53 protein-coding genes and 1 pseudogene (1 of these 54 running past the window's edge) are annotated in these 57,671 nt (G+C 56.1%); 12 read left to right on the plus strand and 42 right to left on the minus strand.

All coding sequences use genetic code 11. The features are described 5' to 3' along the window. Window positions 1–69 precede the first annotated feature (69 nt). From rfbB to rfbA, 4 genes are all read right to left on the minus strand, one after another. On the minus strand, window positions 70–1,089 hold the full coding sequence (gene rfbB / locus DXD77_RS05015) for a dTDP-glucose 4,6-dehydratase (RefSeq protein WP_117648006.1): 1,020 nt from the start codon (window positions 1,087–1,089) through the stop codon (window positions 70–72). Window positions 1,090–1,164: 75 nt separating this feature from the next. Then, a complete protein-coding gene (locus DXD77_RS05020; RefSeq protein ID WP_117563878.1) occupies window positions 1,165–2,139 on the minus strand; it encodes a hypothetical protein in 975 nt (324 codons plus the stop codon). A 9-nt stretch (window positions 2,140–2,148) separates the two neighbouring features. Next, window positions 2,149–2,586, minus strand: a complete 438-nt coding sequence (locus DXD77_RS05025; protein ID WP_055252684.1) for a DUF4869 domain-containing protein — start codon at window positions 2,584–2,586, stop codon at window positions 2,149–2,151. A gap of 95 nt (window positions 2,587–2,681) precedes the next feature. Next, the gene (gene rfbA, locus DXD77_RS05030; protein WP_089573663.1) at window positions 2,682–3,581 is read right to left on the minus strand and encodes a glucose-1-phosphate thymidylyltransferase RfbA; all 900 of its coding nucleotides are present in this window, start codon (window positions 3,579–3,581) and stop codon (window positions 2,682–2,684) included. A gap of 139 nt (window positions 3,582–3,720) precedes the next feature. Between rfbA and DXD77_RS05035 the strand changes: the two genes are divergently transcribed. Both DXD77_RS05035 and DXD77_RS05040 read left to right on the plus strand, forming a co-directional pair. Next, entirely contained in the window at window positions 3,721–4,914 is a 1,194-nt protein-coding gene (locus DXD77_RS05035; RefSeq protein ID WP_158548911.1) for a DUF4422 domain-containing protein, read from the plus strand. A 75-nt stretch (window positions 4,915–4,989) separates the two neighbouring features. After that, window positions 4,990–7,389: a glycosyltransferase gene (locus DXD77_RS05040; RefSeq protein ID WP_117563880.1), complete on the plus strand. Its 2,400-nt coding sequence runs from the start codon at window positions 4,990–4,992 to the stop codon at window positions 7,387–7,389. Window positions 7,390–7,465: 76 nt separating this feature from the next. On the opposite strand, the gene DXD77_RS05045 is transcribed toward DXD77_RS05040, so the two are convergent. The 20 genes from DXD77_RS05045 to DXD77_RS05135 form a co-directional block, all read right to left on the minus strand. Beyond that, window positions 7,466–9,649 carry a hypothetical protein gene (locus DXD77_RS05045; protein WP_117648007.1) on the minus strand — a complete coding sequence of 728 codons (2,184 nt, stop codon included), beginning with the start codon at window positions 9,647–9,649 and terminating at the stop codon, window positions 7,466–7,468. Between the two features lie 26 nt (window positions 9,650–9,675). Then, window positions 9,676–10,032 (minus strand): DUF2304 domain-containing protein, encoded by a 357-nt coding sequence (locus DXD77_RS05050; protein WP_117563882.1) that lies wholly within the window; start codon window positions 10,030–10,032, stop codon window positions 9,676–9,678. Continuing rightward, a complete protein-coding gene (locus DXD77_RS05055) occupies window positions 10,032–10,742 on the minus strand; it encodes a glycosyltransferase family 2 protein (RefSeq protein WP_233502336.1) in 711 nt (236 codons plus the stop codon). The genes DXD77_RS05050 and DXD77_RS05055 overlap by 1 nt, the downstream gene beginning before the upstream one ends. A gap of 26 nt (window positions 10,743–10,768) precedes the next feature. Then, window positions 10,769–12,028 carry a glycosyltransferase family 4 protein gene (locus DXD77_RS05060; protein ID WP_147324133.1) on the minus strand — a complete coding sequence of 420 codons (1,260 nt, stop codon included), beginning with the start codon at window positions 12,026–12,028 and terminating at the stop codon, window positions 10,769–10,771. Further along, window positions 12,010–13,185 (minus strand): non-hydrolyzing UDP-N-acetylglucosamine 2-epimerase, encoded by a 1,176-nt coding sequence (wecB, locus tag DXD77_RS05065; protein ID WP_117563884.1) that lies wholly within the window; start codon window positions 13,183–13,185, stop codon window positions 12,010–12,012. The genes DXD77_RS05060 and wecB overlap by 19 nt, the downstream gene beginning before the upstream one ends. 21 nt (window positions 13,186–13,206) lie before the next feature. Continuing rightward, window positions 13,207–14,271 carry a glycosyltransferase gene (locus tag DXD77_RS05070; RefSeq protein ID WP_117563885.1) on the minus strand — a complete coding sequence of 355 codons (1,065 nt, stop codon included), beginning with the start codon at window positions 14,269–14,271 and terminating at the stop codon, window positions 13,207–13,209. A 59-nt stretch (window positions 14,272–14,330) separates the two neighbouring features. Beyond that, window positions 14,331–15,548: an NAD-dependent epimerase/dehydratase family protein gene (locus DXD77_RS05075; RefSeq protein ID WP_117563886.1), complete on the minus strand. Its 1,218-nt coding sequence runs from the start codon at window positions 15,546–15,548 to the stop codon at window positions 14,331–14,333. Window position 15,549: 1 nt separating this feature from the next. Then, window positions 15,550–16,605 carry a polysaccharide biosynthesis protein gene (locus DXD77_RS05080; RefSeq protein WP_117563887.1) on the minus strand — a complete coding sequence of 352 codons (1,056 nt, stop codon included), beginning with the start codon at window positions 16,603–16,605 and terminating at the stop codon, window positions 15,550–15,552. A 248-nt stretch (window positions 16,606–16,853) separates the two neighbouring features. Continuing rightward, the gene (locus DXD77_RS05085) at window positions 16,854–18,056 is read right to left on the minus strand and encodes a lipopolysaccharide biosynthesis protein (RefSeq protein WP_147325416.1); all 1,203 of its coding nucleotides are present in this window, start codon (window positions 18,054–18,056) and stop codon (window positions 16,854–16,856) included. 35 nt (window positions 18,057–18,091) lie between these two features. Continuing rightward, on the minus strand, window positions 18,092–20,872 hold the full coding sequence (locus DXD77_RS05090) for an N-acetylmuramoyl-L-alanine amidase (protein WP_117646339.1): 2,781 nt from the start codon (window positions 20,870–20,872) through the stop codon (window positions 18,092–18,094). 174 nt (window positions 20,873–21,046) lie between these two features. Beyond that, the gene (locus DXD77_RS10270) at window positions 21,047–21,268 is read right to left on the minus strand and encodes a hypothetical protein (protein WP_147324135.1); all 222 of its coding nucleotides are present in this window, start codon (window positions 21,266–21,268) and stop codon (window positions 21,047–21,049) included. Between the two features lie 83 nt (window positions 21,269–21,351). Beyond that, window positions 21,352–21,738 (minus strand): glycosyltransferase family 2 protein, encoded by a 387-nt coding sequence (locus DXD77_RS05095; RefSeq protein WP_117646340.1) that lies wholly within the window; start codon window positions 21,736–21,738, stop codon window positions 21,352–21,354. A 102-nt stretch (window positions 21,739–21,840) separates the two neighbouring features. Further along, a complete protein-coding gene (locus DXD77_RS05100) occupies window positions 21,841–22,032 on the minus strand; it encodes a hypothetical protein (protein WP_117563891.1) in 192 nt (63 codons plus the stop codon). A 165-nt stretch (window positions 22,033–22,197) separates the two neighbouring features. After that, the gene (locus DXD77_RS05105; RefSeq protein WP_117563892.1) at window positions 22,198–23,277 is read right to left on the minus strand and encodes an acyltransferase family protein; all 1,080 of its coding nucleotides are present in this window, start codon (window positions 23,275–23,277) and stop codon (window positions 22,198–22,200) included. Window positions 23,278–23,317: 40 nt separating this feature from the next. Further along, entirely contained in the window at window positions 23,318–24,421 is a 1,104-nt protein-coding gene (locus DXD77_RS05110) for an ATP-binding protein (protein WP_233502337.1), read from the minus strand. Window positions 24,422–24,632: 211 nt separating this feature from the next. After that, on the minus strand, window positions 24,633–27,119 hold the full coding sequence (locus DXD77_RS05115; protein WP_117563893.1) for a glycosyltransferase family 2 protein: 2,487 nt from the start codon (window positions 27,117–27,119) through the stop codon (window positions 24,633–24,635). After that, window positions 27,120–28,187, minus strand: coding sequence for a glycosyltransferase family 2 protein (locus tag DXD77_RS05120; protein ID WP_117646341.1), 1,068 nt, complete (start codon window positions 28,185–28,187; stop codon window positions 27,120–27,122). Between the two features lie 12 nt (window positions 28,188–28,199). Further along, window positions 28,200–29,318, minus strand: a complete 1,119-nt coding sequence (locus DXD77_RS05125; RefSeq protein ID WP_158549092.1) for a glycosyltransferase family 2 protein — start codon at window positions 29,316–29,318, stop codon at window positions 28,200–28,202. A gap of 74 nt (window positions 29,319–29,392) precedes the next feature. After that, window positions 29,393–30,433 carry a glycosyltransferase gene (locus DXD77_RS05130; RefSeq protein ID WP_117563896.1) on the minus strand — a complete coding sequence of 347 codons (1,041 nt, stop codon included), beginning with the start codon at window positions 30,431–30,433 and terminating at the stop codon, window positions 29,393–29,395. A gap of 6 nt (window positions 30,434–30,439) precedes the next feature. Further along, entirely contained in the window at window positions 30,440–31,543 is a 1,104-nt protein-coding gene (locus DXD77_RS05135; protein ID WP_117563897.1) for a glycosyltransferase, read from the minus strand. 256 nt (window positions 31,544–31,799) lie between these two features. Here DXD77_RS05135 and DXD77_RS05140 point away from each other — a divergent pair, with 256 nt between their 5' ends. Beyond that, the gene (locus DXD77_RS05140; protein ID WP_117563898.1) at window positions 31,800–32,819 is read left to right on the plus strand and encodes a glycosyltransferase; all 1,020 of its coding nucleotides are present in this window, start codon (window positions 31,800–31,802) and stop codon (window positions 32,817–32,819) included. Window positions 32,820–32,839: 20 nt separating this feature from the next. On the opposite strand, the gene DXD77_RS05145 is transcribed toward DXD77_RS05140, so the two are convergent. The 3 genes from DXD77_RS05145 to DXD77_RS05155 form a co-directional block, all read right to left on the minus strand. After that, on the minus strand, window positions 32,840–34,798 hold the full coding sequence (locus tag DXD77_RS05145) for an AAA family ATPase (RefSeq protein WP_369831497.1): 1,959 nt from the start codon (window positions 34,796–34,798) through the stop codon (window positions 32,840–32,842). Between the two features lie 41 nt (window positions 34,799–34,839). Beyond that, a complete protein-coding gene (locus DXD77_RS10375) occupies window positions 34,840–36,642 on the minus strand; it encodes a hypothetical protein (protein WP_158548913.1) in 1,803 nt (600 codons plus the stop codon). A 139-nt stretch (window positions 36,643–36,781) separates the two neighbouring features. Further along, a complete protein-coding gene (locus tag DXD77_RS05155; RefSeq protein WP_117563901.1) occupies window positions 36,782–37,213 on the minus strand; it encodes an Rrf2 family transcriptional regulator in 432 nt (143 codons plus the stop codon). Between the two features lie 224 nt (window positions 37,214–37,437). On the opposite strand from DXD77_RS05155, the gene sufC reads away from it, so the two are divergent. From sufC to sufU, 5 genes are read left to right on the plus strand one after another with little or no spacing between them, the layout of a single operon-like run. Further along, window positions 37,438–38,238, plus strand: coding sequence for a Fe-S cluster assembly ATPase SufC (gene sufC / locus DXD77_RS05160; protein ID WP_117563902.1), 801 nt, complete (start codon window positions 37,438–37,440; stop codon window positions 38,236–38,238). Between the two features lie 12 nt (window positions 38,239–38,250). Further along, window positions 38,251–39,663 carry a Fe-S cluster assembly protein SufB gene (sufB, locus tag DXD77_RS05165; protein ID WP_117648014.1) on the plus strand — a complete coding sequence of 471 codons (1,413 nt, stop codon included), beginning with the start codon at window positions 38,251–38,253 and terminating at the stop codon, window positions 39,661–39,663. Beyond that, window positions 39,663–40,934 (plus strand): SufD family Fe-S cluster assembly protein, encoded by a 1,272-nt coding sequence (locus tag DXD77_RS05170; protein ID WP_117563903.1) that lies wholly within the window; start codon window positions 39,663–39,665, stop codon window positions 40,932–40,934. The genes sufB and DXD77_RS05170 overlap by 1 nt, the downstream gene beginning before the upstream one ends. After that, complete coding sequence (locus DXD77_RS05175) at window positions 40,931–42,256, plus strand: aminotransferase class V-fold PLP-dependent enzyme (RefSeq protein WP_199407881.1); 1,326 nt, start codon at window positions 40,931–40,933, stop codon at window positions 42,254–42,256. The genes DXD77_RS05170 and DXD77_RS05175 overlap by 4 nt, the downstream gene beginning before the upstream one ends. After that, entirely contained in the window at window positions 42,249–42,683 is a 435-nt protein-coding gene (sufU, locus tag DXD77_RS05180) for a Fe-S cluster assembly sulfur transfer protein SufU (RefSeq protein ID WP_117563904.1), read from the plus strand. The genes DXD77_RS05175 and sufU overlap by 8 nt, the downstream gene beginning before the upstream one ends. Before the next feature lie 65 nt (window positions 42,684–42,748). On the opposite strand, the gene DXD77_RS05185 is transcribed toward sufU, so the two are convergent. Further along, on the minus strand, window positions 42,749–43,549 hold the full coding sequence (locus DXD77_RS05185; protein WP_117563905.1) for a transposase: 801 nt from the start codon (window positions 43,547–43,549) through the stop codon (window positions 42,749–42,751). A gap of 403 nt (window positions 43,550–43,952) precedes the next feature. Here DXD77_RS05185 and DXD77_RS05190 point away from each other — a divergent pair, with 403 nt between their 5' ends. The 4 genes from DXD77_RS05190 (at window position 43,953) to dinD (ending at window position 48,515) form a co-directional block, all read left to right on the plus strand. Further along, a complete protein-coding gene (locus DXD77_RS05190) occupies window positions 43,953–44,687 on the plus strand; it encodes an iron-sulfur cluster assembly scaffold protein (RefSeq protein ID WP_006235554.1) in 735 nt (244 codons plus the stop codon). A gap of 18 nt (window positions 44,688–44,705) precedes the next feature. Further along, the gene (locus DXD77_RS05195; protein ID WP_117563906.1) at window positions 44,706–45,710 is read left to right on the plus strand and encodes a GGGtGRT protein; all 1,005 of its coding nucleotides are present in this window, start codon (window positions 44,706–44,708) and stop codon (window positions 45,708–45,710) included. Between the two features lie 256 nt (window positions 45,711–45,966). Further along, window positions 45,967–47,493 carry an FAD-dependent oxidoreductase gene (locus DXD77_RS05200; protein ID WP_117563907.1) on the plus strand — a complete coding sequence of 509 codons (1,527 nt, stop codon included), beginning with the start codon at window positions 45,967–45,969 and terminating at the stop codon, window positions 47,491–47,493. Between the two features lie 161 nt (window positions 47,494–47,654). Beyond that, window positions 47,655–48,515: a DNA damage-inducible protein D gene (gene dinD / locus DXD77_RS05205; RefSeq protein ID WP_089572018.1), complete on the plus strand. Its 861-nt coding sequence runs from the start codon at window positions 47,655–47,657 to the stop codon at window positions 48,513–48,515. Window positions 48,516–48,930: 415 nt separating this feature from the next. Here dinD and DXD77_RS05210 read toward each other — a convergent pair whose 3' ends face one another. The 14 genes and pseudogenes from DXD77_RS05210 to DXD77_RS05270 all read right to left on the minus strand — a co-directional run. Then, entirely contained in the window at window positions 48,931–49,884 is a 954-nt protein-coding gene (locus DXD77_RS05210) for a hypothetical protein (protein WP_006235549.1), read from the minus strand. A 3-nt stretch (window positions 49,885–49,887) separates the two neighbouring features. After that, the gene (locus DXD77_RS05215; protein ID WP_006235548.1) at window positions 49,888–50,163 is read right to left on the minus strand and encodes a phage holin; all 276 of its coding nucleotides are present in this window, start codon (window positions 50,161–50,163) and stop codon (window positions 49,888–49,890) included. Between the two features lie 10 nt (window positions 50,164–50,173). After that, on the minus strand, window positions 50,174–50,485 hold the full coding sequence (locus DXD77_RS05220; RefSeq protein ID WP_117563908.1) for a hypothetical protein: 312 nt from the start codon (window positions 50,483–50,485) through the stop codon (window positions 50,174–50,176). Window position 50,486: 1 nt separating this feature from the next. Further along, the gene (locus DXD77_RS05225) at window positions 50,487–50,669 is read right to left on the minus strand and encodes an XkdX family protein (RefSeq protein ID WP_117563909.1); all 183 of its coding nucleotides are present in this window, start codon (window positions 50,667–50,669) and stop codon (window positions 50,487–50,489) included. Then, complete coding sequence (locus DXD77_RS05230; RefSeq protein WP_117563910.1) at window positions 50,669–50,995, minus strand: hypothetical protein; 327 nt, start codon at window positions 50,993–50,995, stop codon at window positions 50,669–50,671. Before DXD77_RS05230 ends, DXD77_RS05225 begins: the two co-directional genes overlap by 1 nt. A 118-nt stretch (window positions 50,996–51,113) precedes the next feature. Beyond that, the gene (locus tag DXD77_RS05235; RefSeq protein ID WP_233506742.1) at window positions 51,114–52,352 is read right to left on the minus strand and encodes an RNA-directed DNA polymerase; all 1,239 of its coding nucleotides are present in this window, start codon (window positions 52,350–52,352) and stop codon (window positions 51,114–51,116) included. Between the two features lie 192 nt (window positions 52,353–52,544). Beyond that, window positions 52,545–52,682 (minus strand): annotated as a pseudogene (locus DXD77_RS10655) (DUF6273 domain-containing protein); the annotation flags it as partial. Between the two features lie 34 nt (window positions 52,683–52,716). Next, window positions 52,717–53,187: a hypothetical protein gene (locus DXD77_RS05240; protein WP_233506743.1), complete on the minus strand. Its 471-nt coding sequence runs from the start codon at window positions 53,185–53,187 to the stop codon at window positions 52,717–52,719. A 104-nt stretch (window positions 53,188–53,291) separates the two neighbouring features. Further along, a complete protein-coding gene (locus tag DXD77_RS05245) occupies window positions 53,292–54,200 on the minus strand; it encodes a DUF6273 domain-containing protein (protein ID WP_117648016.1) in 909 nt (302 codons plus the stop codon). 9 nt (window positions 54,201–54,209) lie between these two features. Continuing rightward, window positions 54,210–54,773 carry a hypothetical protein gene (locus DXD77_RS05250; protein WP_158549094.1) on the minus strand — a complete coding sequence of 188 codons (564 nt, stop codon included), beginning with the start codon at window positions 54,771–54,773 and terminating at the stop codon, window positions 54,210–54,212. 112 nt (window positions 54,774–54,885) lie between these two features. Continuing rightward, on the minus strand, window positions 54,886–55,131 hold the full coding sequence (locus DXD77_RS05255) for a hypothetical protein (RefSeq protein ID WP_040359421.1): 246 nt from the start codon (window positions 55,129–55,131) through the stop codon (window positions 54,886–54,888). Then, window positions 55,128–56,702 carry a hypothetical protein gene (locus tag DXD77_RS05260; protein ID WP_117563914.1) on the minus strand — a complete coding sequence of 525 codons (1,575 nt, stop codon included), beginning with the start codon at window positions 56,700–56,702 and terminating at the stop codon, window positions 55,128–55,130. The genes DXD77_RS05255 and DXD77_RS05260 overlap by 4 nt, the downstream gene beginning before the upstream one ends. Continuing rightward, window positions 56,692–57,462: a hypothetical protein gene (locus DXD77_RS05265; RefSeq protein ID WP_117648018.1), complete on the minus strand. Its 771-nt coding sequence runs from the start codon at window positions 57,460–57,462 to the stop codon at window positions 56,692–56,694. Before DXD77_RS05265 ends, DXD77_RS05260 begins: the two co-directional genes overlap by 11 nt. A gap of 108 nt (window positions 57,463–57,570) precedes the next feature. Next, a protein-coding gene (locus tag DXD77_RS05270) for a fibronectin type III domain-containing protein (protein ID WP_117648020.1) crosses the window boundary here: on the minus strand, window positions 57,571–57,671 show its 3' end. The gene runs 1,348 nt beyond the window's last position; the window shows 101 of its 1,449 coding nt (coding positions 1,349–1,449); the start codon falls outside the window, past its right edge — the gene reads right to left on this strand; it ends in the stop codon at window positions 57,571–57,573.

Raw genomic sequence — 57,671 nt, forward strand, 5'->3', positions numbered from 1 at the left:
CGCAGGGTCATCCCCATGCCCTGCGGCCCCGCGCGGGCGCCCCGCGGCGCGGTTCGCCGGGATGCGGTCTTACTGGCCCTGGGCCCTGTACCTGGCCTCGGTGGCCTCCTTGGCCGGCCGCCACCAGGACTCGTTGGCGACGTACCAGTCGATGGTGGCCTTGAGGCCCCCGGCGAAGTCGGTGTGCGCCGGCCTCCAGCCGAGCTCGGTCTGCAGCTTGGTGGAGTCGATGGCGTAGCGGCGGTCGTGGCCGGGGCGGTCGGCGACCCAGTCGAAGTCCTCGGGGTCGCGGCCCATGGCCTCCAGGATCATGCGCAGGACGGTGATGTTGTTCTTCTCGCCATTAGCCCCGATGAGGTAGGTCTCCCCCGTGCGGCCCTTGGTGAGGATGTCCCAGACGGCGCTGGAGTGGTCCTCGGTGTGGATCCAGTCGCGGACGTTCTCGCCCTTCCCGTAGAGCTTGGGGCGGACGCCGTCGATGATGTTCGTGATCTGCCTGGGGATGAACTTCTCCACGTGCTGGTAGGGTCCGTAGTTGTTGGAGCAGTTGGAGATCGTGGCGCGAAGGCCGTAGGTACGGGTCCATGCGCGCACGAGCATGTCGGAGGAAGCCTTGGTCGAGCTGTACGGCGAGCTCGGGTGGTACGGCGTCTCCTCGGTGAACTTCGCGGGGTCGTCGAGCGCCAGGTCGCCGTAGACCTCGTCGGTGGAGACGTGGTGGTAGCGGATGCCGTATTTCCTCACGGCCTCCAGCAGGCGGAAGGTGCCCTCCACGTTCGTGCGCAGGAACGGCTCCGGGTCGGCGATGGAGTTGTCGTTGTGGCTCTCGGCGGCGTAGTGCACGATGGCGTCGTGGCCGGGGACCAGCCTGTCCAGCAGCTCGGCGTCGCAGATGTCGCCCACGACGAGCTCGACCCTATCCTCGGGCAGCCCCGCGATGTTCTCGGGGTTGCCGGCGTAGGTCAGCTTGTCCAGGACGGTGACGTGCACCTCGGGGTGGTTGTTGACCACGTAGTGCACGAAGTTGCTGCCGATGAAGCCGCAGCCGCCCGTGACGATGATATTCTTGGGTTCGAAAATCTCAGACATGAAAATCCAATCTGAAGCATGTACAGCTTCTTTAGTATGCCGCAGGAAGTGACGCCGCGACGCTATTCAACAAAACTATCGGACATTTCGGCATGCGATAAGAGCCATAACCTTCGCAGAATTACCTCCTGTACAAAACGCCTCCGAAATGCAGTCTTTGTCGTAGTGAAAAACCGAATCCCCAGTTATTTCACGTAAGTACTTATAGAAGAAATCCTCCCAGCTTTTAAACTTCTCACTGTTTACAAAGGCTTCTGGGGTTTCCAAAACCGCCTTAACATCTAGCTCTGAAATTACGCCGGAGCTCAGTAGAAGCCACTCGAATGATTCGGGAAGACAAACCGTAACAGTATCGCGGTGAATGTCTTGCAGCTTAAGGACGCGGTCCGCATAGCACCCAAATGCCGCCCCGTCCGCGACAACAAACACGCGATCGTCGAGATGCTGATCCAACCAGCCCAAAATCGCGCTGTTCGTCATGGCCGAAGTACAGGTAAGCTCACTGTCAGCGAAATGCCGTTCAAAGAACTGGAAACCAGACTTACTGTCCTCGCATAGAAGGATAGAAAAGTCCTGTTTTGGCGCCGACCGGGAAATAGCATAACGATGATTCCCGCGATCTTGATAAACAGGGACGAAAGAATGGTATTTTCCGCTCGTCTTAATCTTGTAAATCTCATCCACGCTATACGGAAGATTGGGGAAATCAGCCCTTGAGATCAGCACGAAATAATTCGAGGAATACAGCACATGATGGGCAAACTCATCAGAATGGATCTCTTTTAAGCCCTCATCGACAAATACAATCGAGTCATGAACGGACGAAAGCTGGTTTCGCCAATCATAATCGGTCAGGGCGACACAGGGACAATCGCATTGCAAGGAAACGCCCGACTGCTCGCCCGTTCGCATGTAGTCTGCGACCATGTCAAACAGTGTCGTCTTACCCGTGCCACTATCGCCACGCACAATAGTGATGTTCCGCTTGATGGTAAATGTGTACTTAGTTCCCCTGCGGCGGGAAATCTTAACGAGATGCGAACCGTTCATAAGCAGTACCTACAGATACGGAATCGACTCGTGAATCAATTCGGCCATGTTGTGAACGATTCGGCCGCTATTCACGACTTTAATTTTAAAATCCTCGCGACCAAAGTCCATCACATGATAGAGATTCACAACAAGCTTGCGGTCTTTCGCCATGTCGAGAATCCACTTGGCACAGTTGTCACCACAGGTAGAAGCGTTAAAAATTTGCTTACGATCAAATCTCATAAGCAGCAGCGTTTTCACGCCACCAGAAAGCTGGAGTGGGGAGATGAATCCAAGCACAGGGCTTTCGATGACGTTTTCGGAGACAACATCCGATCGATCAACATCTTTAATTATCGAGACTGCATAGGGATCCGTAATCCAAGAAGACCGGTAAGAGTTTTTGAAATATGTCGCTGTGTTGTAAATCGCTTCTGGCATATCGCCAAAGTAGACGCTTAACACATCCACTCCCAATCATATTGTCTTTATGGTCAACGTAATCATAACGAAAGGGGCCACCAGATAAACGGTGACCCCTAAAAGAAAACAAGCTTGCGCTAGTACTCGCGCGGGCTGTTGACGATCTCGCCGGCGGCGACCTTCTTCAGGTGCTGCCCGTAGACCGACTTGCCGTAGGCCTTCGCTGCCTCCTCCAGCTCGGCGGTCGTGATCCAGCCGTTCTCCCAGGCGATCTCCTCGGGCACGGACACGGGCAGGTCCTGGGAGTGCTCCACGGCGCGGACGAACTCCGCGGCCTCGTGCAGGCTCTCCATGGTGCCGGTGTCCAGCCACGCGTAGCCGCGGCCGAGGGTGACGACGGACAGCGTCCCCTCCTCCAGGTACATCTGGTTGAGCGTGGTGATCTCCAGCTCGCCGCGCGCGGAGGGCTTCACCTGGTGGGCCTTGGCTGCCACGTCGCCCGGGTAGAAGTACAGGCCGGTGACGGCGTAGGAGCTCTTGGGGCACTCGGGCTTCTCCTCGATGGAGACGGCCCTGCCCTCGCCGTCGAACTCAACGACGCCGAAGCGCTCGGGGTCGTCCACGTGGTAGCCGAAGACCGTGGCGCGGCCCGACTCGGCGTTCTGGACGGCGCGCGTCAGGTGGCGCGACAGTCCGTTGCCGTAGAAGATGTTGTCGCCGAGCACGAGGGCGCACGGCTCGCCGCCGATGAACTCCTCGCCGATGGTGAAGGCCTGCGCCAGGCCGTCGGGGCTCGGCTGCTCGGCGTAGGAGAGGTTCACGCCGTAGCGCGAGCCGTCCCCGAGCAGGCGCTCGAAGTTGGGCAGGTCCGTAGGCGTGGAGATGATAAGGATGTCCCGGATGCCCGCCAGCATGAGGGTGGACAGCGGGTAGTAGATCATGGGCTTGTCGTAGACCGGCAGCAGCTGCTTGGAGGTCACGAGCGTGAGCGGGTACAGGCGGGTGCCGGACCCGCCGGCGAGGATGATGCCTTTCATGTAGTCCTCCGTGTCATTTAACTGATTTAGTTACGACTTATATAATAATCTCTATCGGTCATATCAATTAAAAATATATGAGCGATACCCATTGAACAGGCCATCTAATTGCCTCAGCACGGAAAGAGCGTCAGGAACAGTGAAGATTTACATTGCAGCGCATAAGCACTTTGGCATTGATGCGCAAGCGCCATATCAGCCGCTCTACGTTGGGGCAAGCTCCATTCCAACAGACAATCGTCAGGCTGGATGGCTGTACGACGATCAAGGCGATAATATTTCCCAGAAAAACAAACACTACTGCGAGCTTACCGGCCTCTATTGGATATGGAAGAATTCTCCTGAGTCGATAGTTGGGCTCACGCATTATCGAAGGGCATTTGAGTCCCCCAACGACTCGAAGCAGATGCTCAGAGACTATGAAATTGAGAACATTCTTACCAAGCATGACTGCATTGTTGCAGCCAAAGAACCCTGCACAAGCTCAATCGGGTGCAACTTAATCACTGTTGCTGAGCAGTATAGAATGATCCACTCTTCGACAGATCTGCTACAGGCAAGGGAAATCATCAGGACGAAATGCCCTGGCTACTTGGATGCTTTTGATGAAGCAATTTGTGAGGAGTGCTCTTTTTCGCCATGCAATATGTTTATTTGTAAAAAGGAACTGATGGACAGATATTGTAAGTGGCTTTTCAAAATTGAAAAACAACTTGATAAGCGAATTGACTATATAAGTGGTCGCGATAGCTATCAACAAAGGATGCCTGGCTTTATCTCAGAACGACTATTCAATGTCTTCCTTAAAAAGGAAGACATAAGATGCTATGAATGCCGCATCTTTAACCCAATAAATAAAGAGGCCCTCACGATCGATCAAAGCGCGTGGCCTCAAAGGAGACCGCAACTTACGTGCGCTTGCTCTACGAATGCAATATTTAACGGAGCAGACTATTCATCTGTATTTGATTATTCCTTTTATGTAAATCATTACGAGGATCTATTCGATAGATATAAAGACGACCCCCATGGAGCGCTGGAACATTTCATTGCAATCGGCATTAACGAACATCGAGTTGCGCATCCTCATTTTTCTATTAGCTCTCTTCTGAATGGAAATCCCGATTTAAGAAGTAAGTGCAGTGGAAATCTCGAAGCAACGCAAATGTATATAGCGAATCCTAAAGAGTATATGCATCCAATTGGGTATGAAAACATTCATCCGCTAGACGAGCAAAGCAATTCGACTACGGCCACATGGCATGAACGTCGAATTACAGCAGCGCGCATCCGATACCAAGAAAGAATAGAGAGGCTACCCGTACTGGGCTAATTCAATGTAAGAATAAACCCTAGATCAAGGTGAAATAGCACAGACATCTTCAGTGCAACGGAAAGGTAAATTGAAATGAAAATTAACATGGATTGCATTTGCCGCGGAAGCGGGAAGGTGTACGTTCTTCTAAAGAATGTTGAGACAGATGCATCAAATATTCAGGTGACAGCAGCAAAGAGCGACGGAACGACAATACCAAGCTCAATCTATCCATACGAGTCAAATAACAATCAATACGTCATAGTTCTTCCCGACCTCGGAACTGGTGATTGCGATATTCAGATTAATGATTTGAATGCGCAATATGCCTACGATGCCATTAAAATCAGCTTTGGCACGGCAAAATGGGCGTCAAGATTAAACTACAAAATTAAGAATGATTTGTCCCATTCCATTAGGAACTATGACGATAAGCATGACTTGGATGTAGCAAGCATGCGTTTTCACGAGTTTATCGAAGATGGAGATGAGGCCATTCTTCGCTGCTCAGTAAAACTTCCTCAGCGCAACGACAACAAAATAGCCATCAGCTGCTTCGATACTTCGATGAATCGAATTGAGATCGAGCCGATCACCACCGATGACATTACGATTCCCTTGTGGTTTGCCCCCAATAAAAAACGGCGCGAGATTCAATACTCGGTCCGAATCCCAAATAGCACAAATAGGCTAATCTTCACAATCGAAGATGACAATCACCCGAGCTTTAACAGCTTCGCTGTTGTGGACAACGAAGAGCTCGAAAGGCTGCGCATTTTAACCACATCGAAGATGCAACCTATTTCGATTGATCCATCTGCATATCCAAAATGGCTCGAACAACACAAGGCAAGCTCGGCGATGCTCGAAAAACAATCGATGGTTACCTTCAAGAAAATGCCTTTGTTTAGCATCGTCGTTCCCCTATTCAACACACCCGATAATTTGTTCAGGGAAATGGTGGAATCAGTTCTTAAACAGAGTTATGCGAACTGGGAGCTTGTGCTGGTCAATGCAAGCCCAGATAACAGTGCGCTTGTGGATATGATCGAAACCGCTAAGAATAATGACGCTCGCATTAAGGTGATAGAGCTAGCGAGCAATTCCGGCATTTCCAAAAATACTCTTGCCGGAACAAAAGAAGCGAATGGAGATTTCATTTGCTTCTTGGACCACGACGATACTCTTGAGCCCGCGGCGCTTTATGAATATGCGCATGCAATTAATGCTGAAAACAATACTGATCTCATTTACTGCGACGAAGACAAACTGTTTGCCAATGGCAGCTATGGTGACCCATTCTTTAAGCCAGATTTAAGCATCGATTTACTACGAAGCGTTAATTATATTTGCCATTTTCTTGCAATCAGAAAGACACTATTCGATTCTCTGGAGTACGGCGACGAGCAGTACGATGGAGCCCAAGACCATGACCTGACGCTTAAGGCGATAGAAAACGCACGAAATGTGGTACACGTGGCTAAAATTCTGTACCACTGGAGAATGACCGAAAACTCAACTGCAGGTGACCCGAACTCAAAGCTATATGCATGGGATGCTGGCGTCAAAGCCGTACAGGCCCATTTGGACAGACTTGATGTTTCCGCAAAGGTTTACCGTGGAAACGACCCCTTCACTTATAAAGTTACCTATGCAGTTCCAGATAGTCATCCACTTGTATCAATCATTATTCCGACAAAGGACCATCCCTCTGTTCTCGATACGTGCATTAAGTCGATCATTGAACGCTCAACGTACGATAACTACGAAATCGTCATCATTGAAAACAACAGCGAGAACCCAGAAACATTCGAGTACTACTCTGAATTAGAAAAATGCTATCCCGATATGATCCGCATCGAATATTGGGGTGCAGAATTCAATTTTTCAAAACTGATGAACTTTGGCGCTAGCAAAGCAAAGGGCGATTACCTTCTCTTGTTAAACAACGATACAGAAGTTCTAACCCCAAACTGGATTGAAAACATGCTGGGCATTTGTTCACGAAAAGAAGTTGGCATTGTTGGCGCAAGACTTTTCTACAGCGACAATACTTTGCAACATGCGGGCGTCGGTATCGGAGGAATTGGAGCCGGCCACCTTGGAAAAGACTACCCCAGAGGTAATTGGGGCTACTTCAATCTATGTGACCGCACGCAAGATCTAAGCGCAGTAACTGCAGCATGCCTCATGACTAAGAGAGCTGTATTCGACGAAGTCGGTGGCTTTAGAGAAGAGCTGGCTGTTGCTTTTAATGATGTTGACTATTGCCTCAAAGTGAGAAGTCACAACTATCTTGTTGTATATACACCCGACACCGAGCTGTATCATTATGAGTCGCTATCGCGAGGCTATGAAATCAGCGACGAAAAGAAAATGAGGTTCCATAGGGAATACTCATTGCTCAACTACCTATGGCCAGAATATTACGTGAAAGGCGATCCGTATATAAACAGCAACATCATCAGCGGGAATTTGTATTATCAAATTTAAAAGCGCTATGATGCTTATATCATAAACACGTAAAAAAGAAGAAGGGGCTGCCGGTTTAACCAGCAGCCCCTTCTTCCTAATAGGTCAATTCATATAGAACAAACCCGTTTGCTGAACCTAATTGCCTAATTTGTAATTTATCAGATGAAAACTCCGTCAAATCCCTACTAGACATAACGTACTTCACATAAAGCTGCCTCAAATCATCTTCAGTCAAATTCACTGTGAAGAGATCATCCTGAGTGGAATTAAATGACGTAGACGGGGCGAATACATTAGCAATGACATGAGCATACCTGTTGTATGCGCACTCGTTCTCGTTATTTTCATCGATAGAATTCCAACGCGCCAGATCAGGATAAGCATTGGTAGAGTTAATTACAGGCGCTCCATATGCAGCGCAAAGATTGGCAACTGTCCAAGAACCATCGACAACCCATTTATCTGAATAATCACTCTCTTCGACAAACTGATTAACGAGAGCCTCTAAATTCGTATCTGTAATTGGAGCCGCACCGATTTGAACTGGATTGATACAGAGCCCTGGAATTACGCCGAAGCAAATCGCGAAAGCAACAAATAAACCGGTACATTTTTTACCAAGAATATAGGAGCGAAACGAAAGGCACGAAAAAAGACAGAACAATATAAACATCAACAAATACAGCATCCTTGCAACAAGATATTTCGCAGAAAGAAGGATGAAAATCTGGAATGCTGAACTCAGAATAAGACCGATTATTAAGATAATTGACAAATAACCAATGGAGCTATTATTCCCTTGGGATTCTTTAGCCTTTTCGACAGAAATCAAAAATAGGAGAAGTTCCAGGTAACCAATAGGAAACAACAGTCGCAGAACGGGGACGTTATACATTAAGGTCATTCGAGATAGAAATGACGGAAAACCAATAAATGCAAAGGCCAGGAAAAACAATTGAAGTGCCGTAAGCAAAAATAGCTGCCAATCCCGCCTTTTAATAAAACAGAGCAGAGATGCAAGCGTTCCAAGAGGGAAGAAGCAAAGAATGGTTGCAATTTCGCATTCATTTGAAACCAGTGGTGAATCAAAGGCGTAAAAGAGTGAAATTGCATAAGAAAAAAGTTCAGGAAGTCCGCTTCCACCTGTTTCAAAGCGCGCACCAGGATAAACGGTATTCATAACAGATGTCATTGCTTCGGAGGACTGGAAGAAGGAAAGGAATATTAGTCCCGCTGAAATCAACAGGCAGGATACTAAAACAAAAGTATCAATTAGTGACCATGCAAGAACTGAATGTTGATTGTTAGATTTTAAAGTTTGACAATACTCTGTTGTTCTAAATACACCCATCAAGGCAAAAATGAAGAAAAATGGGACCATCCAAGCAGGGTACATGAGCATTATGTAACAACCACATAGCCATGCTATAGCAGCTAGCGCAATAATCCTGATATTTCTTTTTTGAGTAAAGAGCGCCCTATCCAACAACAAGACAAGGGCTTGGCCATAAAGAATCACCTCGCCCGTGCCCCACCATTGAATTAATGGCGAAAAACAAAGCAAGCATGAAAAGAGAAAGCTGAGCGGCTTTGACTTAATAATGAGAAAGGCACAATCAAAAGAGACAAGAACCATTAGACATAGTTTCGCGGACCAGGCAAACGCTAGGCCGAATTCAAAACCAAATAGCAAATAACCCCAAAGCACTGGTCTAAATAACGTGATTACGCTCCAGCAGGCAGCGCCATAAACCATCCGGACATCCGTTAAATCTCCTCTCAGGATTTCCGAAATTGGAGCATAGCCATTATGGGATTGAGATAATTGAAACAGGGTTCCAACTGAGAACTCATCACTTCGAAGGGACCTCGGTATACCCCAAAACGGAGTATCAGCGTTTTCAGGGAGCATAATGCTCCACATGCCAAGCGATGAACCGCTGATTTTAAAAGCAACGGCAAGCAACGCTACAGTCATACCGATTAACCATCGATATTTATACAAAAACTCGCTTTTATACTCAACCAATTTGATTACAGAAATGACAAATATAATAGTCAATCCAGCAACAAATAGAACTGCCCTATCGTCATTAAGCATCGGGTTGGCAATTGTAAAGCCAACCGTGCCATAGAAAGCATCAATGTAATTAACAAACAAAGACAGATATATCAGTGCAAAAGATAACGGCAGGACAAAAATACCGACATGGTAAAGGCGATACAAGCCGCCGCAAACGCGATGGTTTCGAGCTTCCGCTGCTAAATAGTTGTTCATACAGTTAATCTAAACTCCGTCTTTAATTAACTCTGCTGATTCCGCAAAACATCATTCTCATTTTCAAGTATCGCAATACGTTGAGTTAAGTTCTTGCAAGCCGTAACGAGTCTGCTGATCGCAATACTGAGAGATAGAGAAATCATCAATAAAAGTACCACGGCGACGAGAAACGCAAAATTCGAAGGACTAATAAACCCGATACAGCCTGAGATTCGATAAATCAACTCCGGAAAGCAAACGCTTAATAGCGCCACCACGCACAGGCAGAGCCATAGTAACGAGTACTTTAAAAGTAGCTTTCCTTTGCCGACTAAGGAGACGACATAAAAGAAAAGGCCACTAAAAATTACGCCAGCGCCCACACGAATTATCATACTCATTAGTGAGCCGCCTTTCTATAAACAAAACAGGCCATGGAAATTGCAAGCGAAACTTTAATCATGTAATAAATTGAAGAAAAGCCAGAAATTGATGACACTCCGCCCTGTCTCTCGCGCATAAGTACGGGAACCTCAACCACTGAAAGACCAGTTTTTAATGCTGCGGCAATAGATTCAGGCTCAGGGTAATCGTCTGGGTAGTCCCTACAGAACAGGTCTATAGCCTTTTTTCCGCACGCGCGAAATCCAGAAGTAGGATCTTTAATCGTCTTTCCGGTAAATAACCTCAACCAACCAGAAAGCCATCGGATACCCACTCTCCTTAAAAATGTAGACTGAAAGCCTTCCGTGGGCACGGCAAATCTGGAACCGATGGTTAAATCGGCACCATCAATAATCGGCTCGATTAAATTCCCGATATAAGAAGGATCATGCTGACCGTCACCATCAACCTGGACATCAATGTCATAGCCATGTCTGAGCGCATATTTATGACCGGCCTGAACGGCACCACCGATGCCTAAATTCTGCGGAAGGTCGAGGACATTAAATCCATGCTGACGACAGATAGATAGAGTTTTATCGGTTGAACCATCATTTACAACAACATAATCATAACCAGCTTCAACAACCGACGAAACAGTCTGAACAATATTGGCTTGCTCATTATAGGCAGGAATGATTACCAACACCCGCAACATGTCATCCATTAAAACCCCAACGATCCACATCGGACCTATATTGAAAATAGAACTTGCTTAATTTTATCCAAACAAACCAATCTCGAGAAATGCTCACGATAATAATTGAAGCCATTGGATCCCAACGCTTCAATGGCGTCTTTATTCATTGAAGCAATTTTCACCATGTTGCTAGCAAGTGCGCTAGCATCTGAGGGATTGGAGACGAATCCGCACCTAGCAGAACGAACCGCATTGGCGCCTTCGCCGCGCATTACAGCAAGTATTGGTTTCGAAGACGCCATGCAACTTGAAATTTTCGCCGGAATAGTAAGCTCTAACTCAGGATTGTCAGCAAATGGTGCAATCATTGCCGTTGCAATATCTGAATACGTGGGCACAACTTCAGGATCTACGCGCCCTATAAACAAAATGGACTCGCTTAGTCCCTTATTTGCAACGGTCTTCTGCAATTCCGCTCTGGACATGCCATCGCCAAGAATTAGCAGCTTCATCTCAACAGAACTATTTTTGATTGCATACGAGAATGCCTCAACAACTGTGTCAAGACCCTGTGCGGGAGTTATTGATCCGGCAAAAAGGAAAACGCACTGACTTCCAAATTGCGATCTCAGCTCCTGTGAAATACTCTTTTGTTCGTAAACCTCCTCACAGTGCTGAGGTATTACACTTATCGAAACATCCGGATTCAAAGGTTTAATCCTATGAAATAAGTTGTCGGCCAAAGAGTCACTCAAGGCAATCAGCTTATTACAGGCAGCATACTGCTTGTCGCAAAACGATTTGGCAAAAGCTCTCAGAAAGCTATTTTGGACATTTAAAACGGTGTACAAATTTTCAGGCCAAATATCCAAGACATAGGTGACAAGAGGACATTTACTTCGCAATGCAGCAAACCTTGCTGGAATTATCATCAAAATAGGACTTGTATTATAGCAAAATACAACGTCGTAATTGTTTTTGAGCCTTAACGCCTTGAAAGATGCAGTAATCGGCCAGCTAATATAGTTCAGGAAAATGCGGGCCGAAGTATTACCCTTTCGGCGTATTTCACCAGACCGAAAGACAGACGCACCATGGTAATCATCGCAACGATGGCCACAATAACCATATCCTTCAGCCCATTCACCTGAAGGATAATTTGGAATACCGCAAAGGACATCAACGCTTGCACCGTCTTCAATAAAGCCTTCGACGATGTCGTTGACTCGAAAAGTCTCCGGATAAAAATGCTGCGTTACGACAAGTATTTTTTTACCAGCGCATGAGCTAGTCATTAAATGCTCTTCCTCCACACCATCTTGTCCACGACGCCGGTGTAGCTCTGGATGATCTTGACAACCTTGGTGGACACGGTCTCGTCGGCGTAGTCGGGAACGGGCGCCTCGGGCAGCGACCCCTCCGCATCGAGCTCGACGGCAGTGTGGACGGCCTGCAGAAGACCCTTCTCGGAGATGCCGGCGAGCGTGAAGCACGCCTTGTCCAGCGCCTCGGGGCGCTCGGTGGAGGTACGGATGCACACCGCCGGGAACGGGCGGCCGACGCTCGCGAAGAAGCTGGACTCCTCGGGCAGGGTGCCGGAGTCCGACACCACCGCAAAGGCGTTCATCTGCAGGCAGTTGTAGTCGTGGAAGCCCATGGGCTCGTGCATGCGCACGCGCGGGTCCAGCTTGAAGCCGGTGGCCTCCAGGCGCTTGCGGGAGCGCGGGTGGCAGGAGTACAGGATCGGCATGTCGTATTTCTCCGCAAGCGCGTTGATGGCGGTGAACAGGCTCGCGAAGTTCGCCTCGGTGTCGATGTTCTCCTCGCGGTGGGCGGACAGCAGCATGTAGTGCTTGGGCTCCAGGCCGAGCTCGGTGAGGATGTCGGAGGTCTTGATCTTATCCAGATTTGCGCGCAGAACCTCCGCCATGGGCGAGCCCGTGACGTAGGTGCGCTCGGGGGCGCAGCCGGTGTCCTTGAGGTAGCGGCGGGCGTGCTCGGAGTAGGCCAGGTTGACGTCGGAGATCACGTCGACGATGCGGCGGTTGGTCTCCTCGGGCAGGCACTCGTCCTTGCAGCGGTTGCCCGCCTCCATGTGGAAGATGGGGATGTGGAGCCTCTTGGCCGCGATTGCCGACAGGCAGCTGTTGGTGTCGCCCAGGATCAGCAGCGCGTCGGGCTTCACCTCAACCATGAGCTTATAGCTCGCGGCGATGATGTTGCCCACGGTCTCGCCCAAGTCGGCGCCCACGGCGTCCAGGTAGACGTCGGGGTCTTCCAACGACAAGTCGCGGAAGAAGATGCCGTTGAGCGTGTAGTCGTAGTTCTGCCCGGTGTGCGCCAGCAGGCAGTCGAAGTGGCGGCGGCACTTCTTGATGACCTCGGACAGGCGGATGACCTCGGGGCGGGTGCCCACGATGATCAACAGCTTTAGGCGGCCGTCGTTATTAAAAGAAATATTGGAAGTCATAGTTTTCCCTAAAAGCCGAGTCTAGTATTTAGCCAACAATAATGAGGCGGACAACACGTCACCACATTCAACAAGTTTTGAATCGTCCCTATGCAAGGTCTCGGAGCATCCACCGACATCGTAACAAACGACCGGAACCCCACAAGCCTCAGCCTCAAGATTGACCGTAGGATAATTATCTTCGTATGTTGGATTGAATAAAACGGAGGCAGAACTATATAGTGAGGCCAACTCTATCTGAGAGTCGGTTCGCGGAATACCAACCACCCCCGGAGGTAGTTGCCTCATCTGCTTAGCACTCAGTCCAACCAAAACAATAGAATACTCGGACTTGTCAAGCTTATCCGCAAGGGCAAAAAAGTCTGAAAGACCCTTACGCTTGGACCATGGAGAGGCAACCCCTAAAATAATTTTCCTCGAATCAAGGCCGTATTTCTCCTTAACGCTAAAAACCTCACTATTGGATCGTGGCTTAAAAACGTTGAGATCAATCGTATTGTGTACAACCTCAATCGGATACTTTGATAAATAGCTACAAGCGACCAGTCCAGCCAGCCATTTAGAAGGGGTAATGATAGTCATTCGATTGGAAGGCAGCGAAGTGAAAATCGAACGTTTGGCCTCGTAGCTCCATTTACATGATGCAGAATTAATAGTTGGAGGATATCCCATAAGTTGAGGGCACCTCTTGGCGCCACATCCAGTTTTCCATTGATTGCAGCAAGAATAGGTGAAATAAGGGCAATGGCCGGTAAAAGCCCAGCAGTCGTGCAAAGTCCATACAACACGACAATCAGATCTAATCAACCATTTAAACAGTTTATCAATATTCAAATAGTAACCATGGAGGTTGTGCAAGTGAACCACGTCAGGACCGAACTCATCAAGACGATGAATCAACGCGTCGGTTTGCCTCACCGAATGAAAGCCCGCCTTACCGTCAAGGAGAGTAAGACCAACGTCAAGTATAAAATTAGCCGGTGACCCAAAACAGTATTCACTGACACTGCTCGCAGGCCTTCTTCTGCCCCAGCAAGCAAGCGATTCGTGTCCCTGATCAATAAGAGCAAGATGCTCCTTCATCATAATGCGCCCAGTGGATCCATTTGGAACGCTATTAATATGAGCGTATCTGGTCAAAACCTCTAGACTTCCTCGTAGTAAGTGTCGGGGTCCTCGGGGTCGAAGGGCTCGTTGGCCCACATGACCGTCACGAGGTCCTCGGTGCCGGACAGGTTGGTGATGGAGTGCGTGTAGCCGGGGACCATCTCCACGGCGCGCATGTCCGAACCCGAGACGATGTACTCGTCGACGGGGAACGGGTTGCCGCCGGCATCCTCGCCCACCTTCCTCAGCTTGATGGAGGCGGTGCCGGAGACCACCAGGAACCTCTCCCACTTGCTCATGTGCCAGTGGTTGCCCTTGGTGATGCCGGGCTTCGAGACGTTGATCGAGACCTGGCCGCGCTCCGGCGTGCGCAGGAACTCGGTGAACGAGCCTCGTTCATCCATGTTGGGCTTAAGGCCGTAGGCGAAGCGGCCCGGCTCGTAGTAGGAAAGGAACGTGCTCCAGAGTTTCTTGGAGAAGGAGCCCTCGGAAAGGTCCGGCACCGAAAGCGTCTCGCGGCTGTCGCGGAAGCTGCCCAGCAGGTAGACGATCTCGCCCAGGGTCCTCACGTCGGTTTCCGGGACGTAGCAGAACCCGTCGCCCTCGACGCGCTCCAGCCCCTCGTAGCCGCAGCGATGCTCGTTTCCGAGCAGGGCGCCCAGCATCTCGTCCACCAGGTCGTCGATGTAGAGGAGCTCGAGCTCGACATTGGGGTCGTTCACGGTGTAGGGGCGGCCGTTGGCGATGGCGTCGCAGAAGGTCGCGACGGCGGAGTTGTAGCGCGGGCGGCACCACTTGCCGTAGAGGTTGGGGAAGCGGTAGATGAGCACCGGGGCGCCGGTGCGCTCACCATACTCCCGGAACAGGCCCTCCCCAGCGAGCTTCGACTCACCGTAGGCCGATCCCTCGAAGCGGCCCGACAGGCTCGCCTGCGCGGAGCTGGAGAGCATGACGGGGCACGTGTTCCCGTGGCGCTCCAGGGTATCGAGCAGCGTGGAGGCGAAGCCGAAGTTGCCCTCCATGAACTCGGACTGGTCCTCGGGGCGGTTGACGCCGGCCAGGTTGAAGACGAAGTCGGCGCGGGAACAGAAGTCGTCAAGCTCGTCGGCGGTGGAGTCGATGTCGCACTCCATGACCTCGAGGGGCAACAGGGCCTGGTATTTCGCGCGGCGGTCCTTGCCGTCCCTTATGTTCTTCAGCGCGCAGCAGAGGTTCCTCCCCACGAAGCCCCTCGCGCCGGTGACGAGGACGCGCACCCTACTGCACCGCCTCGTGCTCGCGGCCCTCCAGGGCAAGCTGCACGTACTCGGCGGTCTTGATCTTGGCGATGGTGCCCTCCACGTCGAGCCTCTCGGTGTTGTGGGAGGTGTAGGACTCGTCGGCCTGGGTCTCCACCTCGCCGTCCACGACGAACTTGTCGTAGTTCAGGTCGCGCGAGTCGCATGCCACGCGGTAGTAGCCGCCCATGTCCTCGGCGCGCAGGCGCTCCTCGCGGGTCATGAGGGTCTCGAAGAGCTTCTCGCCGTGGCGGGTGCCGATCACCTGGGTGCCCGTGCGCCCGAAGACCTCCTGGACGGCCTCGGCGAGGTCGCCGATGGTCGACGCCGGCGCCTTCTGGATGAACAGGTCGCCGGGGTTGGCGTGCTCGAAGGCGAACTGCACCAGGTCGACCGCCTCGTCCAGGTTCATGAGGAAGCGGGTCATGTTGGGGTCGGTGACCGTGAGCGGCTCGCCCTTGCGGATGCGGTCGATGAACAGCGGGATGACCGAGCCGCGCGAGCACATGACGTTGCCGTAGCGGGTGCAGCAGATGGTGGTGCGGCCGGCGCCGTTGCGGGCGTTGGCGTAGATGATGGACTCCATCATGGCCTTGGACTTGCCCATGGCGTTGATGGGGTATGCCGCCTTGTCGGTGGACAGGCACACGACGCGGTCCACGCCCTCGTCGATGGCGGCGTGGAGCACGTTGTCCGTGCCGATGACGTTGGTGCGCACGGCCTCCATGGGGAAGAACTCGCAGGAGGGCACCTGCTTGAGGGCGGCGGCGTGGAAGATGTAGTCCACGCCGTGCATGGCGTCGCGCACGCTCTGGGCGTTGCGGACGTCGCCGATGAAGAAGCGCACCTTGGAGGCGAGCTCCGGGGACTTCTCCTGCAGGCGGTGGCGCATGTCGTCCTGCTTCTTCTCGTCGCGCGAGAAGATGCGGATCTCGGCCAGGTCGGTGTTCATGAAGTGCTTGAGCACGGTGTTGCCGAACGAGCCGGTGCCGCCCGTGATCATCAGGGTCTTGTCCTTGAATACGCTATCGCACATTTCAAGCTCCAATTAAATAAACTAAAGGTGAATGAATCTTAAAAACCTTAGTCGATGCTTAACCTACTAATACGTTTCTTATCCTAAACGAAAAGACGACTGCTGCACATAAATTAGAATTAAAAAGCTTTTATACCTGCGCTAAAACTGATAACTCCCCCAATTAGCGTTGAAGAAGTCATTACGGGTGGATATATAGTCTCAGCCAAACACTTTTGTATCTAAGTATTTAACAAATCTCTGATGCACTATTTCCGAATAATGCAAGGAAGCATCGCGACACATCCGACAAGATAAGCAAGCGAAATTGCGGCACTCGTTCCGTTAGGTCCAAATAGCCGAATCAATAAGCTAGAAAGGGGGACGGCAACGATTAAAGCAACTAAATTACCAACAAGATTACCAGCCATCTTTCTCTTAACAATCGTCAGGTCGGAAAAGAAGCCGATAAACGCCGTAAGCAGCGAGCTAATAACCGCACCGTATAGCAAAAAAGAGTACTGATGAATTTGGTCACCAAAAATTAGTCCCAACAAGTAGTCGCCGCAGATAAAACAAGCTAACAGAATAACAATGGACAAAACTAGAGCACCAAGAACGACCTTCATCAACATAGCATTAAATGTTTTATTATCCCCCGACTCACTAGCGCTCGCAAAAACGCCGAGCAAAGGGGCATAGGCATTAGCAGCACCCGCCTGAACGATTGCCGCAGGAGAACACACCGAGGAATAAACACCCAACATTGAGGCACCCAGTACGGTAGCAAGTTCTTGACGCGAAACGGATGTAACCGCAGCACAACAAAAAACCCCAACCGTAGCGGGAAGACACTTATAAAACAGTTCAGACATCGCCTTGAACCTGAAAGAAGGAACGATCGTGTCGAAATTAGAAGCCCAACGTGCATCAACAATCATCACGGGGAGAGACACCGCGATCATCAGAACAATACTCAATACAAGAGAATGTGAGATAAACATTCCGGCGCAAAACACCAGAAGAGACAAAATACCTCTCAGTAGCATCGACATGCCACAATAAAACATATTTCCCGCTTTTTGATCAATGCCATGGAACACATCAACCATAACTTCAATTGACTTATATATGCAATAGAGGTACACGGGGAGAAGGGAAGACTGCTGACAGGTAAAGAATGCATAAGGTAATACGAAAACAAATCCCAACACTATTGTGCTTAAACGAAAACCAATGTATTCCCCTGAAGAATACTCACATGAAAGATCGGATACTTGAAAGGATCGAATCTTATATAAACCGATCGGAACAAATAGATTGCTGATTGTCATTGCCAAAGATAAATCACCAGCATAGGTAAAATCCGACGATAGTCGAACTACAGCAACTGTCGTTAACCACTGGCAAGCAAGGTATGCAATAGAGCCAACGGTATTCCATGTAATGTTTTTCTTTAAATTATCAGTCAAATTAACCCAATCGGTTTTAGATTTTATTAAATAGCCTAACCAATTACCTCTTTAGCGATTGCATCAATGCTTTCACCATATCCAACGCCAGGAACAGCCCATTTACCATTTAAATCAATGGTTCTCGGAGCGCAACCACGACTGACATATTTAAAGCGAGCGTCAATACACGGATTGACCAAGGGCTTCGTAGAACCATACGCCTTTAGATGTTGGACCTGCGCCCGCAGTCCCTCACGAACAGATCCGAAGCTATAGCCTGGGTTACCAGCCCCCGTGGCACCAAGGCCTCCAAAATTACACTGATCAGGCTGAACCAAATTGCCAAACTTTAGATACCCAGTTTCTTTCATCACCTGTCCATATAAAACCTCAGGTGAGACGCCTTCCAACTGAGCCTCTTCATATAGAATTCTGCAGAAATCTCTAATGTTCGACGCTCCCCTATCCGTATACACGGCTGAAGGGAATCCTTTAGTACCCACAGTCTTTGTGAACTGATTGGCAGCATCTAGATAGGTTGAATAGGCGGGCGACATAATAAGGCCTTCATATCCAGTCATACTTGCGCCATTACGCCCCTCCTTAATGCCGCAATTTAAATAGTGAATGTAATAGCTCTTCAGGTTCAGCCCGATAGCCTTCCTCAGGTCCGTATAACGATTTCGATAGCCGTAGACGTCGAAGGACTCGCTCCCGCGCCGGCCCTCAGCCATGCCGCAGCTGACGAAATGGCGCAGCACGGCAGCATCGTCAACGAACCTCAAACCGCCCTTGACGGCTGTAAAGGCGTTCAGGACGTCACCGTTGTTGGAGGTATAGAAGTGGAAATCGTAAACGGGGGAATAATCGGTACCGCCCTGCGAAACGACAGCGCCCGCGAGGGAATCACATCCAGTCGCGATCCTCCCCTCAGCGCGACCGCTGCTGAGGTAATGGCCATAAAGAGCGGTGAGGTTGGCACCGAACGCGCGACGCAGGTCGGGGTATCTGTTGTAATAGCTCAGCACGTCGAAGGACTCGCTCCCGCGCCGGCCCTCAGCCATGCCGCAGCTGACGAAATGGCGCAGCACGGCAGCATCGTCAATCATTACAACGCCAGCGGGGCTTCGTTTAGAAAAAGCGTTGCGAATATCTTTGTTATTCGATAGATAAAATGAGGGATCATAGACGGATGAATAATCAACACCATTGATAGTCGTAGCGTATCCCTCGATCTTTGAGCATCCGGTCCCATGCCTTCCTTCTGCTTTTCCTGCCGTAACGTAATGCTCATAGTACTTAACTAAATCAAAGCCAAAGGCAGCTCTTAAATCTGGATACTCATTAAAATAACTCTGTACATCAAAAGTGGCAGAGCCGCGCCTACCTTCGCTCATGCCATAGTTAATAAAATGGTCTAGAGCTAAATCGCTATTTCCAGCCGTAGCTTTGGCAACGTCGGGATAATGCGACAAATAGTAATTAGCATCGAATACGGAAGAATAGTCGAGCCAAGTTGACTTAGGAAATTGCGCAATGATCGCATCGGCATCGGCTTCGCCAAGACGCCTACAGCCCTCATCGCTAAAATAATTCAACACGTCCCCCGCATTAGAAATAAAGCCATGCTCGATTAGGATGCCGGGAATACCTTGTTCGCGGGCACAACGGATGACCGCGAACTCATCTCCGACTTCCATCTGGAATACACCGCGATAGCTGAGCCCCATAGAAGCGAGGTTGTTCATAACTTTATTCGCGAGCTCGACGGAAACTTGCGTGTAATCATATTCATTGGCAGTGGGGGCATATACCTCAGCGCCATGGGCAACAGGCGAACCGGAATTAATATGGAAGCTAACAAAGGCCTGCGCACCTTGACTCACGCATCGTTGGACACGATAAAGGTAATCATTTCCGGAGTAGCCACCGCTTTGCTCGCGCGCAAGAACGACTTTAAAACCATACGCCTCAAGCTTATTCTTGCAAGCAGCAACAATCTTCCAAGTTAGATCCGCTTCACTCTTTCCATTTCCTTGCGCACCGGGATCAGTGCCGCCATGGCCAGCATCGAGGGCAATTACCCGTACGTTTTTTCGAGCCGAGCGCGCAGCATAAGTAGAAATGCCGTCCGGTGAATCGGCACACTCCAACGCCTGTTTGATGGATTGAGCCTCAACAGCATTGCCTTCGCCGTCTGCATAGTAAACGGAAGTGCCCTCGGAATTAGCAGAGCTCTCAACAACCGCAAAAGAATAATCCCTGTCAGAGAGATCAATCTCATGTTCAGCATCGTCGCCCTGCAGAACATAGGTTATTGAAGTAAGAAAGTATGTATTGAGATCTAGCTTCGAGCCAAATGTAAATGCGGCAGAATTTACAGCCTGCGCGGAAGCATTAACAGCTCCCTGAACTCCGTTGGCGCTCACATAGTTTAGCGTTGCGGAGGCGATGGTATCGCTGTCATTAGGAGTTGCAAACGCGACGACTTGGTCAGCCCCACTGATAAGGTTCGGGTAGCCAATATATATATATTGGAAGGAAGAATCAGTCGATTCGGCTTGCGGTTCAACCAAAGAAGCATCTGCACCGAAATCCTCATCAGCCGCCTCGTCAACATCCACCGGCAACGACTGCTCGACAGTCATGTCTCCGTCGGCAGGGCCCTCGTCACGTGAAGCTACGCCACCGTCTGCGGACGCCGCATCTGATGTAATATTCACTGATCGTACGCTATTCACAGCATAAGCAGCGGCTACAGGACTCATCAAGGGCGAAATCGTCAAGAGAGCAGCTAAAGAAAACGCTGCTGAGGCACGCAATGCCTTTTTCATATCGTATCCCCCATCACAAATAATGATACTAATGTTGCATTATCTTACAATCTCTTCCGCATCGGAAGTCCAGTTATAAAAGAGAATTGTTATAAAAGCAGATGGGAGACTGCTCCTATAAAAGATAGCAGGCGTACTCAGCGGGCTTTATTTCGTTCTTCCATTGACGCAGCGTTAAACTTTAGCTTTTAAATCAATAAGCAGCGCCCCAAACAACGCAAGCACCTGTGACACGAAAAATTCCTGAAGCAGGCAATTCGTCGTAATTCGCCTAAGCTCACGGCCGCGAAATACAGCAAAATGCCCCAATGTTTCGCTTGCATCAGAGGCGGCTGGGGCTTCATCGTCAGAATAATCTCGCCAGTTGCTTTTGGCAAAGCAAGACGCGATCTCCACGAATCAAACACCAGCAGTGTAGCAAAGCCCAACGCCTCCACAGCTCTTGAGCACCTTATACCGAACCTTGGCACCACTCCTCTCTAAAGCGAGAAGTACTCACTGTCGGAGGATGGGTTTGGTCCGAGCCAGGAGTCGCCATCGAGGAAGAACTCCGCCCAGCGCTGGATGAACAGGGCCTGTTCGCGCTTCCAGCGGCGCAGCTTTTCTTCGTTGGCCTCTTCCCTGCCGCGCGAGGTGAACTCGTAGTGATACAGCTCGGCATAGGGCGCAAAGATGGTGCGGTAGCTCGCCTCCCATACGCGCAAGCAAAAGTCTGCGCCGTTAAAACCAACCGCGAATTCCTCGTTATAGCCGCCGACCCGCTCAAATACGTTGCGTCGGACCATCTGGCAGGTGCCCGTCACGGCGCTAAAGTTACCCGGACGCACGGCGCGGGCAAGATAGCCCTTTCGCTTTGCAAAAGGCATCTTTGTGGCCGCAAATTAAAAAACGCAATACCATGCCCATATCGATACGTCATATGCGGTCAGCGCATTCTATTGATGTGGAAACCGGTTCGATTCCTTGATTTAAACCGAAGCCTCTACAGTAATTAAAAGCGCCTCCAACAACACCAGCACCAGAGGCATGCCAACCGAGTCATCATCGACGGTCTCAGAAAACTTCGCAACGGTTACCACGTCAGTCTTCGGCTCGATCGGCTTCTTAACAGCAGCCTCGGTGATATTCGTCTTAGTTGCAACAACCGTGGGCGTTACCATACCTATAACAGGCTTTGCGTGCCCACGACGCGCTTTCCTAGATGGTTGTCGACCAATCCGCTACAACCAGAGAACGCTGGTTCGAAATCCCAATCGTTCCATCACCTGTATAGAGGGATCGTCGTCAAATCACGTATGCGGAAGAAAATGTCAAAAGTCTTGGTTCTACGACAAAGCTTGATTTAACAAATCGAAAGGGCCGATAAAACGTATGATGAAACCAATCAAGAGCTTCCTGAGACCTTCCAACATTAAGCAAATCGCGAACACAGCTGTTGGAACCAGAAGCACCTGCAACATTCCCAGTCCAACGCCGACACGCGTAAAGGGAAACTGCGAGCTCCAGAGCCAACTTTGGATAGGCCCATAGTCAGAAATAAGATAAGTAGCAAAACATAGTTTCGCGACAGTGTTAACGAAACGGGAGGAAAAATGCGGCATTTTTAAATCGATCAACAAGACAGAGATGGCTATAACTAATGAAAAAATGGACGCCGGTGAACCAAAAAAGCCGTTATACAAATTCGCAAAGGTCGAGCCCAGCAAACCATCAACATGGAATTGACCATAAAACGAGATTGCAACTCCAACAAAAGAAGCAATGCAGCAAGCAACCAAGTGCCTTATATTCACTGTTGACAAATCTACATACCAGCGAATATAGCAAACAAGAACGCAAATAATAATAAAATCCACTAGTAGCCCGTCGATGGGAATCCAAAAGAGCGGCACATAACGCAGGAATCCAAAGGCGAAGACCAGAAAGATTGATAGATAAAGATGTAGTTTCTGGTCCAACGCATGCAAAGCCGGAATTAAAAAGGGCAGTAAAAATACAAGCCAAGCATAGACGGTTACAAACCACCAACTAGAACCAGTAAGAATTGGTGCAAAAATATCTATCAAATTGGTTGGACTTACTTGAATATCGCCGTGAAGCATGAAGAAAAATCCCAGCGCAATACTATAAAAGAGAACCGTGCCTTCGATTGAAGCTATCTGTTTAACAGCTTGTTTAATGGAGTATCCAGCTTTCCCCGCAACAAACCAGATTGTTATGGCAACAAAGCAGCCGACCGCAGTTCTTCCAATTGGATAGAAAAAGATATTGTAGAAAAACCTAGTAAACGAGCTAGGAAATACGGAAACAGAATCAGCGTTGTGAACAACAAAATGATGAGCCATTACCGTCCACATAAGGACAATGCGAAGTAATTCGATACGGGAATCTCGTATTTTTGCCATAATGCCCCCAAGTAAAATCAAAACCTAATTAAGCCTCGACCTAGAAGCGTTCGAGAATCTCCTCGGCATTCTCTCGCAGATAAATATCTAGGTCCGGCAAGGCAAACTGCACGTAGCCTCTCTGTGGCGCCTGAATAACCTCTCTTTGTAGCAATTTAGCCCTAATAGAGCTGATCTCATTGGTCTTTTTACCCATGCGCTTAGCAATCTCGGCTGATTTAGACTGTTGTTTATCCTCGCACATCGCCAAAAGGTATTTGATATCGTTAGGCCCCAGTCCAGAAATCGCGGGCTCGTGAACAACATCGTGAAAACGAGCCTCTGCCAGCGCAATGCCTTCGGTGACGTCGCGCTCGCTCACAATGGCACTTTTGGCACGATGCAAGTTAGCGCGCTGCCAAATGGAATAACCGACCAGTTGCACCAGATAGGCATAGCCCTTAGTGGCCTTAGCGGCTCTCGACAGAAGATTGTCCTCTATGGTCAAACCAGTCGCGACAAAACTATCGCCCATAGAGAGAGCTACCTCCACCCGGTTGATAGGCGCCAGATCTTCGGGGAGGGCACGTCGCAAGAACGTAAGCGCCTTGCCGTTAATAAGATCCATAACGCCGGCGGGTAAGCCGGCAAAGGCAAGTGCGATATCTACTTTTTCCCCTATCAAAAGCTGAACCGTAGACGCAATGGCACGCATATCGTCAATCGGGGCGTCCTGAACTTCATCGATGGCAATAAAAAGGCCCTTGGATGACTTCGCTGCCGAACTCAGCAACTTTCTAAGGCTCGACTCTTTGGGCGCAACGTCGACTTTCGCGGAAACAAAGCCGGCGTTTACGCCGACCGAAGCATTAGTCGCAAGGGAAGAATCAGCAACCTGATCCCTCAAGTCCAGCAATAGATTAGGGCCAGCAGAGACAATAGCGGTCTTCCATCCAAGCTCTCGAGCACGATCCCTAAGATCGCAGAGCAAAACAGTTTTTCCGGAGCCCCTCGGTCCAGCAATGCGCATGAGCCTCGCAGGTGCACCAATTCCCGCATTCAAACTCTCAGTAAACTCAAGGGCAATATCATCACGACCAATTATGCGCGGAGGCTCAGCGCCGGCAGTGGGACGAAACGGGTTATGGAATGCTGTGGCGCTCACTTGTTTGCCTCTCAAGACAATCGATTATCGGTCAATCTTAGCTTTATAAGTTTATCGTAGACTATATCGGATTATATCGTGTTGCATAAGTCTGTATAAACTTATCGCGGAAGTATCGAGCTTTCGTAATTTGTCTTAGTAGGTAGTCCAACGTTGCTTTCTTCCAAGCTCATAGCGAAAGAAAGTTTAGTACTTCCTAAAAACCATTGCTTTAGACCGAGAAGTACTCGCTCTCGGAGGATAGGTTCGGTCCGAGCCACGGATCGCCCGTCAAGAAGAACTCTGGCCAGCGCTGCATGAACAGGGCTTGCTCGCGTTTCCAACGGCGCAGCTTTTCCTCGTTGGCCTCTTCCCTGCCACGCGAGGTGAACTCGTAGTGATACAGCTCGGCATAGGGCGTATAGATGGTGCGGTAGCCCGCCTCCCATACGCGCAGGCAATAGTCTGCGTCGTTAAAGCCAACGGCGAATTCCTCGTTGTAGCCGCCGACGCGCTCAAATACGTCGCGTCGCACCATCTGGCAGGCACCCGTTACGGCGCTAAAGTTGCCCGGGCGCACAGCGCGGGCAAGATAGCCCTCGCGCTTTGCCGAGAAGTCCTGGTTGGCATGGGCAAGTGCGCCACGCACGCCAACCACAATGCCCGCGTGCTGCACCAGATGATCGGCAAAGTAGAGCTTGGCGCCCACCACGCCCGCATCGGGACGCTGCATATAGCCCATCATCTCTTCGATAAAGTAGGGGCTTATGACCTCGGTGTCGTTGTTCAGCAGCAGAAGGTAATCGCCCTTGGCATGCTCCACGCCAAAATTAATGATCTGAGAGTAATTGAACTCGCCCGGCCAGTACACAACGCGCGCGATGCCCTTGCCTTCAGATGCTGCAGCCACGCGCTCTGGCAGGGTTTCGTAATACGCAAACGTCTCCGGGGCTTCGCTGTTGTTCTCCACCAAGACAATCTCGTAATTGGCATACGTGACTCTCTGGGCGATCGACATTACACAGGCGTCGAGCGTCTCAATGTGATCCTTGGTGGGAATCACAATGCTCACCAGCGGCGCAGGCTCCGGCAGCGCATAGCGCATGCGGTAGACAAACGGCGTCTCGGTCTCCTCGACCGTCCCGTGAACGCCCAACGAATCAAAGTGGCGCTGCAGCGCAAGGCGCCCGGCCTCGATGGCATACGGCTTGCTATCGGCAGAACCATCGGCGGTCGATCCCGGAAGCACGCGCCAGTGATACAGCACGTGCGCAACATGTTCAAACCGTGCGCCCGCCGCAAGGCAGCGGAGCGTCAGGTCGTAGTCCTGGGCACCCGCAACATCTTCCGGAGACATGCCAATGCGATCGATAAGTGCCTTCTCCACCATCAGAAAATGCGTCACGCAGTTATGGCTATAGAGCAGGTCGACGTTGAGCCGCGTCTTAAAGACCGGCTGGCCCCACTCCCCCGTTTTCTGGAACATGTCCTCGTCGCAGAACAGGACCTGGGGACGCTCGCCCTCGGCAACCTTGTTCAGCGCGGCAACATAGTGGAATAACGCGTCCGGTTCCAGGATGTCATCGTGGTCCAAGAACGCGATGTAGTCGCCCGTCGCTTGCTCAATACCAGCGTTGGTGTTGAGCACAATGCCGCCGTTGCCGGGAAGCTCGATGCGACGAACGCGCTCGTCGTGAGCGCCTGCCGCAAGGGCGGCCACCGCGTCCCATTCGGGCGAGGCGTCCATAAGGAGCAATTCCCAGTTGTCATAGCTCTGGGCTAGCACCGAGTCCAGCAGCTCGCGCAGGTAGACCCGATCAGTCTTGTAGCACGGCACCACAATGCTCACAAGCGGCCTATAGGCAAAGGCCGCCGAAGCGACACGCTGGCACACCAAATCGGCCGGCTTTGCGCGATGTTGCTCAAACCAACGCCGATAAGCTGCGTCGTCTGCACGCGCATCCTTCATGCGGTTCCAGCTATCGTCGACCATGCCGTTGTACAGGCGACCATCCATAGCGCAAAACCCGCTCTGGATTAGGCCCGTGGGATCAGCCGCAATCGCGACAAAATCCCGTATATCCTGAGGCATCTCTACGCTCAGATACGTTTTATTGACGCGGCATCCGTTCTGCTGCGGCACGTCAACCTGCGATTCAAAAACATGCACGGTAACATCGATGGCGTTCATATGTGTATCGAAGATCTGGAACTCAGGGGTGCACTGGGGGTCTCCCGCCCAGGTAACCTCATAGCGCCACACCGCGCCGGCGTCTGCCGGCAAATAGCGAATGGCATCGATCTCGTAGCGACCGCAGCATTCGCCACGCTGCGCATCGCGGATAAGCGCGCACAGCGCAGGCTTTGCTTTGTAGTTAACCTTGGATTCCAGCTTGGCCACGCGGCTATCGGGGCGAATGGAGCCAAGCTTTTGGCCATCGGACGCAAATGCGACGTCAATCGTAGAGCCGTCCAAAAAGGGAAGCACCAAGACGGCGAGCTCGCGCTCGTAATCGGAAACGGAAGGGCAAAGCGCCAGCACACGGCCATGATCGACCGGGAGCACCAGCGACGGCACACAAGAACCGCTCGTCGTCGCATGGGCAAACGCTTGAGAACCCTCCCGTTCAATAAGCGCGGCGACATCCTGACCGGCAAAACGAAGCAGCACAAACAGACGGCCCTGACTGCGGCAAAGTGCCAAACGCTTGATACTCATCTACACTTCTCGCTTTCCCAGGGCGTTCGCTGCCATACGTTTGCAGGCACCCAGGCGTCCAAACCTCAAGACGTCGTAATCGAACATGAGCTTTTTGCACTCACGGGCATTGGGGGCCTTGCTGGTAAGCGCCGCACGCACCATAGCGGCAACAGAAGGAGCGCATTGTGCGAGCGCAGCATCGCTGCCCACGGCAGAACCGGCAAGCGCCGCGGCAACGGCGGCAAACACCTTGCCGCAGTCCGAACCCAGCAACCTGAGCGCATCGTACAGCACCAGATCGCATAGGAAGTACGCCAGGTCATCGGCATACTGGACATCGAGACCGTCGCGTTGCCAGTCAGCCAGCACCGCGGAGTAAATCTTCACGTGCTCCAGCAGTCGCGTCTCGTCGTCATAGCGCATGGTGTCCATAAGCGAGCCCTTGCGCGCCACGCGGTAGTCATACAGCTTGTTCGAGATAAGCGCGGTCTTACGCGAACGACCGTACACGGCAAAATCGAAGACCTGGTCCTCGCCATACTTAACGGTTTCGTCAAACACGATCCCGTTGCCCAGCAAAAACTCACGCTTGCAGGCGGTGCGCCATGCAAAGGGGCGAGACGCTTCCTTAAACAGCAGGTCAGAGCTATAGCCTTCAAACGACACATCGCGCGGGCTCAGCACATAGTTAAGCCACGGATACCCCGCCTCCAGCGGATACGGATTCGCGCCAAAGGTCAACACGTCGCAATCCTCGCGTTCAAAGGCATCGACGATCACGCGGCATGCATCGGGCGTAAAGCGGTCGTCGGAATCCAAAAAAGCAACAATAGGCGCCGTGGACGCAGCGATACCCGCATTGCGGGCGCTCGACAGGCCGCCGTTGGGCTTATCGACCAGCGTAAAGCGCGCGTCCTTTTCGCAATAGGCAGCCGCAATATCGCGCGAACCGTCCGGCGAGCCATCGTTGACCAGCACGCCTTCCCAATCGGGCATGTCCTGCGCAAGCAGGGAGTCCAGGCACCAGGCCAGGCACTCCTCCACGTTATAGATAGGAACGACAACGGAAATCTTGGGGGTAGCCATAGTCAAGTGCTCCTACTGTGCGACCGGAACGTCATCGGGGTGCGGGTTGTCGCCGTAGGCGCGCTGATACGTCAGCACGCGCCAGACCAGCGGCAGGCCGCCGATCTTAAAGTAGTGTTTAAACGTATTGAGCTTGCCCGGCTTCTTAAAATCAAAGCACGAATCGATATAGGCGCGGGGCGACTTGACCATCAGTCGCAAGTCGGTCTCGCCACGCGGGTCGAAGAGAGACAGGTCAAAGCGACCGGCATCCCAATCGGCCTTGAGCTCGGGAGATGCCTTCTCCCAAAACTGCTCGCGCAATTCATCGACCAGGCGCTCATCATTCCAACGGTACGTATCGACCTTCATGCGCATTAAAATACCCTGAAGCTGAGCCTTAAGCTCGGGGCGTTCATCCAAAAAGCGCTGCATCTCGGTATATTCGTCGCACACGCAAAACACCTTGTTAGGAGAATTAACGGAGCTCTTCTCGTTATCTTGGCGATAGCACAAAATGGGGTCCGCGATAAACGCAGCACGCTCGGCGCATGCCCAGACCTTAAAGTTAAAACCCGCATCCTGATACGAAGCACCTGGCGTGGGAAGAAACCGAATCTGATTGTCGTTGAGGAACTCGCGCCGGTAGATAGCCGACCAAATGGAAGGTTTGCGGTAGAAGATGCCCGGGCGATCGACGGGGCGATACGCGGCGCCCGTCATATGCTCGTCGATGATCCCAAACAGCTCACGCCGCTCGCTGGGCGTGGACCAATACAGGTAAAAGTCGCCCTTTACCACATCGGCATGCTCGGCATCGGCCTTGGCGACCAGCTTTTGGAGTGAATCCTCAAACATAAAGTCGTCGGACTCAAGGATGCCCACGTACTCGCCGCGCGCCATCTCCAGGCCGCGGTTCATCGAGTCGCCGTAGCCGCTGTTGGCCTTGTCGATCATCTTTACACGGGGGTCGCGCTCCATGTACTCGCGGATGATATCTGGCGAGCTATCGGTGGAGCCGTCGTTGATGCAGATGATCTCGATGTCCTCGAGCGTCTGCGCCACGGCGGAATCGAGGCACTCACGCAGGTAGCGCTCAACATTGCAGATGGGAACAAGAAGCGAAACTTTAGGGGTATCAGAGTTCTGCAAGAGAACCTCCTGTTGAATAGCGTGTAACAGGGTTATTTTAGCAGCCGAGTTGCGGCGGGCGGCAGCGCTTGGAATTAGATAAAACGCTCCAGGCAGGCTTTGAGACCGCGAGTCGAAAGATAGAACAGCGCGGCATCTGCCATCGAAACGCCCGAGGTCGCCGCAACGAGCTTGTGGGCAACACGGCGAACGGCGCCCTTAGCAGGCATATCCGCCCACTCCGTTCCCAAAAACGTCGTGAGGTCCATGTTGACGCGAGCCGCCACGCGATGGAAGTCATCGGCATCCAAGCGCGCCAGGTCGAACACAATGAGGTCCAGGAACCAGGTGATCAGCTCGCCGGGGCACAGGTCCAAAAGACCGTAGGCCGCCCAGCCCTCCAAGACCTCCTCGAGCATTCTCATGTGGGCGTCAAGCTTTTTGGCGCGAGCCTCGGCACTGTTGAACTCGTGCGTCGCCGATTCGCTCTCCATCACGTAGTGGTAGAACTTGTCCGGCATGACGACGGTCTTGCGGGCAAGCGCATAAGCCGCAAATTGGAAGACGACGTCCTCGCCCAAAGCCAAACCGGGGGCGAAGCGAATGCCTTCGCGATTGAGCAGCTCGCGCGAAAAAGCCACGCGGCAGGCATAGGGCTGCGCATTCGAATGGAACAGAAGTTGGGGATCACGGGCGTCGAAGGTACCGGCTTTGGGGCTCATGAGTTGATGGACGCGTTTGGGGGCAGCATCGGCTGGTTCACAGACGCCGCCAAAAACGGCGGCCTCGGCATCTGCAGACTCCATGGCATGCAGTACGCGCTCGACCGTCTGGGCATCGATATAATCGTCGGCGTCCACAAAAAAGACGGTCTCGCCCTCGGCGGCATCGATACCGGCATTTCGAGCACACGAGACACCCGCATTTTCCTGGTCAATCACCAGTACGCGATCGTCGGCCTGCGCGACCTGGCGCAACACGTTCAACGAATCATCAGTCGAACCGTCGTTGACGCAGACAACCTGAATCGAGCGTTCGGACTGAGCCAACAGCGAATCGAGGCATCGCTGAATGGAGCGCGCAGAGTTGTAAACGGGGACGACAATGGTCGCTTTGGGGGTCAAAGTCTCTCCCATGTCGACCTACCCCCTCAGCGATTCGATGAGGAAGGCAGCAACCACGCCTGGGCCTCCAACCGAGGCGTAATACTTAGCACGCCCCAAGGCACCATCCGTCGCAAAACTCGGATGCTCGTCAACCCAGCCCTCAGGATCTTTGAGGATGGCAGCGAGATTTGCGCGCTTCCACGGCTTGAGGTCGTCAAGCGAAAACTCCCCCGCGTCCAAGGCCGCTTGGAACTCCTTGGCCATCTGAACCAGGAACTCCTTATAGAACTTAGGCGCCAAGCGCACGTAGTTCCACATATACGAATCGTACTTAATGAGCTGATTGAACTTGAGCATGCGCGCGACGTCATCACTTGCGTGGTCACGGGCATAATCCTGTCGAATCCAACGCTCGATCTCGGCATACTCGGTATTGACGCAAAAGACCTTAGCCGAAGAATTGACCGAGGAATTCTCGTTGTCCTGGCGATACGACAGCACGGCATCGTGCAGGTAAACAGCCTTATCGGCGCACGCGATCACCTTAAAGGCGAATGACGTGTCCTGAAAGGATGCCCCCGGAGTCGGCAGGAACGTAATGCCGTTGCGCTCAAGAAAATCGCGACGGTACACGGCCGACCAAATCGATGGCTTTTGCTTAAAGAACTGCGTCGTATCGCTCGGATGCACTGGCTTGCCACAATCCTGAGGTCTAAACATCTCGTGCAGCGAACGGCGTTCCTCGGGCTTAGACCAGTAGAAATCAAAGTTCGCCTTCGCAAAGTCGGCATTATTGCTATCGGCGGCCGAGACAAGCTTTTCGAGTGCGTCGGACGCCATAAAGTCATCGGACTCCAAGATGCCAACGTACTTGCCACGCGCCATCTCCAGACCGTGGTTCATCGAGTCGCCGTAGCCGCTGTTGGCCTTGTCGATCATCTTGACGCGCCTATCGCGCTCCATATACTCGCGAATAATCGCCGGCGAGTTGTCGGTCGACCCGTCGTTAATGCAGATGATCTCAATATCCTTGAGCGTCTGTGCCAGGGCGGAATCGAGACACTCGCGCAGGTAGCGCTGAACATTGTAAATGGGAATAAGCAGCGACAGAACAGGGCTGCCAGAGACGTTAGTAGACAAATGTGCTCCTTAGGAAATACCTGTCGTTTCATGGTATCAAAGGGTCAGCGCGCCAGCGGGCGTTTATATAATCTATGGAGCCTCTTGCGGGCAAAGCAGCCCCACATCATGCGGCGGGCCCATGGCAGGTTCCTGCGTTTTATTCAAAGCTTGCCGTCAAGGTGCGCCGAGCCTTTACAATAGGACAGTCCCAAGGACGTATTCGATAGCTTCCGCGCAGCGCATGCGCGCCGCGCGTGAAAGGATATATTGCCCCATGCCTTCAACCCTTCCCGCTCCCATCGATAAGCTCGCCATCGTCGTCGTTACGTACAAGCGCCAGGAACTCCTGGCCAACTTGTTCGACTCCATGACCGAGCTCACGGCAACGCCCTGGCGCATCGTGATTGTCGATAACGAGAATTCGCGCGAGACCGAGGCCATGTGCGCCGCATTTAACGAGCGTCTGGCCAACCTGTGGGGTATCGACACCGAGCAGCCCGACGCGCAGGGCGGCACCGACCGTGTCATCTACGCCCCGCAGCTCGAAAACGGCGGCGGTGCGGGCGGCTTCTCCGCTGGCACTAAATGCGCCTACGATCTGGGGGCCCAGTGGTTCTGGGTGATGGACGACGACGTGCTCGTCATCCCCGAAGGCATCGAGCGTCTTGCCAAGTGGACCGACCGCTACGATGTCATCCAGGGTTCGCGCCTGGACTTTGACGGCGGCGCCTTCTTTTGGCAATACCAACTCATCCTTTCGCTCGGCATTCCCAACCCTGTCGCCAAGTGGGACTTGGGACCCGAGGGCTACCGCACCATGAACCAACTGTGCTTTGAGGGCGGCATGTTCTCGCGCCGCGTGGTCAACAAGATTGGCCTGCCCGACGCACGCTTCTTTATCTACGGCGACGATGCCTGCTACGGCTACGTGGCCAGCCAGCACTTCCCCGCCGCCGTGGTTGCCGACGTGGTGCTCAAGCGCGCCCGCGCCGTCTCCAACTGGGACATCGCCGGTAAGCGCCAACTCAACTCCACGAGCGACACCAACCGCTATTACATCATGCGCAACCGCGGCTATCTGGCCCGCTACATGCAGATCTATGGCGACTATCACCCCATGCTGTTCCGTCTGGGCAACGCCGCGACCTTCTGCAAGGAGTTCATTCGTCTGGCCGCCGTTGACAAGTGCTTTAAGACCGGTATTCCGGCGCTGCGCCGTGGCATGAAGGACGCCCGCAAGATCATCAAGGACCCCAACTGGAAGCCCATGCCGCCCCTGAAGGACGCCGAGTAGCAAAGGGCTTTCGCCATCCCCTATAACCGCTGGCACACCACGGACACGCGCTGCCCGTCAAAGCCAAAGCCCCAGCGCATACGCCCGACGGCAGGGCGTGGCACGCGAATATCATCGATGCCGTTGCGCTCGATTTCGAGCAGCGCCTGAACCGCCAACAGTTCCAGGCCCAGGGCATCGACGCCAGGGTCGCACATCATGTTGATCGTTATCAGCGGGCGCTCGTCCAGCATGCCGAGCGTGTCGGCCACGTCAAACACCCGACCGGTGGGAATCACCTGGATATCCCAGCGATCCGAGACGCCACTTCGCTTGGAGCTGGGATTGCAATAGCCGGGCAGTCCAAAGCAGAGCCCCTGAAGCGCCAGATGATAGGCTGTCGGCATATCTGATTGGCCCACATCGATGCCCAGATCGCCGATAGCACAGCTCAAAGCTTGCTTTACAGTGTCCTCGTCTCCTCGACACAGCCCGTCATGGAACGAGTCGATAACTCCAACGTCCTCAACGGCGCACTCAAACCATTCCAGAATTACAAGACGGAGCGCCTGACGCACTTCGTTGTTAGGCAGACGCAGGGAACGAAGGCACGCGCCGTCCTCCGAATGCCCCGTCATGTCCGTCGTAAGAAATCCAGACAGATACAGCGCTGTCCAGATATCTTCGGGCTTGGCAGCATCGGCCTCCTCGGCATGCACATGCACTGGCGCCTCAATAAACCCATGCGGCTCAAGCAAATCGAACAATGCGGACAGGCGCATGAGATTCCAGTCGCCGACGCATGCGCTCAGACGGTCGGCGTAACCATACAGATCTGCCCGAACGGGCGCGACGCAACCGCGATGTGCGTAGTCCACCACGCGCTCCGGGATCGAGCAATAAAAACCACCAAACAGATAGCCCTCGAGCCACTCACGCGCGTCATCCAGACAGCCGTTGCGACCGATGCGATCCAACAGCACCTGGACTTCGTCGTCCGAAAAACCGAACCATCGATCACACCAGCTCGACAGCGGTGTCGCCGACCGATAGGAAACCCCACGTTGGGACAACGCGAACTCGGCAGGACCGGGGCGCTCGCCCATAAGACACGTCAATCGCAACGAGTCGCCGGCGTCGGCAATGGTGTCGAACAACATTCGGCTGAGCGACTCTAGGGAATCCACGCTACCGTCGTCCTTAGCGCCCAAACGCTTTGGACATACCACGTCGTAGTCGTCTATCAGAAGAACAACATGTTCATCGAAAGCTACCTGGAGCAGTTTAATAAGCACGCCAAGCGCCGCATCGATCTCCCTATCGCTGGCCACCCCACGCGCCACCCTCTCGATAAGACGAACCTCACGTCTTGACAGATCAGGCGCGGCAAGCAGCGGCAGCAATCTGGCGCACTCGCGCACGACAGCTCCGCGAATTGCTGCCGCAGCACCAGCGCCATGCCTCGAAGCGGCAGCTGTAAAGTCGAGCATGATGACCGGATAACTCGCGTACTCATCACGATAGCGACCGCCGCCCGCCTGCCAAATCTGGGTACCAGCGAACAGGCTTCGATCCGGCAGCCGGTGATCAGGTCGTTCCAAATAGCACTTGAGCATCGATAGATTCATGCTCTTGCCAAAACCCTTGGGCCGACAGCAAAGCGCAACAGGTGCTTCACTGTCCAATATATCGGCAATAAACATAGTCTTATCGACGAGTAAACACCGATTGATTGCATCGGAAAAGTCGTATGCATCAACCGGTAGAGCTGCGCTATCCGCATGATTGAGCAACCGTGCACCGAACGCATGAGTAAAACCACAATTCACCTGTTCAGACACCGTAAACTCTCCTTCTAACGCAGCACGATGTCCATTGTAGCGAGCGGGTAGAGCGCAACAATATCGACATGCAAACGTTTCGGGCAGCGGTAGCAACAGACCCCCGAGGGGGCATAACAAATCGTTGCACAACAAAAAAGGGGCCCGATGCCGCCGCACCGGACCCCGTCCCAAACTCTTATAGAAAACGATTTGGAAGATTACTCCTCCAAGCCGTCCTCCCCAGAAGCCTTCTTCTGCTGATCGAGCTTATGCTTACCACTTACGATAGACGTAGCGCCCAGTGTGGCCAAGCTTGCACTGGCAAGGCTCGCCATCACAATCAAGTCGCCCGTCTTGGGCATGTTGCCGCCCGAGGACTTGGTAGTTGTAGTCGTCGTGGTCGTGGTGGTCACCGTTTTGGAGTCATTTTGCTCTTGGACCTGGTTGTCAGCACCGCTCTTGTCGTCGTCTTCGGACTGTTTCTTTTCGCCCTCGGCCTTGCTCTTGTCCTTCTCCTCAGATTCAGACTTCTTATCCTCGTCCTTCTTCTGTTCGGACTTGTCGCTCTTCTCCTCAGAGCTAGAACCCTTATCGGATTCGGTCTTCTCGGAAGCCTTGTCCTTGGAGTCGCCCTTTGCGGCTTCGATCTTTTCCGTGGAAACCTGATCAGAGTTGCCCTTGTTCTGGGTCGAGCCGTTATTGACGCCAGCCATCAGCGAAGAGCCCAGCGTAGAACCAAGCTGCTCGGAGAAAGAAGGCTTCTTGTCCGGCGAAGCAACGGGAACGTCCGGCGCCTTATTCGAGTCATCCTTGGAAGCATCGGAACCAGGGGTTGCGTCAGAGCCGGAGCCGTTGTTAGAGCCGGTGCCAACGGACGAATCGCTCGAGCCGGTGGATGAGTTAGAGGTGCCAGCACCGGTCGAACCAGAAGCGTCGCTGTCCGTATTGCCTGCAGAGCTTGAAGACGAATCGCCCGCAGCAGAGCCGTTCGAAACGGAGCCGTTCGAGGTGGAGCCGTCGTTGGTAGTGCCACCAGCAGAGCCATCACCGTCAGCATCGGTCGAGGGCGCATCCATCCTGTCATCGTTAGCATCGTCACGCGAGTCGTCATTCGAATCAGGCGCCGGCGTAGGCTCGGGCTGCACGGGCGTCGCAGCGGCAGCGGCCTCGTCCTCGGCGATATAAACCAAGCAGTCCTTCAGCTCGTTGCGGTAGCGGTTCTTCCAGCCCTCATGATACTGGGGCTGGCTCGAAAACTTGGTGGCAACGTTATCGACCACGCTATTGAAGAGCGCCGTCACAAACTCGCGGTCGGACATATCGTTGGAGAGATTCGCCCAACGGAAGAAGTCCCTGCAGCCACCGGTGCCGCACATGTTGGTAATGCTCCACACCATGCCCTTAACGCAATCGGCACGGCCCGAAATATCAATACCTAGGCCGCTCTTGAGCCACGCCTCGGTCACCGCATAGTACGAGTTGTACGCATAGGCATCTTGCAGAGCCGAAAACTCAGCAGGGTCGGTGTTATAAGCGCCCTGGAAGGCCTCCTGCGCAATACGGCCCAGCTCAGTGAGCTGGGCGTTCTCGTACATGGCATTGCTCGTGTTAGAAATCTCGCTGCCGCGATCAATCGCATCCTTGAGCATGCTGTATTTCTCGGGATTGTAGTTGTAGACCTGCTTCATAAACGGAATGAGCGACCAACGACGGTCGAACTGGTAATAACCCAGCGCGTTATAGCCGTCGCCATACGAAAAGCCCTGGTTATAGTTGCCATGGCTCTCGTACTTGGTAAAGTACTTCATCTCGGGGGTCACGTTAACAAACGAAACGCCCTGGACCGACCTCAGCACGCCCGAGAAGGACTGCTGGGTGTAGAGACCCTTATCGATATCGGTGGCATCCGAGGCAACGCCCGGCGTGGGCTCCTCGGCAGCGGCGGGTGCCGGCACGGAAACGGCGCCAAACGAAAGCGCCAGCGTCAGGCCCGCGACAATCGCAGAATGCTTGGGCTGCATAAGATCCTCCCTGCATTGGTGTAGTTAAAGTGCAGTTTGCAAAGATAGAAATAAGTATTGCAGCTCGCCCGTTGTTGCACAACAACCCCTCGGTAAACGGCAACAACCCTCCGCGAAATCTTAAGGAATTGCGCTCAACCTACAGCTTAATGTCAAAGTTGATCTCTGGGACGGCGGCAAGGTCGGCCAACGACACGCCGTCGACGTACTTTTCGATCACGTCGTCCAGACCGCGCCAGAATTTGACGGTCGAGCAGAGATCGCTGCGAGCGCAGCTGTTGTCGATGCCATCGCACGCCACCGGAGCCGTGCTGCCCTCGACGGCGCGCAGGATGTCGCCGGCACGCACCTCGGCCGGGTCCTTGGCCATCATGTAGCCGCCGCCCTTGCCGCGCACGCTCTTAAGTAGGCCCGCCTTCATGAGCGGACGAACCAGCTGCTCCAGATACTTTTGCGAGATACGCTCGCGGTCGGCGACCTCGCGCAAAGCGATCTTGCCCTCGGCGTCGCCCAGCGCTGCGATATAGATCATCAGTCGGAGGGCATAGCGGCCCTTAGAAGAAATGAGCATACCTACCCTCCCATCGCATCTGGGACAACATAACCAGGTTTGTTTGTCCCAAATCTTAAGTAAGTGGGACAAACACAACAGGTTATTTTGTCCCAGAATTTGAAAAGTCGAGTGGATTAGTCGGGTTTTCCCTTGACTAACGCCGAACCCATAGTAACTTTATTCCGAGAAGATTCCTAGGGTTTAGTACACCTATGAGTACACCATATACAGAGAGGGACAGCATGAGCGCAAATCCGCTGCTTTCCATCGAAGGTCTGACTGCCTCCGTGGACGAGAAGACCATCCTCCACAACGTCAACCTCAACGTCGCCGCCGGCGAGACCCACGTGCTGATGGGCCCCAACGGCGCGGGTAAGTCCACCCTTGGTCACCTGGTCATGGGCGACCCCGTCTACACCGTCAACGACGGCCGCATCATCTTTGACGGCCAGTACATCACCGGGCTCACCACCGACAAGCGCTCGCGTGCCGGCCTGTTCCTGAGCTTTCAGGCCCCGGTCGAGATCCCGGGCGTGCCGCTGTCGAGCTTTTTGCGCGCCAGCATCGCCGGCCGCCCCGGTCTGGAGATGAAGGGCAAGGAGTTCCGCCGCCGCGTCAAGGAGCTCGCGGCCGAGCTCAACATGGATACCGCCTATCTCAACCGCGAGCTGGGCGTGGGCTTCTCGGGCGGCGAGAAGAAGAAGGTCGAGATGCTCCAGCTTCTGCTGCTGCAGCCCAAGCTCGCCATCCTCGACGAGACCGACTCAGGCCTGGACGTCGACGCGCTTTCCACCGTCAGCCACGGCATGGACGCCTACCGCAAGAGCTGCGACGGCTCCATGCTCATCATCACGCACAACACGCGCATCCTGGAGCACTTGGATGTCGACCGCGTCCACGTTATGGTCAAGGGTCATATCGTGCGCGAGGACGACGCCTCGCTCATCCCCTGGATCGACAAGAACGGCTTTGAGACCTTCGAGCGCGAGGCCGCCGAGCAGCGCGCCCAGGCCGAAGCCGCCGCTGCCGGGCAGCAGGCGTAAAGGGGCGACGCAATGACCAAGAACCGCACCGAGGTCGCGGACATCGACCGCAGCCTCTACGACTTCACCTATGGCGAGGAGGGATTCGAGCGCCTCGACGCCGGCATCACGCCCGACATCGTGCGCGAGATCAGCGCCAAGAAGGACGAGCCGCAGTGGATGCTCGACCTGCGCCTCAAGTCCCTCGAGATCTTCAACCGCTTCCCTGACCCGACGTGGGGCCCCTCCATCGAGGGCCTGGACATGGACAACATCGTCACCTACGTCAAGCCCAACACCGACCAAAAGCACGACTGGGAGTCGGTGCCCGACGACATCAAGAACACCTTTGAGCGCTTGGGCATCCCCGACGCCGAGCGCAGCTACCTGGCGGGCGTCGGCGCGCAGTACGACTCCGAGCTCGTCTACCACAACATGCAGGATACGGCGTCCAAGATGGGCATCGTCTACTCCGGCATCGAGGAGGCCCTGCACGACCCGCAGTGGGAGCCGCTCATCCACGAGAAGTTTATGACGCTCATCCCGCCCACCGACCACAAGTTTGCGGCCCTGCACGGCGCCGTATGGTCGGGCGGCTCGTTTGTCTACGTGCCCAAGGGCACCAAGCTCGACTTCCCGCTGCAGAGCTACTTCCGCCTTAACGCCAAGGGCGCCGGCCAGTTTGAGCACACGCTCATCATCGTCGAGGACGATGCCGACCTGCACTTTATCGAGGGTTGCTCCGCGCCCAAGTACAACGTGGCCAACCTCCACGCCGGCGCCGTCGAGCTCTTTGTGGGCAAGCGTGCGCACCTGCGCTACTCAACTATCGAGAACTGGTCCAAGAACATGTACAACCTCAACACCAAGCGTGCGCGCGTGGACGAGGACGGCGACATCGAGTGGATCAGTGGCTCCTTCGGCAGCCACGTGGGCTACCTCTACCCCATGAGCGTGCTCAACGGCCGCCGCGCTCGCTCGAGCTTTACCGGCATCACCTTTGCCGGCGCCGGGCAGAATCTCGACACCGGCTGCAAGGTCGTGCTCAACGCCCCCGAGACCTCGGCGACCGTCGAGACCAAGGGCATCTCCAAGAGCGGCGGCATCCAGACGTTCCGCAGCTCTATTGTGGCGACACCCAAGGCCGAGGGTTCCAAGGCAACCGTGAGCTGCCAGTCGCTGATGCTCGACGACCAGAGCTGCTCCGATACCATCCCCGCTATGGACATCCGCGCCAAGAACGTCGACATCGGCCACGAGGCCACCATCGGCCGCATCGGCGACGACAAGGTGTTCTACCTGATGAGCCGCGGTATCTCGGAGGAAGAGGCCCGCACCATGATCGTCAACGGCTTTGCCAACCCGGTCTCCAAGGAGCTGCCGCTTGAGTACGCCGTCGAGATGAACAACCTGATCAAGCTCGAGATGGAAGGAGCGATCGGATAATGAAACAGACCACGAACACCGCTGCGACCACGCTCGAGCAGGTTAATGCGATGCCGGCCGCAACTTGGGGCTGGCTCAAGATGAACCAGACCAAGCTCGAGCTTTCGGACGAACTTGCCGCCGCCCCCGCCGAGGCCGTTGAGGTCGAGGGCTTGGACGAGCAGCTTGCCGGCTCGGCCGACGCCTTCGACGCCGCCATGGACGCCATGGCCGAGCGCTTCCCCGAGCGCCGCGCCTCCGCCCCCGGCGACGCTGCCGACCGTGCCCGCATCACGCCCGAGACCGAGCTCGACGTGCCCGCCACCTCTGTTTACCAGGCCGGCGCCATCAAGCTCGAGGAGGAGCTCTCCCCTGCCGAGGCCTTCGAGACCGGCATGGGCGAGGCCGCCTATGCGTATCTGACCGAGCACGCCACCAAGCGCATCGTCATCGATGTTCCCGCCTACCAGCACGCCGCCGTTACCGTGCGCGTGAGTGGCGTCGACGCAGCGGCTGCGATTGCCGCCATCGACGTCGTCGCCCGCCCGCAGGCAACGCTCGACCTCGCCCTAGCCCTGGACTCCCCCGTTGCCGGCGAGGGCGTCGTGGGCTCCGTGCTGCGTGTGTGCGCCCACGAGTACGCCACCGTCAACGTGACCTGCACGCAGACACTCGACGACAGCTGGATCGCACTCGACGACACCGGCCTGTTCCTAGACGAGGGCGCGCGCGTCAACGTGCAGCACACTGTCCTGGGTGCCGGCGCCAGCGCCACCGGCCTTGCCGGCGACCTGCTGGGCGATACCGCCAAGGTCACCATCGATACCGATTACCTGGGCGCCTGCGAGCAGGTGCGCGACTTTAACTACGAGCTGCGCCACCGCGGTCGCAAGACCGAGTGCGAGATCGACGCCAACGGCGTGCTGACCGGCACGTCCAAGAAGGTCTACCGCGGCACCATCGACCTCGTGCACGGCTGCAAGGGTGCAACCGGCACCGAGCGCGAGACGGTGCTTTTGGCCAACAAGGGCGTCGACAACAAGACCGTCCCCGTCATCCTCTGCGACGAGGACGACGTCGCCGGCAACCACGGCGCCACCATCGGTCACGTCCGCGACGAGCAGCTGTTCTACCTCGCCTGCCGCGGCCTTGACCAAAACGCCGCCGAGGACCTGTTCATCCGCGCCAAGCTGGAAGACGCCGCGCTTTCCGCCACCGACGAGCGTACCCGCGCCGCCGTCGTCCGCTTGGGCAACAACCTGATCGACAACTTTGAAGAGGAGCTCGCATGATCGACACCGAGCACGTTAAATGCGACACCTGTACCGCCCCCGAGCCCATGGAGCTCGACGCCAGCGACGAGGCCTCGCGCGGCTGGCCTACCGTAGACATCGAGACCAACCCCTACAAGGCACAGTTCCCGCTGTTCCAGCAGCATCCCGAGATCGCCTTCCTCGATAGTGCCGCCACCGCGCAGCGTCCCGCCTGCGTGCTCGACGCCGAGCGCGATTTCTACCAGCGCATGAACGCCAACCCCCTGCGCGGCCTGTACTCGCTGTCCGTCGAGGCCACCGACGCCATCGCGAAGGTCCGCCAACAGATCGCCGACCTCATCGGCGCCCCCCAGGCCAACGAAGTCGTCTTCACCCGCAACACGAGCGAGTCGCTCAACCTGGTCGCCAAGAGCTTTGCACCCACAGTCCTCGAGCCGGGCGACGAGGTCGTCATCACCATCATGGAGCACCACTCCAACCTGATTCCGTGGCAGCAGGTCTGCCGCGAGACCGGTGCCAAGCTCGTCTACCTCTACCCCACCAAGACCGGCCAGCTCACGACCGAGGAGGTTCTGGCCAAGGTGGGCCCCAAGACCAAGATCCTGGCCGTGGGTCAGGTCTCTAACGTCCTGGGCGTCGAGAATCCGGTCAAGAACCTCGGCAAGCTCGTGCACAAGTACGGCGGCTATCTGGTCGTCGACGGCGCACAGTCGCTGCCGCACATGCCAGTCAATGTGGCCGATCTGGGCGCCGACTTCTTTGCCTTTAGCGCGCACAAGGCCATGGGCCCCATGGGCATCGGCGTGCTGTGGGGCAAGATGGATCTGCTCAACGCCATGCCGCCCATGCTTACCGGCGGTGAGATGATCGACTCGGTTACTGAGCAGGACGCCGTCTGGGCTCCCGTCCCCGAGAAGTTCGAGGCCGGCACGCAGGACGCCGCCGGCATCTTCGCCACAGGCGCCGCCCTCGACTACCTCGTCAACACGGTGGGCTACGAAAACATCCAGGCACGCGAGCAGGCACTCGTCCACTACCTGATGGGCGAGCTCATGCAGCTCGACTTTGTCCAGATCATCGGCTCAATCTATTGGGATAACCACCACGGCGTCGTGAGCTTTAATGTCAAGGGCATCCACCCGCACGATGTCGCGAGCATCATGGACATGGACGGCGTCTGCATCCGCGCCGGTCACCACTGCGCGCAGCCGCTGCTCACCTGGCTGGGCGTCGAGAACCTTGCCTGCTGCCGCGCCAGCGTAGCCTTCTACAACGACAAGGCCGACATCGACAAGTTCATCGCCGGCCTGCATCACGTTTGGAGCACGTTCAATGGGTAATCTGTACACCTCCACCACATTTATGGAGCACAACTCGCACCCCGACTATAAGTACGAGATGGATGCTCCCACGCACGAGCACGACGGCATCAACCCTAGCTGCGGAGACGAGCTCACCTTGCAGCTGCGTGTCGAGAACAACGTGATCGAGGAGGCCTCCTTTACCGGTCACGGCTGCGCCATCAGCCAGGCCAGTGCCGACATCATGGCCGACCTCATCACCGGCGAGACCGTCGAGGAAGCTCGCCACCTGGCAGAGCTCTTCCTCGCCATGATCCGCGGCGAGAAGCTCTCCGAGGAGGACCTGGAAGACCTGGACGAAGCCGCCCAGCTCCAGGACATCTCGCACATGCCCGCCCGCGTCAAATGCGCCGAGCTCGCCTGGCGCACCCTCGACGGCATGCTCACGGGACAAAATAATCAGTAGTATTTGTCCCAAATCTTAAGAATTTTATTGGCCGAATCGCTTGACAAGAGTGGTTCGGCCATTTTCTATTCCGAGCCCTCAGCCTGAGCCTTTACCTGCGCATAAGCGCGCACGATACGAGAGACGGTACTCTTGCTGATTCCCGTATACCGTTCGATCTCGCGCACCGTGTAGCCGCCATCGTGCAGAGCGAAAATGATTCCGTCTCGCCGCGAGGGCGCTACGGTCTTGAGTTCGTTGAGCGGCACACCCAGGCGCTTCGCCATCTTGTCGGCAAACGCACGCCGCTCCCACTCCGTCTCATCCATATCGTGAATCACCGGATCGGAACCATCGGGCATCGACAGAGAATAATCCAGAAACCCCTTGGCAGACTCAAAGAGCTCAAGCACACAAGAAGGATCCGAAAATCCCCTCGTCATATCGTTGTCATACGCTCGAAGATACTCGGCAAAGCTGCTCCAGGGATAACGCTCGATCAGGGCGATACCCGCCTCCTGCGGATTAGCGTGAACATAGCGAATGGCAGCCATCAGATAACGGTCGGTATCGAGCGAGCGCCGGTCAAAACGGTTCTGGAACAGATGGCCCGTGCGCCCCGTGCGTTTATTGAACCGCCGCGCGTACGTCAAAAGCAGCCGGTGCATCGCCGCGCTCATCGCGTCCTCGTAATCTGCAAACACCAAATGCACGTGATTGCCCATAAGGCACCAGGCTACAACCGTCACGCCCGCCTCGCGGCAGCAATCACGCATCAGCTCCAAAAACTCCCACCGGTCTTCATCGCCCTCAAAGATGAGCTGCTTGCCCACACCGCGGGCACAGACATGGTAAAAGCCGGTAACCGTTCTCCAAACGCGCTGCATGGCGCTCCCTTCGCCGGGATCTGATTGCCATCCAATACAGCACGATTGAAGCGTGCCATCAAAACATTCACGCAAAACAATACACTCGCGCGGCCAAAGGCAGTAAACGGGCGGCGAACGGCACCGTTGCAACAGGTCAGACCCCGCAACGCATACAAGAGCTGACCAAAAGCTTGCCCAAGACGAACCCCCTCTACGGAAATTCGCGACCACAGAACATATAGTTAAACCGTTTCAATTAAAACTTCCGGACTTCTCGCTACGAAAACTGAGCCGTTCGCCGAATATTCCGTGCATTTCGCGGTATTATAGGGGCTGCATGTCATGTCCCTTTCGAAGGGTCGCCCGGCAATCGCCAGCCACGACCCCCAGACGGGACGCCAACACGATAGAGAGGAGAGGCATGCAGTACTCACAGGAAGTGGAGAACATGTGCCCCGTTGCCAAGGGTGCATACCACGGCCCCGCACCCATCCCCGAGGAGGGCAAGTGGGTCCAGGCTAAGGAGATTTCCGACATCTCCGGTCTTACGCACGGTGTGGGTTGGTGCGCACCTCAGCAGGGCGCCTGCAAGCTCACGCTGAACGTCAAGGACGGCATCATCGAGGAGGCCCTCGTTGAGACCATCGGCTGCTCGGGCATGACCCACTCTGCTGCCATGGCTTCCGAGATCCTTCCCGGTAAGACCATCCTCGAGGCCCTCAACACCGACCTCGTCTGCGACGCCATCAACGTTGCTATGCGCGAGATCTTCCTGCAGATCGTTTACGGCCGCAGCCAGACCGCGTTCTCCGAGGGCGGCCTGCCCGTGGGCGCCTCCCTCGACGACCTCGGCAAGGGCCTTCGCTCTCAGGTCGGCACCATGTTCGGCACCAAGGCCAAGGGCGCTCGTTACCTCGAGCTCGCTCAGGGCTACGTCACCCGCATGGCTCTCAACGACAAGAACGAGATCATCGCTTTCGAGTTCCTGAACCTCGGCAAGTTCACCGACGCCGTCAAGGCCGGCAAGACCCCCGAGGAGGCCATCGCTGGCGCTATGGGCCACTATGGTCAGTGGGAGAACGCTGCCAAGTACATCGACCCGCGCACCGACGAGGAGACTCACTCCGTCGCCAGCGTGTTCCCGGTTCACGAGTAGAAAGGGAGGGAAATAACTATGACTGTTACGTTCGAAGGTTACGAGCGCCGCGCTGACAAGATCAACAAGTGCCTCGCCGACAACGACATCGCCTCCCTCGAGGAAGCTCTGCAGATCTGCACCGACAAGGGCTTCAACCCGCGTGAGATCGTCAACAACACCCAGTCCATCGCCTTCCAGAACGCCGAGTGGGCCTACACCCTCGGCTGCGCTCTCGCTGTCAAGCGTGGCGCCAAGACTGCTTCTGAGGCTGCCGCCATCATCGGCGAGGGCATCCAGGCCTTCACCGTTCCCGGCTCCGTCGCCGAGGACCGCAAGGTCGGTCTGGGCCACGGCAACCTGGGCGCTATGCTGCTCTCCGACGACACCGAGTGCTTCGCCTTCCTGGCCGGCCACGAGTCCTTCGCTGCCGCTGAGGGTGCTATCGGCCTGGCTCTGAACGCCAACAAGGCTCGCAAGAAGCCGCTGCGCGTTATCCTGAACGGTCTGGGCAAGGACGCCGCCCAGATCATCGCCCGCATCAACGGCTTCACCTACGTGAAGACCCAGTTCGACTACTACACGGGCGAGCTCAAGGTCGTCGAGACCATCCCTTACTCCGATGGTCCCCGCGCTGCCGTTAACTGCTACGGCTCCGACGACGTCCGCGAGGGCGTTGCCATCATGTGGCACGAGAACGTCGACATCTCGATCACCGGTAACTCCACCAACCCCACGCGCTTCCAGCACCCCGTCGCTGGCACCTACAAGAAGGAGCGCCTCGAGGCTGGCAAGAAGTACTTCTCCGTCGCTTCTGGTGGCGGCACTGGCCGTACCCTGCACCCGGACAACATGGGCGCCGGCCCTGCCTCTTACGGCATGACCGACACCATGGGCCGCATGCACTCCGACGCCCAGTTCGCCGGTTCTTCCTCCGTGCCTGCGCACGTCGACATGATGGGTCTCATCGGCATGGGCAACAACCCCATGGTCGGTGCCACCGTCGCCTGCGCTGTCGCCGTCGAGGAGGCCCTCAAGGCCTAATCGCGCCCGTGCGATGCTCATATAGTTGAGCTTTGGAGCCGCTACCTTTCGAGGTAGCGGCTCTTTTTGTTTGCGCTGCTGCAGGGTGGCTAACGCCAATATATCAGTTGGGGCGATATACGAGATGTGATGAAATGGAGCATCAGAACGCCCATGACGCCCACCTGCCATATGTGCCCTTTACCGATTTGCCGAGTCTTTGCGGCCCCATTGCCGATCACCCGTGCGACAATGCGCCGGACGAGAAAGGAATCCGATGGAATCGACTGATGTACTGGTAATTGGATCTGGCATTGCGGGACTTTGCGCCGCCATCGAAGCGGCACGCACGGGTGCAACCGTCACTGTGGCAAGCGCCGGCAAGACTATGAGTGGATCGAGCTTCTTCCCCGGAACCTGGGGCCTGGGGCTTATCGGACCCGTTAACGAAGACGACGAACAAGACCTCATCGACACCATCCAGACCGTTGGTGGCGGCGTCGCCGACCCCGAGCTTGTCCAGACGTTTGTCCGCGGCATTCCCCAGGCAATTACATGGCTCGAACGGGATCTGGGTGTTGAACTTCAACGCCCACAAAATGCCGAGAGCGCCCAGCAAAAGCAGTTTATCCCCTGCTTTGACCACAAGACGCGCATGTGGCGCGGCCTCACCCGCAAGCCCCTTGAGGACGCTCTGACGACCCGAATCGAGTCACTCGGCATTCGCCTGCTCCCCCGCTATGAGCTTATCGACCTTGTTGAGGACACGAACGGTAGAATAACCGGAACCGTGCTCTACGACCTCACCGAAAATCGAATCGTGCCCTTTGCTGCCAAGGCCACGATCATCGCAACCGGTGGCACAGGCGGCCTGTTCGAGCGCAGCCTTACGTCGGCTGATGTGCTCAGCTCCTCGCAGGCCATCGCGCTGGCGCACGGCGCAACACTTACTAATATAGAGTTCATGCAGATGATGCCCGGTTTCATCGAGCCCAAGCGCAACCTGGTCTTCAACGAGAAAACCTGGCGCTACGTACATGTAGACCAGCCGGTAGATATTGCCGACGACAAGCTGGACGACCTGCTTGAGCAACGCTCCGGATACGGTCCCTTCACTTCGCGCCTGGCTTCCAGCGCCATCGATCTCGTCATCGATCAGGCAGGTGTCGAAGGCCTGGCACTCCACTACGACTTTCCCCGCGAGGATGTCCCAGAGTTTGTGCAGACCTTTGCCACCTGGCTGCAAGACGAGCACGGCATCGCCCCGACTGACGAGATGCGCGTTGCGATGTATGCCCACGCCGCTAACGGCGGCATCAAGATCGATAAGACCGCGCAAACGGGCGTTGAGGGCCTCTACGCTTGCGGCGAGGCGACAGGCGGCATGCACGGCGCCGACCGCATTGGTGGCTTGTCAAGCGCCAACGGCATCGTGTTCGGGCGCATCGCAGGCGCATCGGCAGCCCAAGCAGCACAGAAAGAGCCCGAGACAGCCCTGAAGGCGGATATCGCCCTCCCCCAGTACGGCATAGCCGCAACAGATGCCGAACGCCTGACACACAGCCTAAGGCACACGATGAGCACCTATTGCATGATCAACAGGACCGAAACAGGCCTATCCGAGGCACTACACGAGCTTGAAAACATTCAAGATGATGCCACAGCTCTAAATAAGCCGCATGCCAACGACAGCGAAATCGCTGCGCTCGCCCGCATACAGTCGCAGATTCAACTAGCACAGGAAATGGTCAAAGCCATGCGCAACCGAACCGAAAGCCTGGGCTCGCACTATCGAGCGAATTAAACTGGACACCTATCTAAAGCAGAACACAACTAATCGATATCTATGGGCCCCGTGAGCTCGAAGTGGCACGGGGCCCATTCGTGTCCGCACGGCAGCGTATCCTTATTCCGAATACAGAGCGTGCAAAGCCTGCATAGACAATAGACCAGCGAGGAGGAGATATGGACAGTAGAGATATCGAGAAGTGGCGTGTCAAACTTGATAGCTACGCCAATGTGGAAGACGGCGTTGAGTATTGGCTCGCACGCGATTTAATGGAACCCATGGGATACACTCGATGGGAGAACTTCGCCGAAGTTGTTAAGAGGGCAAAAGTCTCGTGCGAAACAAATAAAACTCCAGTTGATTCCCATTTTCGTGACACCACGAAAATGGTAACTGCCGGTGTCGCCGCTCGTGCGGTTAAAGACTACAAGCTTACGCGCTATGCATGCTATTTAATCGCCCAGAACGGAGATTCAAACAAGCCAGAGATTGCACTCGCCCAAGCATACTTTGCCGTGCAGACGCGCCGCCAAGAGCTCATAGAGCAGCGCTTCGCAGAGATTCAGCGCTTACAGGCGCGCCACTCGCTATCCGATTCAGAGAAACAGCTCTCGGGTATTGCATTCAAACGCGGCGTGGACTCCAAAGGATTCGCGATCATCAAGTCGAAGGGCGATGAAGCGTTATTCGGCGGCAGAAGCACGGCGGAAATGAAGCAGCAGCTCGGCATACCCAAGAGCGCGGCATTGGCGGACAGGTTAGCCGATGTCCTCATCAAAGCAAAGGACCTTACGAACTCGATGACGGCCTTCAACGCCGAGGAACACGACCTGTACGGTCTGGACAAGATCAAGCAAGAGCACGTCGAGAACAACACAAGCGTGCGTGGCAGCCTCATCGACCGCGGAATTGTACCCGAGAACCTACCGCCTGCCGAAGATACAAAGAAGCTCGAACGTCGCGTGAAAGCAGACGAGAAAAAGCTCAAGGAGGGTACAGACGGATTCACCGACCCCCAGGGCAGGCTCGACTTGTAAAGCGTCTGTGCCCTTACGGGTTCAGCCTCATGCGAGGTTAATAAAAAAGACGGCCAACCGAAGTTGACCGTCTTAACAATCTTTGGTGGGCCGTCAGGGGGTCGAACCCTGGACCTTGGGATTAAGAGTCTTGAACGTGATGTTATGGAGTGCCTTGTAGCAGCAAAATCGCAGGTAGTTATGTTTCCACACTCTCTCACCGCACTGAAACTGCATTGCAGAACGGATATTGACGGATACCCGGCAATGCATAAAGCCCCTCCCCGTCAGTTCATGCCGGGGAGGGGCTGCATCTATCAATTTCTAAAGTCTTTTTGGCTGCCGACGCGCACGATTGCCCATCCGAGAAGACCGGTCAGCAGTCCTGCAGCAGCGCCGACAATAAAACAGATATCAAACGGATTCATATGCACACCTATCGATAGAGTTGCTTGACGAGCGCTTGGCCGATGGCGACGTTGGTGTCGCGGCCCTGGTATCCGTCCGCACCCGATGATCCGCACGAGATACCTTGAGCGATAAGCCACTGCTGGTGTTTGAAGACCGTTCCCGAACCCATCTGTCGCGCCTGAACACCGCCGACCACGGGATAGACTTTGCATCCGACCTTGTCCTGCAGGGCGCGGACGGCATTCGAGCCAACCCCGCCCTTGACGTACTCGATTACGCCGCGGTCGCATGCCCAAAGGTATCGCTCATTCGCCGGCCATTGACCGGAGATCACGCCATCGGCAGTCGTGCCGAGCTGGCGTTGCAGCTCCTTGGCCATCTTCGGGCCGAAATATCGCGTGTCTCCGAGGCTCGGGACCGTATTGTCCGCGACTTCCGTATTTGACCCATTCAGTGTCTTGCCGTCGCCAAGCCAGTAGAGCGTGCCGTCCCATGGGTAGCTGTAGTACGCCTTGATGTTGGACTCGCGCCCGGTCTGGTCGCCCTTGGTGCCGGTGACGGTCCCCTTTTCAGAAATGGAGAATTGGGCCAAGAGGTCGCCGCGAGCTGATCCATAGGGAGAGACGCACACGGCGGTGTGGCACTTCTCGTTGAGGTAGATGTCTCCACGCTGGGCGGACTTGACGCCCATCTTACGCCAGCCGAAAAGACCCGTCTTGAGCAGCTGCTCCCGCATGTTTCCGGTATACGAGGCTCCGAAGGTATTGACGCCGACCGCGCGGAGGGCGGTCACTACGGCCGAGGAACAGTCGCGATCGCCACCGGCAATAGTGACGGTGGTGCCGTCGGACAGACAAATCGTCTCGGTCGTTCCGTCCCCCATGCGGTTGGCCTGCGAGTATCCGTGACCGCCGCCCCCATCATGGGAGACGAGGTGTTCCATGACCTGCGCGAAGGCCTCGCGCTGTGTGATGGCCATGGCCTACTCAACCGCCTTGGCGTCATATGCGGCATGGGGCTCGCTGTACGACATGGCACGCTTCGAGTCCGACGCGCCCTTGGTGGTCGGATCGACGATCACGCCGAAGCCGGCGAGAACGGTCAGGATGATTCCGACGAGCTGGATGAGCGACCCCTGAGAGATAGGCGCCACGACTCCGAGGATTCCGAGCACCTGATAGGCTGCGCTGATTACGGTGGCGGCCAATGCCGCGAGCGTCTGCTTATTCTTGAAGCGAAGGGCCCAGTTGATTTTCATTTTTCAGCTCCTAATCTGACCCGCCGATACCGTGATGCAGGTCGTAATTCTTCTCGACGCGGTCGAGCCGGTTGAACAAGGTGATGACCTGTTGCTCGACTTTCGTGAGGCGCTCGCCGTGGTCGTCGAGCTTGCGGTTGATCTCCTTGACGCCGTCCTTGATCTCGCTCGTGTCGCCGCAAAGGCTGTCGAGCTTGTCTTCGGTCCGCTGCTCCTTGGCAGACGATGTTTTGGATACGGAGACGCGCCCGATGAAGAACGTGACAATCACAACGGCGGCCGAGAGGACCGACGTTGCCTCCCCGATGCTCAGCGCCGGCACCCTAAACCTCCTCCGCGTACTCTTCTCCGACGATCTCCTCATATTCGTCGCATGTGATCCACTTGCAGTCCACGGCTCGATGCACCATGGCCTTGGTCCAGAGGCCGCGCTCGTAGTAGCGCCTCACCTTGTCATAGTTCTTCGAGTGCGCCACCGTGGTTGCAGCCTTGACGCGTACCGCCATTACTGTTCACCCCCGACCGTCATCATCAGGTAGTCGATGTTTGCCGTGTTGGTCTCGGTTTGGCTGGGCTCGGCGACCTTCTCGCGCATCTGCTCAAGCAGCTTGTCCACGTCCGGGGCCTCACCCTTTCCGTAGGCGGCGACGGCCGCGGTGTAGGCGAGCTTTCGCGCCTTCCGCTCAACGTACTCGTCATCGTCGATAACGCCCGCGTCGTGCGCCGCGTCGGGGTCGCCGATCTGCGACAGCAGATCGCGCAGGGCGTTGACCTTGGCCATGGTGCCGTCTTGAAGCTCGTTGGGGCGCGGCATGTCTTCCTCAGTGTCCATGCGGACTCCTCTCTTGTCGGGGAATGTGTCGCCATCGTATTGGCGCCGTGAGATTGCCGGGCCGCTTCGATGGGCGCAAAGAAAGAAGGCGCGCCGCGGCACGCCTTCGATGCTTCTGTTATTTCGCGGCCGCTTCGCTTAGGCCGCTGCTTTGAGTTGCCGGTTCTCCGCTATTGCGAGGGCTTGCCTCCGCTTGAATCGTCCCTCGGGTTGGCCTGCATTGAGCACCCCCCCCCTCCCGCGCGAGATTTTCGAACAGGCTGCGGTACAGCGCGTCCATGGCCCGCACGCTGCGGTGCGCGTCCAGCCGCTTCATGCCGCCGCGCCAGTTCTGGTAGCTCCGCTCAACCTGCTCGGGGGTCATGATGCCATCGGCGACCATGCGGGCCATCTTCTTGAGCTTGCGGCGCTCCCGCGTTATGGAGTCTCGGCACGGCTTCACGACTATGCGGCCCGTCTCCGTGTAGAAGATGCGCTTCTTCAGCCACGTGAAGCCGCGCGACAGCTTCACCACGCGGGTCTTGCGCGGGTTCAGCTCTATGCCCAGCTCGGCGCACTTGCGCCCTATCAGCAGCAGGCACACCTGCAGGTACTCCTTGCTCTCGTGGATCAGGTAGAAGTCGTCCATATAGCGCCCGTAGGCCTCGGGGCGCAGCATCTCGACCACGTAGTGGTCGATGCGGTTGGGGTGGGCCACCGCGCATATCTGGTTCGGCTCGCTGCCCAGACCCAGGCCCACCTCGCCCTGTGCGTCTATCAGGCGGTGCTCGAGGGCGACCACTCGCGGGTCCAGCAGCGCGTCGGCCACTTGCCGCTTGACGGGTTCGTGGGCTATGCGGGCGAAGTAATCTGAGAAGTCGCCCAAAAGGATGTATCCCTCGCGCCTGTGCCGCCGCCAGTGGTCGGCCAGGTGGCGCTTGAGCAGCTTCAGGGCGTAGTCGGTGCCGCGCCCCTTGATGTTGGCGGAGTTGGCCGTTATGAGTGTCGGGACTATCGCGGGTACGAGGGCGTTCTGAGAAAGCGACTTCTGAATCACTCGCTCTGGGAAGTGCACGGCGCTGATGTGGCGCAGCTTGCCGCGCTCCCACAGGTCGAAGCGGATGAAGCCCCGGCATATGTCGCGGCCCTCCAGTAGGTCGCGGCGTGACTTGACGGCGTTTCGCAGGTAGTCCTTCATGTACCGCTGCGTCGACGACTTCCACATCACGCCGCGCGCAGCCTGCTTCGACGCCCTGCACAGGCTGTTGAGGTCGGCCACGGACTCAAGCGTGCACGCCTTCACGCGCTCGGCCTTGGCCCTCGCGCGCTTCTCCTCGCGGCGCTTTCGGCGCGCCGCCCGCCTTTGTTCGGAATTCACAGAAGGCACCCCGCACGGCTCTCAGTGTGGCTCTGGCAGCCGCTTGAGGTATGGCCATGAAACGCGGCGAAGCCACGGAGCGCCGCGCCATGCAAGCAGCGTCCGGCCACCCTCGCGGGGTGCGTATTTACGGGCGCATGCCCGACGGTCGCGCCTTCCTTCCTCTCCGCGCTCTGCTTTCGGCTCTGGGGCCTACTCGGTCTGGCAATAAGGGAATCCGGGGCGGGGGCGAACCCAGACGTTCGTCGCGGAGTTGTAGTTGGCATTGCCGTTGTTGTTGACGTAGCACACGTTGGACGACGAGCCACCCATGACGGAACGCAGCCACCAATTGTACCGATATACAAGGCGGGACCGCCACCCATTATAGCGAACGAAGGCGCTCTAGCTCGGCCTCGGCCTCCGCTATGCGCTCCTCGGTCGATTTCTTGCCGGTGACGCGCACGTTCTCGCGCGCGCCCTTGAGCAGCTTGATCTCCTCATCGACCATGTTGGCCAGTGCCTCGAAGCGGTTGGCGTTCACGGGCAGGCCTATGTCCATGAGACACTGCATATCCAGCATCAGCTGCTCGCAGTCGGCTATCGCCAGCGTCAGGTACCGCTTGCGCTCCAATGCGTTGAACGAGCTGTTGGGGTAGAAGCTGTCGGCGCGGTTGACGTTGTGCACGATGCTGCGCGCCGTCTCCACCGTTGGCACGGCGTTGAGCAGCCGGTAGGCCTTCGGCACCACGGACGACGAGGCCATCAGCTTGTTGACCTCCACGCGGATGGCGATGGCCTGCGTGAAGAACTTGTATTCGGACACCTCGCGGTTGCGCTGGTAGACGCCGCTCACGTGCACCTCCTGGGGAAACTGGCGAAAAAACCGGCCCGCTTCGCGGGCAGGAGGCGACCGCGCAAGGCGGTCGCCTAAAAGCAGAGTATAGAGCACTCGGCTGGCTAGCCGACGAGGAAGCCGGGGCGGGGGCGAACCCAGACGTTCGTCGCGGAGTAGTAGTCGGCAGAGCCGTAGTTGTTGACGCAGCACACGTAGGACGACGAGCCACCCATGACGGAACGCAGCCACCAATCGTACCGATTTCCGTTGAGACGGTGCGCCGTGTCGCGGAACAGGTCGAACTGGCAGTCGAAGCCCACGCTGTAGCCCTTGGTTCCCCACACCGGGCATCCGTACACCTCCATCTCGGACAGCGAGAACACCTTGCCGATATCCTGCCAGCTCCACGAGTTGGAGTCGTTGAGCGCGCCGCTTGCGCTGTAACGCTCCTCCAGCAGGACGCGCTGGGTAAGCAGGTACTTGGTCAGCCCCTCGGGCAGGCAGGCCTCGAAGGCCGTCTCCCACGCCTTGAGGTTGCTGTTGAGGTAGGGGCATTTCTGGTCGGCGGTGCCCTGGTTCGTGTTGGTGGTGTTCCACATCAGGAAGCTGTCGTTTGCCACGCCTGTCACTGTTTTTGCCACGGCCACTGGGGCGGACGCCACGAACGCGATGTGGTGGCCCTTGCTGTTGTCGCCGCAATAAAGATACGGGTCGATGTGGGCCAGCAGGAAGCGCACGGACTGCTGGGCCGCGACGGCGGATGCGCTCACGAGGGGCACGTCGATGTAGTCCCCGACGCGAAGGCCCGCGAAGTTGCCGACCGCCGCTCGCTTGTGCAGCGCGTCGTACACGCTGCCGCTGCCGATCTCTCCCGCCAGGATGGTGGCGATGTTCTGCCCGCCGTACTTGCCGATTTGGCCCTGGCGGTTGTACTCGGCGTTGTTGAGCGCCGTCTGCGCGTTGCTGCGCGCGGTATCGTCGATGACGTTGAGCGACTGGCCGCCGACGACCAGTGTCTTTGCATTTGCCATTTATCCTCCTTAGGCAAGGGTTACCGTGCTGCCCGAGACCGAGCACGTGCCGCCGAACGACACCGTGTCGCCGGACACCGACGCCTTGGATGCCGGGCAGTAGACGGTCCCGTCCATGTAGATGAACTTCCCCGTCGCGTCGGCGAGCATCGTCGCGAGCTGGCCGTTCTGACGGCGCAGCTCCGCGATATCGGATTCGCCGCCGGCGCCCTGCGCCACCGAGTTCGCGATCTGCAGCGCCTGGTTCGCGGCGGCCTCGGCATGAGACGCCGCGCCGTTGGCCGCGGCGGCCGCATTGCTCGCCAGCGCAGTCGAGGCGCTTGCGGTATCGTTCGCGGCATTCGCCTTCTGAACGGCGGCGTTGGCGTTCTCGGTGGCAGTCGAGCACTTCGCGGCGGCCGTTCTGGCAGCTCCGGCGGCGACGTTGGCGTCATATGCCTGAGTCTTTGCGGTGCCTGCGGCGCTGCTCGCCAGCAACGCGGCGCTCTCGGCCCTCTTTCGCGCCGCCTCGACTTCGTCGTAGTTTGCCGGGCGGAACAGGTAGGTGGTGATGCTACCGTCGCTCTCCGTCACGTCGAGGCCGTCGATATAGTCGTCCTCCCCGACCTTCACCTCGTAGACGGCGGACCCGTCGCTGTTGTTGGCCATGCGGCTTCCCTTCCGCGGGCCTGCGCCCGCACGATAATCAAGCGATGATCCCGATCGCCGTCCAGAGCGGCGGCGACCCGATGAGGATGGCGCGCTGACCGGGCGCCGCGCCCCGACAGGACGTCGTCATGCAGATGCCGGCGACAACCGAGCCCCCGATGCGCACGTCGACGGTCCTGGAGTCCGCCGCGACGACGGTGCCGTAGGCGATCGAGACGCCGGGCGCCGAAGGGCCGGCGACGATATCGGCAAGGTCCGCGGCCAGGGACGGCATGGCGCTCACGAGGCATCACCCCTCATGTACATGCGGAGCTCGATCCTCATGGGGCATCCCATCGAGAGCTCGAGGTCCATCTTCCGGATGCAGGCGCGGGCGAGCTCGATCCCGACAGACGGCAGCCTGATGGCGCACGCCGAGTAGACGTCCGCCGACGGGTTGAAGATCGCCGTGATGATCGGGCGGCGGATGACCGAGCACTCGGTGGCGAGCAGGCTCGCCGCCTTCTCGTTCGCAGCCTCGACCGCGAACTGCGTTGCCACAACGCCCTCCTCGACCTTGACCTGCGCTACGTCGATGTACGATCCGGTCGGCGCGCTAGCGGCAAGGTAGATGTAGCCCGCGCTGTATTCCTCGGACTTGGCCGGGGTGGCCGTGAGCGACAGCCTCGTCCAGCCTGGCCCGATGGCGACCGTCGCGGTCTCTCCCCCGTCGTCCTCGCGCCAGATTGGCTGGACCCTCACCTGCACCCTCTGCGACGCGTAGAGGTAAACGGACTCGGTGTACGGCTGGCCCTTCTTGAGGAATATCTTGTCCTGGGCGATGCCGATCTCGCCGGAGCCCGACCCCTTCGTGATGCGGATCGCCTGGCTGATGCCGCCGATCGGGCACCCGGAAACGCCGACGGTCTCGATGGTCCCCCCGCCGCCGCTGCACCTGAAGGTCGCGCTGTCGTGGGTGCCGTCTCCGGCGAGCGGGTAGGAGCCGCCGGCGATGACGCTCTCCCCTGACGGGAGGTCGCTGTACTGGTACCGCTTCACGATGCGGCGGCCCGTGGAGACGGTCGACCACTCGCTCTGCGGGCTGTCGTCCGAGGCCGTTCCCCTGACGCTCTCGCCCTGGGTAGCGAAGTCGACGTGCACCACGTTCACCGCGTCGAAGTCGTCCTGCTCGTCGGTGAGGTCGGGAAGCACCCGGCAGTCCTCGCCCTCTGAGAAGGTGTGGTCGATCGGCCTCGCCGCCGGTTCCAGGTAACGCCTGAACAGCACGCGCCCGTAGGCATCGGTCGACGCGCTCCTGAATCCTGCAGCGGAGAGCAGCCTATTGACCGCGCCCAGCTTGTTGTCCGGCGTGTCCGCCGTGGCGGCGATCCCGAAGACCCATGCCGTCGACAGCGTGTAGTCGCTCGGCTCCGCGATCACCTCGAGCCCGCACCCCTCCGCGATCGCCTTGGCCGCGGAGACCGCGTTTGCGCCGGCCGGCACGGTGTACGGCTCGTCGAAGTCGTCCTTCGCGAGGTCGTGGAGTCTGCCGTAGAGCGTCGCGATGCCGGTCGCCACCTCGCCGCTCACCGTGCGGGACGGCGTCGAGCACTCGAAGGTCCCCAGGCACACGGTGCGCGACGCGCCCGAGATCGGGTCCTCCGCGTCGAGGTAGATGCGCACGAAGTCGTTGCCCATGTCGAGCCTGCCGACGTAGTCCAGCGATGCGGACTCATAGGTGTCCGTGTCCTGGTTGCGGCTGATGCTCCCGCCGGTGAAGCACTCGATGGCGCCGGCCTCCAGGCCGGTCGACCGCGAAACGCGGGCGTACCGGTAGGAGGTCCTGAACGACGCGAGCCAGATATCATCCGACACCGTTGGGCTCCCTCCATCGCTCCCTCTTCGTCGATACGGACACCCTGTAGTCCTCAGGCGCGCACCTGGTGAGCGTCCCCGTGACGGCGGCGAAGCCGCGGTCGCCCAGATGGGGTCGCACCCAGGCGCTTCCGTAGCGGCCGAACAGGCCGCGGACGCGCAGGTAGTCGTCCTCCTCGATCGTGAACTCCATCGACTCCTTCATCGAGAGGTTGCCGCTCTCGAACCCCATGGGCAGGCCGCCGCCGACGAAGTGGAACTGGTCGCGCTCGCGCTCGGGGCTCGCCGAGTACTGCGGCGGGCCGCCCATGTTCCTGTCGCCCACGACGACCTCGGAGGCGTCCGGCCCGAAGTTGAGGGCGAACCCGTCGCACGGGCACACGGTCCCCACCTCGGTCGTCGAGGTGGTTCCGGAGGCCGCGTAGCCGCGCGCGACGTAGGAGAACCCGACGTTGAGCGGCGGCAGGCGGTCGATGACGCTCTGCCCGGACTTGAGGCCGCTCGCGAGCAGGAGCCTCGAGCCGTCCGCGAGCACGCGCTCGATATCGAACGAGGCGCACGGCGGGAGGCTGTGGACGGTTGCGCGCGTCCCCTTTATGGACATGCCGCCCCTGATGCGGATGTTGCCCTCGGGCGTCATGGCCATGGGGCCGCGCAGCTTGTGGTCCCTGACGGAGAACTCCGAGATGCCGTCGCGCACCGTGACGACGGCTGCGAGCGCGTCGCTGTAGGAGACGTTGACGATGGGCGTGGCGGGCACGAGCCAGTCGGTCGAGAACGAGCGGGTGACGGTCGTGGACAGGCTCGAGCCGCCGCGGACGGTGAGCTCGAGGACGTACGCGGACCTGTTCTCCAGGCCGGAGGCGATCTAGTGCGACCGCGCGCCCGCGGCGACCGATGTGTCGGTGACCGCGGAGCCGCCGCGCAGCAGCCTCAGGCGCTGGTAGGTGATGCCGGTCTCGTCGACAG

The sequence above is a fragment of the Collinsella sp. TM09-10AT genome (assembly GCF_003436275.1).
In the GTDB taxonomy this organism is placed as follows: Bacteria; Actinomycetota; Coriobacteriia; order Coriobacteriales; family Coriobacteriaceae; genus Collinsella.

Excerpts from the sequence above, each read along its gene's own strand:
- sufC (WP_117563902.1), top strand. The coding sequence starts at position 37,438 with ATGAGCGCAAATCCGCTGCTTTCCATCGAAGGTCTGACTGCCTCCGTG.
- DXD77_RS05230 (WP_117563910.1), bottom strand. The coding sequence starts at position 50,995 with ATGGACACTGAGGAAGACATGCCGCGCCCCAACGAGCTTCAAGACGGC.
- DXD77_RS05120 (WP_117646341.1), bottom strand. The coding sequence starts at position 28,187 with ATGGCTACCCCCAAGATTTCCGTTGTCGTTCCTATCTATAACGTGGAG.
- DXD77_RS05045 (WP_117648007.1), bottom strand. The coding sequence starts at position 9,649 with ATGAACAACTATTTAGCAGCGGAAGCTCGAAACCATCGCGTTTGCGGC.
- sufU (WP_117563904.1), top strand. The coding sequence starts at position 42,249 with ATGGGTAATCTGTACACCTCCACCACATTTATGGAGCACAACTCGCAC.
- DXD77_RS05100 (WP_117563891.1), bottom strand. The coding sequence starts at position 22,032 with ATGGTAACGCCCACGGTTGTTGCAACTAAGACGAATATCACCGAGGCT.
- sufB (WP_117648014.1), top strand. The coding sequence starts at position 38,251 with ATGACCAAGAACCGCACCGAGGTCGCGGACATCGACCGCAGCCTCTAC.
- rfbA (WP_089573663.1), bottom strand. The coding sequence starts at position 3,581 with ATGAAAGGCATCATCCTCGCCGGCGGGTCCGGCACCCGCCTGTACCCG.
- DXD77_RS05175 (WP_199407881.1), top strand. The coding sequence starts at position 40,931 with ATGATCGACACCGAGCACGTTAAATGCGACACCTGTACCGCCCCCGAG.
- dinD (WP_089572018.1), top strand. The coding sequence starts at position 47,655 with ATGGACAGTAGAGATATCGAGAAGTGGCGTGTCAAACTTGATAGCTAC.
- DXD77_RS05195 (WP_117563906.1), top strand. The coding sequence starts at position 44,706 with ATGACTGTTACGTTCGAAGGTTACGAGCGCCGCGCTGACAAGATCAAC.
- DXD77_RS05200 (WP_117563907.1), top strand. The coding sequence starts at position 45,967 with ATGGAATCGACTGATGTACTGGTAATTGGATCTGGCATTGCGGGACTT.
- DXD77_RS05225 (WP_117563909.1), bottom strand. The coding sequence starts at position 50,669 with ATGGCGGTACGCGTCAAGGCTGCAACCACGGTGGCGCACTCGAAGAAC.
- DXD77_RS05130 (WP_117563896.1), bottom strand. The coding sequence starts at position 30,433 with ATGGGAGAGACTTTGACCCCCAAAGCGACCATTGTCGTCCCCGTTTAC.
- DXD77_RS05020 (WP_117563878.1), bottom strand. The coding sequence starts at position 2,139 with ATGAACGGTTCGCATCTCGTTAAGATTTCCCGCCGCAGGGGAACTAAG.
- DXD77_RS05090 (WP_117646339.1), bottom strand. The coding sequence starts at position 20,872 with ATGAAAAAGGCATTGCGTGCCTCAGCAGCGTTTTCTTTAGCTGCTCTC.
- DXD77_RS05210 (WP_006235549.1), bottom strand. The coding sequence starts at position 49,884 with ATGGCCATCACACAGCGCGAGGCCTTCGCGCAGGTCATGGAACACCTC.
- DXD77_RS05095 (WP_117646340.1), bottom strand. The coding sequence starts at position 21,738 with ATGCCTTTTGCAAAGCGAAAGGGCTATCTTGCCCGCGCCGTGCGTCCG.
- DXD77_RS05070 (WP_117563885.1), bottom strand. The coding sequence starts at position 14,271 with ATGATGAAGGAGCATCTTGCTCTTATTGATCAGGGACACGAATCGCTT.
- DXD77_RS05185 (WP_117563905.1), bottom strand. The coding sequence starts at position 43,549 with ATGCAGCGCGTTTGGAGAACGGTTACCGGCTTTTACCATGTCTGTGCC.
- DXD77_RS05115 (WP_117563893.1), bottom strand. The coding sequence starts at position 27,119 with ATGAGTATCAAGCGTTTGGCACTTTGCCGCAGTCAGGGCCGTCTGTTT.
- DXD77_RS10375 (WP_158548913.1), bottom strand. The coding sequence starts at position 36,642 with ATGCAGCCCAAGCATTCTGCGATTGTCGCGGGCCTGACGCTGGCGCTT.
- DXD77_RS05155 (WP_117563901.1), bottom strand. The coding sequence starts at position 37,213 with ATGCTCATTTCTTCTAAGGGCCGCTATGCCCTCCGACTGATGATCTAT.
- DXD77_RS05050 (WP_117563882.1), bottom strand. The coding sequence starts at position 10,032 with ATGAGTATGATAATTCGTGTGGGCGCTGGCGTAATTTTTAGTGGCCTT.
- DXD77_RS05190 (WP_006235554.1), top strand. The coding sequence starts at position 43,953 with ATGCAGTACTCACAGGAAGTGGAGAACATGTGCCCCGTTGCCAAGGGT.
- DXD77_RS05140 (WP_117563898.1), top strand. The coding sequence starts at position 31,800 with ATGCCTTCAACCCTTCCCGCTCCCATCGATAAGCTCGCCATCGTCGTC.
- DXD77_RS05080 (WP_117563887.1), bottom strand. The coding sequence starts at position 16,605 with ATGTGCGATAGCGTATTCAAGGACAAGACCCTGATGATCACGGGCGGC.
- DXD77_RS05040 (WP_117563880.1), top strand. The coding sequence starts at position 4,990 with ATGAAAATTAACATGGATTGCATTTGCCGCGGAAGCGGGAAGGTGTAC.
- rfbB (WP_117648006.1), bottom strand. The coding sequence starts at position 1,089 with ATGTCTGAGATTTTCGAACCCAAGAATATCATCGTCACGGGCGGCTGC.
- DXD77_RS05245 (WP_117648016.1), bottom strand. The coding sequence starts at position 54,200 with ATGGCAAATGCAAAGACACTGGTCGTCGGCGGCCAGTCGCTCAACGTC.
- DXD77_RS05215 (WP_006235548.1), bottom strand. The coding sequence starts at position 50,163 with ATGAAAATCAACTGGGCCCTTCGCTTCAAGAATAAGCAGACGCTCGCG.
- DXD77_RS05055 (WP_233502336.1), bottom strand. The coding sequence starts at position 10,742 with ATGGATGACATGTTGCGGGTGTTGGTAATCATTCCTGCCTATAATGAG.
- wecB (WP_117563884.1), bottom strand. The coding sequence starts at position 13,185 with ATGACTTCCAATATTTCTTTTAATAACGACGGCCGCCTAAAGCTGTTG.
- DXD77_RS05105 (WP_117563892.1), bottom strand. The coding sequence starts at position 23,277 with ATGGCAAAAATACGAGATTCCCGTATCGAATTACTTCGCATTGTCCTT.
- DXD77_RS05170 (WP_117563903.1), top strand. The coding sequence starts at position 39,663 with ATGAAACAGACCACGAACACCGCTGCGACCACGCTCGAGCAGGTTAAT.